The 57,671-nt window shown below is 47.6% G+C and carries 53 protein-coding genes and 2 tRNA genes (2 of these 55 running past the window's edge); 35 read left to right on the top strand and 20 right to left on the bottom strand.

Features of this window, described 5'->3' with window-relative positions; genetic code table 11:
- Together QHH26_07310 and QHH26_07305 are read right to left on the bottom strand one after the other, a co-directional pair.
- Positions 1-491: the start of an ADP-ribosylglycohydrolase family protein gene (locus QHH26_07310; GenBank protein ID MDH7481765.1), read on the bottom strand. Its footprint begins 676 nt before the window's first position; only the first 491 of its 1,167 coding nucleotides appear in the window; it begins with the start codon at positions 489-491; the stop codon falls past the left edge of the window.
- A 30-nt stretch (positions 492-521) separates the two neighbouring features.
- Complete coding sequence (locus QHH26_07305; protein MDH7481764.1) at positions 522-3,149, bottom strand: hypothetical protein; 2,628 nt, start codon at positions 3,147-3,149, stop codon at positions 522-524.
- Positions 3,150-3,532: 383 nt separating this feature from the next.
- Here QHH26_07305 and QHH26_07300 point away from each other — a divergent pair, with 383 nt between their 5' ends.
- The 12 genes from QHH26_07300 to QHH26_07245 all read left to right on the top strand — a co-directional run bounded on the left by QHH26_07300 (position 3,533) and on the right by QHH26_07245 (position 16,203).
- Positions 3,533-4,627 (top strand): VanW family protein, encoded by a 1,095-nt coding sequence (locus QHH26_07300; GenBank protein MDH7481763.1) that lies wholly within the window; start codon positions 3,533-3,535, stop codon positions 4,625-4,627.
- 170 nt (positions 4,628-4,797) lie between these two features.
- Complete coding sequence (locus tag QHH26_07295) at positions 4,798-6,042, top strand: competence/damage-inducible protein A (protein MDH7481762.1); 1,245 nt, start codon at positions 4,798-4,800, stop codon at positions 6,040-6,042.
- Positions 6,043-6,134: 92 nt separating this feature from the next.
- Positions 6,135-6,704, top strand: a complete 570-nt coding sequence (gene thpR, locus QHH26_07290; protein ID MDH7481761.1) for an RNA 2',3'-cyclic phosphodiesterase — start codon at positions 6,135-6,137, stop codon at positions 6,702-6,704.
- Between the two features lie 112 nt (positions 6,705-6,816).
- Complete coding sequence (gene recA, locus QHH26_07285) at positions 6,817-7,854, top strand: recombinase RecA (GenBank protein MDH7481760.1); 1,038 nt, start codon at positions 6,817-6,819, stop codon at positions 7,852-7,854.
- Positions 7,855-7,943: 89 nt separating this feature from the next.
- Positions 7,944-8,594 carry a RecX family transcriptional regulator gene (locus QHH26_07280; GenBank protein MDH7481759.1) on the top strand — a complete coding sequence of 217 codons (651 nt, stop codon included), beginning with the start codon at positions 7,944-7,946 and terminating at the stop codon, positions 8,592-8,594.
- A 181-nt stretch (positions 8,595-8,775) separates the two neighbouring features.
- On the top strand, positions 8,776-10,314 hold the full coding sequence (rny, locus tag QHH26_07275; protein MDH7481758.1) for a ribonuclease Y: 1,539 nt from the start codon (positions 8,776-8,778) through the stop codon (positions 10,312-10,314).
- A gap of 18 nt (positions 10,315-10,332) precedes the next feature.
- Complete coding sequence (locus QHH26_07270) at positions 10,333-11,118, top strand: TIGR00282 family metallophosphoesterase (protein ID MDH7481757.1); 786 nt, start codon at positions 10,333-10,335, stop codon at positions 11,116-11,118.
- 89 nt (positions 11,119-11,207) lie between these two features.
- Positions 11,208-12,110 (top strand): PKD domain-containing protein, encoded by a 903-nt coding sequence (locus QHH26_07265; GenBank protein MDH7481756.1) that lies wholly within the window; start codon positions 11,208-11,210, stop codon positions 12,108-12,110.
- A gap of 8 nt (positions 12,111-12,118) precedes the next feature.
- Positions 12,119-12,988 carry a decaprenyl-phosphate phosphoribosyltransferase gene (locus tag QHH26_07260; protein MDH7481755.1) on the top strand — a complete coding sequence of 290 codons (870 nt, stop codon included), beginning with the start codon at positions 12,119-12,121 and terminating at the stop codon, positions 12,986-12,988.
- Positions 12,989-13,168: 180 nt separating this feature from the next.
- The gene (locus QHH26_07255) at positions 13,169-13,612 is read left to right on the top strand and encodes a BlaI/MecI/CopY family transcriptional regulator (GenBank protein MDH7481754.1); all 444 of its coding nucleotides are present in this window, start codon (positions 13,169-13,171) and stop codon (positions 13,610-13,612) included.
- 196 nt (positions 13,613-13,808) lie between these two features.
- Entirely contained in the window at positions 13,809-14,375 is a 567-nt protein-coding gene (locus tag QHH26_07250; protein MDH7481753.1) for a hypothetical protein, read from the top strand.
- A gap of 85 nt (positions 14,376-14,460) precedes the next feature.
- Complete coding sequence (locus QHH26_07245) at positions 14,461-16,203, top strand: FAD-dependent oxidoreductase (GenBank protein MDH7481752.1); 1,743 nt, start codon at positions 14,461-14,463, stop codon at positions 16,201-16,203.
- A 3-nt stretch (positions 16,204-16,206) separates the two neighbouring features.
- Here the strand turns inward: QHH26_07245 and QHH26_07240 are convergent, their stop codons facing one another.
- Together QHH26_07240 and QHH26_07235 are read right to left on the bottom strand one after the other, a co-directional pair.
- Complete coding sequence (locus QHH26_07240; GenBank protein ID MDH7481751.1) at positions 16,207-17,190, bottom strand: sugar kinase; 984 nt, start codon at positions 17,188-17,190, stop codon at positions 16,207-16,209.
- A 38-nt stretch (positions 17,191-17,228) separates the two neighbouring features.
- Complete coding sequence (locus QHH26_07235; protein ID MDH7481750.1) at positions 17,229-17,876, bottom strand: bifunctional 4-hydroxy-2-oxoglutarate aldolase/2-dehydro-3-deoxy-phosphogluconate aldolase; 648 nt, start codon at positions 17,874-17,876, stop codon at positions 17,229-17,231.
- 142 nt (positions 17,877-18,018) lie between these two features.
- Between QHH26_07235 and QHH26_07230 the strand changes: the two genes are divergently transcribed.
- The 3 genes from QHH26_07230 to QHH26_07220 are packed head-to-tail and all read left to right on the top strand — an operon-like array spanning position 18,019 to position 20,475.
- Positions 18,019-19,212, top strand: coding sequence for a family 10 glycosylhydrolase (locus QHH26_07230; protein MDH7481749.1), 1,194 nt, complete (start codon positions 18,019-18,021; stop codon positions 19,210-19,212).
- A gap of 16 nt (positions 19,213-19,228) precedes the next feature.
- The gene (gene rsmG, locus QHH26_07225; protein ID MDH7481748.1) at positions 19,229-19,951 is read left to right on the top strand and encodes a 16S rRNA (guanine(527)-N(7))-methyltransferase RsmG; all 723 of its coding nucleotides are present in this window, start codon (positions 19,229-19,231) and stop codon (positions 19,949-19,951) included.
- 11 nt (positions 19,952-19,962) lie between these two features.
- On the top strand, positions 19,963-20,475 hold the full coding sequence (locus tag QHH26_07220) for an isoprenylcysteine carboxylmethyltransferase family protein (GenBank protein ID MDH7481747.1): 513 nt from the start codon (positions 19,963-19,965) through the stop codon (positions 20,473-20,475).
- On the opposite strand, the gene hemB is transcribed toward QHH26_07220, so the two are convergent.
- Positions 20,462-21,433 carry a porphobilinogen synthase gene (hemB, locus tag QHH26_07215; protein MDH7481746.1) on the bottom strand — a complete coding sequence of 324 codons (972 nt, stop codon included), beginning with the start codon at positions 21,431-21,433 and terminating at the stop codon, positions 20,462-20,464. The genes QHH26_07220 and hemB overlap by 14 nt on opposite strands.
- Positions 21,434-21,471: 38 nt before the next feature.
- Positions 21,472-22,296, bottom strand: a complete 825-nt coding sequence (locus tag QHH26_07210) for a sugar phosphate isomerase/epimerase family protein (GenBank protein MDH7481745.1) — start codon at positions 22,294-22,296, stop codon at positions 21,472-21,474.
- Positions 22,297-22,538: 242 nt separating this feature from the next.
- On the opposite strand from QHH26_07210, the gene QHH26_07205 reads away from it, so the two are divergent.
- The 6 genes from QHH26_07205 (at position 22,539) to QHH26_07180 (ending at position 31,003) form a co-directional block, all read left to right on the top strand.
- Complete coding sequence (locus QHH26_07205; GenBank protein MDH7481744.1) at positions 22,539-22,802, top strand: LuxR C-terminal-related transcriptional regulator; 264 nt, start codon at positions 22,539-22,541, stop codon at positions 22,800-22,802.
- A gap of 263 nt (positions 22,803-23,065) precedes the next feature.
- Complete coding sequence (locus tag QHH26_07200) at positions 23,066-25,276, top strand: DNA translocase FtsK (GenBank protein ID MDH7481743.1); 2,211 nt, start codon at positions 23,066-23,068, stop codon at positions 25,274-25,276.
- Between the two features lie 14 nt (positions 25,277-25,290).
- Positions 25,291-26,649 carry a 30S ribosomal protein S12 methylthiotransferase RimO gene (gene rimO, locus QHH26_07195; GenBank protein MDH7481742.1) on the top strand — a complete coding sequence of 453 codons (1,359 nt, stop codon included), beginning with the start codon at positions 25,291-25,293 and terminating at the stop codon, positions 26,647-26,649.
- Entirely contained in the window at positions 26,646-28,508 is a 1,863-nt protein-coding gene (locus tag QHH26_07190) for a hypothetical protein (GenBank protein ID MDH7481741.1), read from the top strand. Before rimO ends, QHH26_07190 begins: the two co-directional genes overlap by 4 nt.
- Positions 28,508-29,980, top strand: coding sequence for a glutamate--tRNA ligase (gene gltX, locus QHH26_07185; GenBank protein MDH7481740.1), 1,473 nt, complete (start codon positions 28,508-28,510; stop codon positions 29,978-29,980). The genes QHH26_07190 and gltX overlap by 1 nt, the downstream gene beginning before the upstream one ends.
- 114 nt (positions 29,981-30,094) lie before the next feature.
- On the top strand, positions 30,095-31,003 hold the full coding sequence (locus QHH26_07180; GenBank protein ID MDH7481739.1) for a radical SAM protein: 909 nt from the start codon (positions 30,095-30,097) through the stop codon (positions 31,001-31,003).
- Positions 31,004-31,058: 55 nt separating this feature from the next.
- Here the strand turns inward: QHH26_07180 and QHH26_07175 are convergent, their stop codons facing one another.
- From QHH26_07175 to QHH26_07150, 6 genes are all read right to left on the bottom strand, one after another.
- Positions 31,059-31,955 carry a stalk domain-containing protein gene (locus tag QHH26_07175; GenBank protein ID MDH7481738.1) on the bottom strand — a complete coding sequence of 299 codons (897 nt, stop codon included), beginning with the start codon at positions 31,953-31,955 and terminating at the stop codon, positions 31,059-31,061.
- A gap of 225 nt (positions 31,956-32,180) precedes the next feature.
- Positions 32,181-33,251: an AI-2E family transporter gene (locus tag QHH26_07170; protein ID MDH7481737.1), complete on the bottom strand. Its 1,071-nt coding sequence runs from the start codon at positions 33,249-33,251 to the stop codon at positions 32,181-32,183.
- 7 nt (positions 33,252-33,258) lie between these two features.
- Positions 33,259-34,107, bottom strand: a complete 849-nt coding sequence (locus QHH26_07165; GenBank protein MDH7481736.1) for a YihY/virulence factor BrkB family protein — start codon at positions 34,105-34,107, stop codon at positions 33,259-33,261.
- Between the two features lie 98 nt (positions 34,108-34,205).
- The gene (locus QHH26_07160) at positions 34,206-35,864 is read right to left on the bottom strand and encodes a stalk domain-containing protein (GenBank protein ID MDH7481735.1); all 1,659 of its coding nucleotides are present in this window, start codon (positions 35,862-35,864) and stop codon (positions 34,206-34,208) included.
- A 72-nt stretch (positions 35,865-35,936) separates the two neighbouring features.
- Positions 35,937-36,518, bottom strand: a complete 582-nt coding sequence (locus QHH26_07155; protein ID MDH7481734.1) for a nucleoside monophosphate kinase — start codon at positions 36,516-36,518, stop codon at positions 35,937-35,939.
- A complete protein-coding gene (locus QHH26_07150; GenBank protein MDH7481733.1) occupies positions 36,515-36,919 on the bottom strand; it encodes a universal stress protein in 405 nt (134 codons plus the stop codon). The genes QHH26_07155 and QHH26_07150 overlap by 4 nt, the downstream gene beginning before the upstream one ends.
- A 209-nt stretch (positions 36,920-37,128) precedes the next feature.
- Here QHH26_07150 and QHH26_07145 point away from each other — a divergent pair, with 209 nt between their 5' ends.
- The 5 genes from QHH26_07145 (at position 37,129) to QHH26_07125 (ending at position 41,697) form a co-directional block, all read left to right on the top strand.
- Positions 37,129-37,512, top strand: coding sequence for a hypothetical protein (locus QHH26_07145; GenBank protein ID MDH7481732.1), 384 nt, complete (start codon positions 37,129-37,131; stop codon positions 37,510-37,512).
- A gap of 85 nt (positions 37,513-37,597) precedes the next feature.
- The gene (locus QHH26_07140) at positions 37,598-38,308 is read left to right on the top strand and encodes a hypothetical protein (protein ID MDH7481731.1); all 711 of its coding nucleotides are present in this window, start codon (positions 37,598-37,600) and stop codon (positions 38,306-38,308) included.
- Positions 38,309-38,343: 35 nt separating this feature from the next.
- Complete coding sequence (locus tag QHH26_07135) at positions 38,344-39,891, top strand: hypothetical protein (GenBank protein MDH7481730.1); 1,548 nt, start codon at positions 38,344-38,346, stop codon at positions 39,889-39,891.
- 32 nt (positions 39,892-39,923) lie between these two features.
- On the top strand, positions 39,924-40,529 hold the full coding sequence (locus tag QHH26_07130) for a uracil-DNA glycosylase (protein MDH7481729.1): 606 nt from the start codon (positions 39,924-39,926) through the stop codon (positions 40,527-40,529).
- A 22-nt stretch (positions 40,530-40,551) separates the two neighbouring features.
- The gene (locus QHH26_07125; GenBank protein ID MDH7481728.1) at positions 40,552-41,697 is read left to right on the top strand and encodes a trypsin-like peptidase domain-containing protein; all 1,146 of its coding nucleotides are present in this window, start codon (positions 40,552-40,554) and stop codon (positions 41,695-41,697) included.
- 56 nt (positions 41,698-41,753) lie between these two features.
- On the opposite strand, the gene QHH26_07120 is transcribed toward QHH26_07125, so the two are convergent.
- From QHH26_07120 to QHH26_07110, 3 genes are all read right to left on the bottom strand, one after another.
- A complete protein-coding gene (locus tag QHH26_07120; protein MDH7481727.1) occupies positions 41,754-43,007 on the bottom strand; it encodes a divalent metal cation transporter in 1,254 nt (417 codons plus the stop codon).
- 16 nt (positions 43,008-43,023) lie between these two features.
- Positions 43,024-44,310, bottom strand: coding sequence for a CBS domain-containing protein (locus tag QHH26_07115; protein ID MDH7481726.1), 1,287 nt, complete (start codon positions 44,308-44,310; stop codon positions 43,024-43,026).
- Positions 44,311-44,647: 337 nt separating this feature from the next.
- Positions 44,648-44,733, bottom strand: a tRNA-Leu gene (locus tag QHH26_07110).
- Between the two features lie 71 nt (positions 44,734-44,804).
- On the opposite strand from QHH26_07110, the gene pfkB reads away from it, so the two are divergent.
- The 5 genes from pfkB to QHH26_07085 all read left to right on the top strand — a co-directional run bounded on the left by pfkB (position 44,805) and on the right by QHH26_07085 (position 47,536).
- Entirely contained in the window at positions 44,805-45,734 is a 930-nt protein-coding gene (gene pfkB / locus QHH26_07105) for a 1-phosphofructokinase (protein MDH7481725.1), read from the top strand.
- Between the two features lie 15 nt (positions 45,735-45,749).
- On the top strand, positions 45,750-45,929 hold the full coding sequence (gene tatA / locus QHH26_07100) for a twin-arginine translocase TatA/TatE family subunit (protein MDH7481724.1): 180 nt from the start codon (positions 45,750-45,752) through the stop codon (positions 45,927-45,929).
- A 32-nt stretch (positions 45,930-45,961) separates the two neighbouring features.
- Positions 45,962-46,147 (top strand): twin-arginine translocase TatA/TatE family subunit, encoded by a 186-nt coding sequence (tatA, locus tag QHH26_07095; protein MDH7481723.1) that lies wholly within the window; start codon positions 45,962-45,964, stop codon positions 46,145-46,147.
- Between the two features lie 87 nt (positions 46,148-46,234).
- Entirely contained in the window at positions 46,235-46,483 is a 249-nt protein-coding gene (secG, locus tag QHH26_07090; protein MDH7481722.1) for a preprotein translocase subunit SecG, read from the top strand.
- A 732-nt stretch (positions 46,484-47,215) separates the two neighbouring features.
- Complete coding sequence (locus QHH26_07085; protein MDH7481721.1) at positions 47,216-47,536, top strand: hypothetical protein; 321 nt, start codon at positions 47,216-47,218, stop codon at positions 47,534-47,536.
- A 116-nt stretch (positions 47,537-47,652) separates the two neighbouring features.
- Here QHH26_07085 and QHH26_07080 read toward each other — a convergent pair whose 3' ends face one another.
- Genes QHH26_07080 through QHH26_07065 form a run of 4 tightly spaced genes read right to left on the bottom strand, consistent with a single transcriptional unit; the run spans position 47,653 to position 52,806 of the window.
- Positions 47,653-49,089: a hypothetical protein gene (locus QHH26_07080; protein MDH7481720.1), complete on the bottom strand. Its 1,437-nt coding sequence runs from the start codon at positions 49,087-49,089 to the stop codon at positions 47,653-47,655.
- Between the two features lie 13 nt (positions 49,090-49,102).
- A complete protein-coding gene (locus QHH26_07075) occupies positions 49,103-50,788 on the bottom strand; it encodes an ATP-binding protein (protein ID MDH7481719.1) in 1,686 nt (561 codons plus the stop codon).
- A complete protein-coding gene (locus QHH26_07070) occupies positions 50,785-51,519 on the bottom strand; it encodes a hypothetical protein (GenBank protein MDH7481718.1) in 735 nt (244 codons plus the stop codon). Before QHH26_07070 ends, QHH26_07075 begins: the two co-directional genes overlap by 4 nt.
- A 48-nt stretch (positions 51,520-51,567) precedes the next feature.
- On the bottom strand, positions 51,568-52,806 hold the full coding sequence (locus QHH26_07065; GenBank protein MDH7481717.1) for a DNA double-strand break repair nuclease NurA: 1,239 nt from the start codon (positions 52,804-52,806) through the stop codon (positions 51,568-51,570).
- An 81-nt stretch (positions 52,807-52,887) separates the two neighbouring features.
- Here QHH26_07065 and QHH26_07060 point away from each other — a divergent pair.
- The 4 genes from QHH26_07060 (at position 52,888) to QHH26_07045 (ending at position 54,764) form a co-directional block, all read left to right on the top strand.
- Positions 52,888-52,971, top strand: a tRNA-Leu gene (locus QHH26_07060).
- 116 nt (positions 52,972-53,087) lie between these two features.
- Positions 53,088-53,873 (top strand): L,D-transpeptidase, encoded by a 786-nt coding sequence (locus QHH26_07055; protein ID MDH7481716.1) that lies wholly within the window; start codon positions 53,088-53,090, stop codon positions 53,871-53,873.
- A gap of 92 nt (positions 53,874-53,965) precedes the next feature.
- Positions 53,966-54,250, top strand: a complete 285-nt coding sequence (locus QHH26_07050; protein ID MDH7481715.1) for an MTH1187 family thiamine-binding protein — start codon at positions 53,966-53,968, stop codon at positions 54,248-54,250.
- Between the two features lie 166 nt (positions 54,251-54,416).
- Entirely contained in the window at positions 54,417-54,764 is a 348-nt protein-coding gene (locus QHH26_07045) for an ASCH domain-containing protein (GenBank protein MDH7481714.1), read from the top strand.
- Positions 54,765-54,890: 126 nt separating this feature from the next.
- Here the strand turns inward: QHH26_07045 and ileS are convergent, their stop codons facing one another.
- A protein-coding gene (gene ileS, locus QHH26_07040) for an isoleucine--tRNA ligase (protein ID MDH7481713.1) crosses the window boundary here: on the bottom strand, positions 54,891-57,671 show its 3' portion. 351 nt of this gene lie beyond the right edge of the window; 2,781 of the gene's 3,132 nt are visible here — the last part of the coding sequence; its start codon lies off the right edge, out of view — the gene reads right to left on this strand; the stop codon is at positions 54,891-54,893.

Genomic DNA, 57,671 nt, shown 5'->3' with positions numbered 1-57,671 from the left:
GGCATACCAGGGCTAATCAACCCAAAGAGGTCAGATTCGATTTGGAAGTCAATGTCGGCATAGTGGGCATTGTACTTCGGGCTTCCGGAATCAGGCGGCATGATTCCCTTGCGCACATTCTCTCTGCCTTCATTGTTTGCATGCCATAGTTTGAACTTAGTGGCAGCAAAAGCCTTTCCAATTTGCTCATTTGAGATGTCGAGCCCATACTTTTCGATTGTCTCAAGGAAGCTAAGTTCAACGTAGATATCATCCTGCCCAAGAGAGTTGGAGATGCTTTCGGGCGACCACTTTATCGGCTCATCGAAAGTTCTGCCGCACGCTTTGAACTCCGTAGGAGCGCCATATGAGACGCCAATCATCTGACCAGCCCACCCACCCTTCATTTTGTCAAGATAAACGCTGACAGGCAAAGTCCTAAACTGCGCTCCGTGAGCTGTTTTGAGCATTCCAAAAATTAAAATTAATAAGAAGTATTTGCTATTTCTCATTTGCTAGCCTCCTTGGTGAGTGAAAAATTATCAATTGCCGAGTGATGTTGGTAAAATTTCCACAACCGCCACTTCTTCAGGGTCAAGTGCAACCAGTATATCACCTTTATCAACGAAGAGCGGCTGTTCCCCAGGCAATTTGAAAGCTGATTTGGGCTTGCCGAGTTTAGCGTCCAGTTTCAACCTGACAGTTACGCGTTTATCAGCCCCATTGCGCACGGTAAAGTACAATGCGCCGTCCTTGCCGGGTCCAAAGCGTTCTATTTCAACCCTTGAATCAGAGGTCCGAGCCATCGTTACCGGCTCCCAGCCGGCGCGTGCAATCTTTTGAATTACTGGCAAATATTTTTTAAATAGGTCGCGGTCTCGTTCATAGTACTTTTGTTGCTCGAAATAAAGACGAGTTGCTGCATCTGGGCTGAAAAATCCCGGAAACATTCCCCAGAACATGCACCGCTGGAAGTATTTCTCGACCAGGCTATGGTCGAAAGCCTCAAAATCTGTGTTCATGAGGTAGCAGAACGGCTTTTTATAGCAAAGCGTTCGCCTGAAGTCCATGACATCGTCGGGCAGAGGGTTGTATTTTCCATTTGAAAGCCAGTTGGTTTCGATACCCATAACATCTAAGAGATGTGCCATGAAACCAAAGCTTGTCGGTATGCCGTTTGCCATCATGAGCTTCCCCATCTTGTGGATGTCGTCGGCCATTGCTTTTGCAAACTCATAGGTAGAAAGTATCTGAAGGATAGCAGGTTTCTTTGTTCGCCTGCAGAAGGATAGTGGACGAATAGCATACTTGAAATGCTCTCGGCGAGTGTTGACATATGGTGCCCCCATTTCCGCAGAGTCCAAATACTCCCCAGAAAGTTGAGGCTTTGTCTTGTCGCCATAAAGCTTCTCAGCTATTTCTTTGCTCCAAGATATACTAGCGCGTGTGGCAGGCATATCGCCCTTTGGAATCGCTGGGTTAGGATTGAGTAAGAACATTGCCCCGTCGCACCAGGGAGCGTTGAAGAAAAACAGCCGAGGTTTGCCATATTCGTCGAGGGTCAAACAAGTTTTCACTGCAGAAGCCCAATTCCGAAGTGCGACGTCATTGGTTTGCTTTAGGTTTTCCTCTATCATTTTGAATGCCTGCTCTTGAGTTCGCGGCAGGTTTTTCTCCATAGGCATCCAATAGGACATCGGCTCTGTATATCGGAACGAATAAATGCCGTTTGCCGCATCCCATTCTATGTCATTATCGCCTTCGTGGAATGCAAAGCAAAAGTCCTCCCAGCCTTGAACTTTTCGTACCTGCAGGAACGCCATCCAGTTGCCTTCGCGCTCAACTCTTTTCTCGAAGTATTCTGGGAAAATGCGGTAGTATTTCTCAACTGCCTCCCTCATACCTCCTGCGCTGGTGGTTTTGTAAATAAGGAACGAGAACTTTTGTTTTGCGACACCCTGCTCGGGGCAGAAGCCGAGGTCGAAGGCAATGTAGTACCACCTAATTGCACCATTGTATCCGATACGATAAACGCACGGTTCGTCCATGGGGATTGCAAGATTGATCGCATCATTACATCCACTCATGCACGAAAATGGGTATTTTGACATAAGTCCTACTGCTCCGGCTTCTATGGGGACGCCGTCGCAAAAGGAATTATCGTCAGATGTCTTCTCTGACGACCGTATACTGTGCCACCAGTACCAGTCCTCTTCGGGCATTGGGATTGCAAAGCCAATCGTTAGCGCACGGTCGCAGCCCATCTCATCTTTGGCCTCGCAGTCAAATCGAATATGATTCTCGCTAACGGTTATGGTGGCGTAAATCGAAAGCCTTAGCTTGCTACAACTACCAGAAAGTGCCCATTTTCGCTGGGATGTCTTCTGTACATTGAGCTTATCTAGTCCTAGCACATCCGACCCGGCAGCTACGTCACGCAGGTAGAACCCGCCGCCCGCAGGTAGAACAGTTTTACCAAGCCGCCCGCTTAGAATCGAACCATCTTGTGCGAGAGTTAAGTCAATCCCATCGGGGGATGTGAGCCTGACTGCCTGCTTGCTTTTCTCTGAAATTGGCCTCGAAACAAACATCCCATCGAATAATGCGCTGTCTCCTTTTGCCCTAATTTCCTCAAGCCGGCAATCATCGAACCATGCTTTTCCGACACATCGGCGAAGCAGAAGATACACGTTTATCAGCTTAATTGGTTTTTCTGGGTCAAAAGACACCTCGCCACGCTGCCAGCCATGGGTTCCGATATTGAAGTCGTAAAGTTGCCCCCAAATCCACGTACCATCAGCGTATTGGATGTCAAGGTAGAGCGCGTAATCACCTTTCCAAGCCGGGCCCACGCCTTCTGCCTTGCTCCACACGCTCGCTCGAATAGCATTGGGAGACTTTTGATTAAGGACAACGGTTTGAAAAGCTCCTGCCTCGACATCTGAAGAGGAATTCTCACAGCGAATGCTTATCCTACCAGCGCGTCGCACGGAAGAATCGAGGGAGAATCCCTTGCCAAATGGTTTCCAACCTGACTCTTTCTCCTCAAAGCTAGAATTTACGAGTAAGTTTTTCCCGACGCCTGGTCCAACAATATTAAGCAACGTCCGACTTTCGGCAACAGTGGGAATCATTAAAAGAAGACTCACAAGTGCAAAAACGAACTTCATAGCTATAACTCCAAAATTAGGATTATCCGGTAGCTGGCTTTAAACCTCCCAGTGCTTAGCTTGCCTGTTTGACTTTAGATTAATCTAAAACTGCATTTGCGGTAGAATTTTGTAAAAACAAGACTTTTCTTTGCCGAATTTCAGGTTTAAGGTGCTGTGCCAACATTTGCCAAGTCAGATTGAAATTGTGAGCAAAAATATTGGTAGAGCTATTAAGCAAAGCGCGTTCCAAATCAAAACTAATAGTGACCATCAGGTGATATTTTGGTATCATTTTTAAATATGGAGCAGCCATTGCGATCGTGGTATAATAGCAAAGCAATTGTAAAAGGCGTTGCGTTTAGCAGTGCAAGTTGATGCAGATTTGTTGTTCAAGGAAACAAATGGTGAATCCTCGAGTCCATTTTGGCGTGAAGCTAGCCCTAAGCCTATTTCTCACGGCGCTTGTCGTGTGGGATTTTGGTACGGTTGAGCTAGCCGGCTCCCAACAGAAAACTAACCACTCAACGCCGGCACCATCTGTCAGCCTACCTGATATTGTGCTGACGCAATTTGGTGCTATTCCTGCTTCAAGCGTGCCTGATGACGCTCGCGAATCTAAGTTGTTGAGCAGGGCATTTGCCGCCCGAACATCTGAACTCATTGGTTCATGGGTTATCCCGCTCGACTCGAAAGGCGACAATGTAGTTACAAATATCTCATTGGCTTCGGAAGCAGTAGATTTCACAATTCTGCGTCCGAATGAGTTGTTTTCATTCAATGAAATAGTCGGTCCACGCACGGCGGAAAAGGGTTATAAGCCAGCGGCACAGTATTCAAATGGTGAGATGGTTATTGGGATTGGCGGGGGGATATGTATTCTCTCTACAGCCCTCTATAACGTGGCGCTTGAGACCGGACTTGAAATAGTAGAGCGCCATCCACACTCAGGTCCTGTGAAGTATGCGCCGCCAGGGAGGGATGCGGCTGTATCGTTTGGTTGGGCGGACCTGCGTTTTAAGAATGATACTGGGAATGTGCTCTTTATAAGATCAAAGGTCGAAGACGACCGTTTGGTAGTCGCATTCTATGGCACAAAGATCCCCGGCAGAACGGTAGAAATTCTTTCAGAGGACTACGAAGAATTGCCATATAAAGTCATCGAACATGAAGACGAAAGCGTTCCCGAGGGTGAGGTTATCGTAAAGAAAGAACCACGGCCCGGTTTTGCTGTTACAATTGTTAGGTTGATTCGACAAAATGGAAAGCTAATCAAGCGTGAGGTCATAAGTCGTGATACTATCTTGCCTAAGGACAAGGTGGTTCTTGTTCACCCGAAGAAAGATACAAATACGGAACAGGAGTTTCCTAACCTCAACCTTCCACCCGTAATCATCCCACTGCCCGACCTGCCGCCCAAACCAGATCAAACGCAACCTTTGCCCATTAGCCCACCAGACGTTGGCCAGCCGTCTGCTGCTCAAGACCCAGCTTCGTGAAAGCAAGTGAATCATTCGGGGGATTCAAAGTTTTCGGCTTTTAAGTGGGCGTGCATAATTTTTACATGCCAATATTTTTACTCCAATCGTCTCTTTAGCGAGGCGATTTAGCAAGTTGAATTCCTTATACAAAATAGCTATAATACTTATCGAAATATCGGAGGACGTGTGTGCGCGCTGAGATAATCTCAGTCGGAACCGAATTGCTTTTGGGGCAAATCATAGACACGAATGCCCCCTACCTTGGGAGAGTGCTCTCCGCTCTGGGAATTGATGTCTACCATCGGACAACCGTTGGTGATAATGCTTCCCGGCTTGCCGATGTGCTAAAGACCGCCCTCTCACGAGCAGATCTCGTAATCACGATCGGCGGTTTAGGGCCGACGATGGACGATCTCACAAAGGAAACCATCGCAGAGGTCCTTGGCGAAAAGCTCGTGATGGATTTAGATTCTGAGAGGGCTATACGCGAATTTTTCGAGCGCAGAGGAATCAAGCCGGTTGCGAGCAATCTTAAACAAGCACTAAAGCCCGAATCCGGGATTGCGTTGCCGAACTCCGTTGGGACGGCGCCCGGTGTGCTTGTCGAGAAGGAAGGCAAGATTGTGGTTGCTCTTCCAGGTCCCCCCGGTGAGCTCATTCCCATGGTTGAAAACTATGTGGTTCCATATTTGGAACGCAGGCTTTCCGGTGTCCGCTCAGTTATTGAATCTCGTGTGCTTAAAGTATGTGGGATTGGCGAGTCGGCAGCTGAGGAGAAGGTTAAAGACCTACTTGACAGCGAGAACCCAACGATTGCGCCTTATGCAAAAAGCGGCGAGGTTCATTTCAGAATCACCGCCAAAGCAAGGGATCATGAAACTGCGGTCCGCATGATCTCTGCGCTTGAGGAAGAGGCTAAGAAGCGGCTAGGCGATTATGTTTATGGGGTAGATGACGAAACTCTTGAGTCGGTAACAGTGCACATGCTAATCAACCGAGGTTTAACACTTGCATTAGCAGAATCATGCACTGGCGGTCTTGTTTCAAACAGAGTAACCAATGTACCGGGAAGCTCTGAAACGTTCCAAGGTTGTATGGTAGCATATAGCAACCGGGTGAAGACCGAGCTGCTTGGCGTATCCAATGAAATGATTGCCAAGTATGGTGCGGTGAGCTCCGAGGTGGCGCGAGCTATGGCTGAAGGTGCGGCCACTCGGATAGGCGCCGATGTTGCTTTAGGTCTCACGGGTATTGCAGGACCTGGCGGCGGAACTGCAGAAAAGCCAGTGGGTCTCGTGTATATTGGGCTTAAAACCCCCGAAGGCACAGAAGTTACCAGGAACGTATTTGGGGGAAGTCGTGAAGAGATCAAGCTAAGGGCGTCTACAGCGGCACTCAATCAGCTAAGAATGTACCTGCTGAAGACGCCTTAAATTGGAAGCCATAGGGAGCAATAAAAATTTAGATAAAAACTCTAGCTGAAACATCAAGGTTGAGATTGTGAATTTGTTATTTGGCATTGAAGATGGAAAAGATACGAACGTTCGTAGCAATCCTTCTGCCAGCTGAAGTTCGGTCTCGGCTGGCGGAAGTTGAGAAACAGCTAATCGCGACCAAAGCTGACGTTAAGTGGGTTCCGGAGGAAAACTTCCATATAACGCTTAAGTTCCTTGGCAGTATAGAAGCGGCAAAACTCGATGCTATCACCGATGCGGTGCGAGAAGCCGTAGAACCCATGAATAGATTTGAAATATTTTTAGAAGGTGCCGGTGCGTTTCCAAGGCCTAGTAGTCCCAGAGTTATCTGGGTTGGTGTCAAAACTGGCAAAGACCAGCTAAAGGAAATAGCGGGGCGCGTGGACACAGCTTTGGAAAAGCTCGGATTTCCACGCGAAGATCGTCCATTCACCGGCCACGTCACGCTGGGCCGCGCTAGAAGTTCCCAAGGCATAGCCCCGCTTAGAGAAAGTATTGATAAGCTTAGAGACGAACCCATTGGCACTGTAATGGTGGATTCGGTTGCGGTGATGAAGAGCGATCTTCACCCAACCGGCCCAATCTACACCGCTTTGAGAAAGGTTGAACTTGTAGCATAAAAAGAGGTGGCATCCTAACAAAGAAGCCGTGGTATTGTGGAAGAGCAGAAATTCGTTGGGAGAAAGGATGGCTTAGTGATTAGATAGCGACTAAAAGATGAGAGGAGATCAAGTGTTGGATAAAGGTAACGGCAAAGAAAAAGAACAAGCACTCGAATTGGCTTTGAGCCGAATCGAGAAGCAGTTTGGCAAGGGTGCAGTAATGAGGCTGGGGGAGGCGTCGCGGCTGAATGTCTCGACGATCTCTACTGGTGCTTTAGCGCTTGACATTGCTCTTGGTGTGGGCGGCATCCCCAGAGGAAGGATTACCGAGATATATGGCCAAGAGTCGTCAGGTAAGACAACCATCGGCTATCATATCATTGCTGAAGCCCAGAAGGCTGGCGGAATTGCCGCCTTTGTGGACGCTGAGCACGCAGTTGATGCAACTTATGCGCGGAACCTTGGCGTAGATGTAGACTCGTTGTTGGTGTCCCAGCCCGACACCGGCGAGGAGGCCCTCGAAATTATAGACGCGCTTGTCAGGAGTAATGCGGTTGATGTCGTGGTTCTGGATTCTGTTGCCGCGCTTGTGCCCAAGTCTGAAATTGAAGGCGAGATGGGCGATTCTCATGTAGGTCTTCAAGCGAGGCTAATGTCGCAAGCTCTTAGAAAGATTGGCGGTTCTGTCAGTAAATCAAACACAGCCGCTGTTTTCATCAACCAAGTTCGCGAAAAAATAGGCGTAATGTTCGGTAATCCCGAGACAACTCCAGGCGGGCGCGCTCTAAAGTTCTGGGCATCAGTTCGCTTGGAAGTGCGAAGGGTTGAGACCCTCAAGGTGGGAAACGAAATGACTGGCACTAGGGTGAGGGTTAAAGTAGTGAAAAACAAAGTCGCCCCGCCCTTTAGGCAGGCTGAATTTGACATCATGTTTGGCAAAGGCATCTCGAGGTCGGGAGGAGTTATTGACATCGGCACAGAACTAGGATTTATAAGCAAAACTGGCACTTGGTTCACATACGGCGATATAAGACTTGGCCAGGGGCGTGAGAACGCAAAACAATATCTGGAAGAGCACCCCGAACTGATAGATGAATTGGAAGCCAAAATACGCGAAGAGGCTGTTGGAAAGGTGTTTCTTGCTCCGGCGGCCGCTATTGAGGATTAGCGGGAATCCTCATAATTTGAGGTAATTAGGCCTCAATTTAGCCTGCAAAACATCAAAACTTTGCTTTTCTGTGCGAATTAGGTAGAAGGTTGACTACTCATCAGCATAGAATAACAGCAATAGAGGCACAGGAGAAGCGGCAAAACCGTCGGTCTATTTTCGTTGACGGCAAATTTGTGCTAGGCGTGGACGCAAATGTAGTTGCTGACCTTGGCCTTCAAATTGGCCAAGAGATAAGCGAGGAGCGGCTAAGAGAAATCGTCTACGCTGAGCAGTTAACAAAAGCCAAGCAGAAGGCGCTTAATCTGCTTGGTTATAGGGCGCGCAGCCGAGCTGAGATTGCGCAAAGCCTTAGGCGAGGTGGGTTTGCCGAAGATATTATTGAGGATGTTTTAGCATACCTTGAGCGGCTTGGACTCGTAAATGATGAGCAGTTTTCCCAAGCGTGGGTGAAGAGCCGGTTGATAGGCAAGGGGATGGGAAAACAGCGAATCAAATGGGAGCTCAAGCAAAAAGGTGTGCCAAACGACGTGGCAGAGGATGCTCTGTCTGAAATTGATGAGGAGATAGAATACCAAACAGCGCTTGACTCCGCAAAGCGCCGCTGGGCCAAATATAAAGATGCGGAGGTTAATACTAAACGGCGCAAATTGGCTTCATTCCTGCGAAGGCAGGGCTTCGGTTGGGAAGTAGTATCGCAAGTATTGGGCGAACTTTCCGCCGATAACGACGAGGAATAGGTCCATCGTGTGTCATGCGATGGCTGAGATTCAAACATGAAGATACTTTATGGGAAGGGTAAGGAGGATTTTATCTGCATCGCGGAGGCGAACTTTAACGCCCCCGCGCTAGGTCAGCCGGATTTTAAGGTCCTGTTCGCTCAGCCTCAATCCGACTTTTCGGGGAGAGGAGGCCGACCTTATGAATACATTGTATGCCGTCGGATGCGTCATAGCATCCCTGGTGATTGTCTTGCTGGGATTCGTTTTCTGCGTTCTTCCAGCAAGACGCAAAGCGGAAGAACAGTTATCGGAAGCTCAGAGGATTAGAGAGCAAGCCGAAAAGGATATCGAGACAAAAAAGAAAGAGATCCTTCTTGAGGCAAAAGATGAAGCCTACAAACTCAGAGCAGAGATCGAAAGGGAAAATCGCGAAAAGCGAGCTGAAATACAGAGGTTAGAGCGAAGGCTGACGCAGAAAGAAGAATCCCTGGATCGCAGGTTGGATAACCTGGAGAAAAGGGAGAAAGCATTAAGTGTAAGAGAGCAAGAAAGCGCCAAAATAAGAGAAGAGTTAAACAGCATTTTGGAAAAACAGCGTGCGGAGCTTCAGCGCATAGCTGGGCTTACTACGGAAGAGGCAAAAAACCTCCTATTAAAAATGGTCGAGGAGGAGTCTCGCCATGAGGCCGCCAAGCTAATACGCGACATAGAAGCCCAAGCTCGCGAAGAAGCCGAAAAACGTGCGCGCGATATTATTACGCTCGCAGTTCAGCGCTGTGCAGTTGACCAAACTTCAGAAACGACGGTCTCGGTTGTGCCCCTGCCTAACGATGAGATGAAGGGCAGGATCATTGGCCGTGAAGGAAGAAACATACGAGCATTTGAGACACTCACTGGCGTGGACCTAATCATTGACGACACACCAGAAGCCGTCGTGCTTTCTGCGTTCGATCCAGTTCGCAGAGAAATCGCGCGAATTGCGTTAAGTAACTTAATATCGGACGGGCGCATTCACCCAGGGCGAATCGAGGAAACAGTTGCAAAAGCAACAGCTGAGGTCGAGGAGCAAATACGTCAAGCTGGTGAGCATGCGGTATTTGAGACGGGCGTTACTGCTCTCGACCCTGAGATTGTGAAGCTACTTGGGAAACTAAAGTTCCGCACGAGTTATGGCCAGAATGTCCTTGATCACTCCATCGAAGTGTCCCATCTCGCCGGTGCAATGGCGGCCGAACTTGGCGCAAACGTGTTGCTTGCTCGGCGGGCAGGTCTTCTGCACGATTTAGGGAAGGCAGTGGATTTTGAGGTTGAGGGGCCGCACGCGGTCATCAGTGCAGATATCTGCCATCGGTATAACGAGCATCCAGAGGTGGTTCATGCAGTTAAAGCGCATCATTCGGATGAAGAACCCGAAACCATTGAGGCTGTTCTTGTATCGGTAGCAGACGCCATCTCAGCATCAAGGCCTGGCGCTCGGCGTGAGACCCTGGAAACCTATGTTAAACGCCTACAGAGGCTGGAGACAATTGCGGACTCCTTTGCCGGTGTTGAAAAGACGTATGCTGTGCAGGCGGGGCGGGAAATCCGAGTGCTTGTAAAGCCGCAGGAAATTGACGACCTTGCCGCGGCAAAGTTAGCCCGCGATACTGCTAGGAAAATCGAGGAAGAAATGGAATACCCCGGCCAAATCAAGGTCACCGTTATTCGCGAAACAAGGGCTGTGGAGTATGCCAAGTAAAAGTCTGGAGGCAGCTGCTTGCGGCTTCTGTTTATAGGAGATATAGTGGGAAGGCCGGGACGAGAGGCCGTTTCTCAGTTGCTACCGGCACTACGAGAAGAGTACTCGCCTGATTTTATCGTTGCGAACGGCGAAAATGCGGCAGGAGGTATGGGAATCACCATGGAAACTGCCGCCGAGGTCTTCCAATCTGGCGTTGATGTTGTTACCCTTGGCAATCACGTTTGGTCAAAAAAGGAAGTCTATACTTATCTCAATGAGGAACAGCGTTTGCTTAGGCCGGCGAACTATCCAGCAGGTGTGCCCGGCCGAGGATGGAACATATACTTGACTAAGAATGGCATTCGCATTGGTGTTATCAATTTATGCGGAAGAATCTTCATGGAAAACCTTGAAGATCCATTTCGGACAGCGGATGCTATACTTCTTGAGCTCAGTCAGCATACGAATTTAATTTTTGTTGATTTCCACGCGGAGGTGACATCGGAGAAAAGTGCTCTAGGATGGTACCTTGCCGGTCGCGTCACTGGCGTGCTCGGCACGCATACCCATGTTCAGACGGCCGATGAGCGAATTCTGCCAGGCGGAACAGCTTTTATAAGTGACGTCGGAATGACTGGCCCAATAGATTCGGTTATTGGTGTGAAAAAGGAGCTTATTATCTCCAGGTTCATTACGCAGATGCCGACAAAATTTGAGATAGCCGAAGGAAAGGCAATGCTTTCGGCTGTTTTGGTTGAAGCAGACTGCAGTACTGGACAGGCATTGAGCGTTATGAGAATCCAAAGAAACCAGCCGGCGTAGGGAACCGAAGTAGTGCGGTTGGCAGTCGAATACATGGGCGTTTTACTAAAAAACGATTGAGGTGTGAGTTAGTTAAAATGTGGACATTATTGACAAATCAAAGAGCAAGAGTAAGTGCTGTCCTCTTGGTCGGCATTACGATTTTCTGCGGGGCATGCACATCTGCGCTAGCCCAGTTTTTCGAAGAAGAAGGTTTGGTGCTCTATAATGGCGACCCAGCAGACCAGGCAGGCTTGAAGATAGGCAGTTGGGGCAGTGGGAAATATGAGGAAAACCCCCGCCTCGCCTTCAGCGGAAGATTCTCGATAAAGGTTAGCGGACGTAGCCTTTATGATGGCGTTAGGTTGGACTTTCAGAACGCCCCAGACATTACGAGCTATTATAACGACAGGAACGGCTATATCCAGCTTATAGCCAGGTTCCGCGTGCAGGGCGAGGACACTACATATGGCTATAGTAGCACATATGGCACGACTTCTACTGCTACCAAACCAATTCGAAGGGTCAGGGTTGCCATGGCCCTTAACGGAGAATGGGTGGAGGGCCAAGTGCCCCTCTCAGCATGCCAGGTAGGTGAAGATGGATGGATGCGCATTTCAATTCCATTTGCGGCGATGAAAGCTAAAAAAGATTTAAAAGAGGTTAGGTTGAAGCGCTTGGTAATTACTGGTGACGGCAATGAATCTTTCTACATTGGCGCAATCCGAGTAATCACTGACAATTCTGAAATACAGGTATTCCCCAATGAAGACCAGTATGTCGCCGCTGGAGATGACGTCATGTTCAGGGCTTCTTGTAATCCGGGGGCAGCAGCGGTAAAGTATTCATGGGATTTTGATGCTTCAGATGGTATCCAAGAGGATGCCGTTGGTGAGCTTGTCTATCATAAGTACCGAAAATCTGGTGAATACACGGTTACTCTGACAATATCCGATCTTTTCGGTATCAAAAAGAGCGTTAGCACCCAATCAAAGGTGACAGTCTACGACTAGGTGATGTGTTGATAACCACGATTCTTCAAGCAATGCGGCCGCGACAGTGGTCGAAAAACCTGTTCGTGTTTGCCGGCCTGCTTTTTACTTTAGATCGCCAGCACCCTGTTTCCGATTACGTTAAGGTCGTGCTGGCTTTTGCCTTGTTCTGCATTTTGTCTGGGAGCGTGTACATAGTAAACGATATCCTAGATGTAGAACGCGACCGGCTGCACGAGAAAAAATCACAGCGGCCCATTGCATCTGGCAGGCTAGCTATTCGAACAGCGTGGATTGTGGCCACGCTCCTCTGCATAGGAAGTTTGATGCTTTCCTTTGCACTTGATTTTAGGTTCGGTAGCATTAGCCTTGCATACCTAGGATTTATAACAGCTTACTCACTTGGGCTAAAAAAGATAGTCATCCTGGATGTTTTAGTAATCGCGGGTGGGTTTGTTCTTCGAGCGGCAGCAGGGGCGGCGGCAATCAACGTGTCAGTGTCCCCTTGGCTGTTTGTCTGCACAGTGCTTCTTGCCTTATTTCTTGGGTTAGCCAAGCGACGACAGGAGCTTCTAGTTGTCCAAAAAGCACAAGAACATAGGCCAGTGCTGGAGCAGTACTCGATTCCACTTCTCGACCAGTTAATCAATATCGTTGCTTCCACAACAATCACAGCTTATGCGTTGTACACCTTTTTCTCGAGAACCGGAGCCGCACACCCCTACATGATGATCACGTTGCCTTTTGTCATATATGGCGTCTTCAGATATCTGTTCCTAATCCACAACAATTCGGGCGCTGAAAGCCCGGAAACGTTGGTAATTACAGACAAACCTCTCCTGGTCTGTATTATCCTATGGGCTCTAACCGCTGGCCTTATAATTGGTTTAGGAAAATAGATAAGCTTTTGTAAGATTTTCTTCGTTTATGCCTTGCTTCTGTTTAAGACTTCTAAATTAGCATTCTTATAAACCTTCATTGCTTGACAAACGAGTAGCAATCCTGTAATATATTGCCATGCAAACGATTTCACAGATGACCTAAAAGTTGCTGTTTTCTGGTTGAAAGGAGAAGTACTAATGTCTTTAGTAGATCGCCTATATAAGGCAGTAAAAAAAGACGATAAAGCAGAAGGCGGAGCGCCAGCAGTTTCTACTTACTCCCTTGGGGAGCTCGAAGCACAAATCCTAGATGTAATTTGGGACCTTGAGCCACCCGTCAATAGCACTCAAGTATTCAAGATAATGTATCCTAAACGCGAACTTTCTTACTCTACCATCATGCTTACAATGGCAAAGCTTGCCAAGAAGGGCATACTAACACAAACGAAAACAGGCGATAAGAAGACCGATGCTTTCGTGTACACGCCAAACATCACTCGCGAGCAGATGGGCAAACTGCTCCTAGATGAGGTTTGTCGGAAGGTTCTCGGTAAGCCATTATATAAAGCAGTGCGTGACCTCCTCCCTGATTGCTCAGAAGAGGAACTCAGGAAAATTGAAACTGCCCTCCGCGATGAGTAATTTCTGGAGTAGCACGGTTTTGCAACCGTGGCTACTTTGATAACTAGAACCAAAGCCACTGACCAACCGGCCATCTCTTTAGCAGATGGCCGGTTATTTTTTCTCATCTTTAACTAATTAGCTATTGACAAACTAGTATTCAACCGGTATACTTATATTAGTAGACGGGCGTCTACTAATATATCAGGAGGGCTAAATGTCGAGAGAATTGTATCCAAAGAACAACGCTAGAACGCTAATTGGCAAGCGGCGAATGCATCCCGAGGTTATGGAAGTAATCGCCGATGTTCTGCTTGCCTGTCATGCTGAGCGGAATCCTGATTGCCCTGTATATACAGAGCGGCAACTCCTCAGGAAGTGTCGCAAGGTGGCGTCCTTGCCGGAAGGATTTACATATGGTTCCGCCGAGGTAGATTCAGACGAACTATTTAACATTGAAATGTCTTTAATAAGCCACCATACGCGAATGTCCTCGTCTGAGAAACGTGCTTGGCAATTGTATGCAATTGGTTACAATTTTAAGGAAATTGCAAAGCTAATGGGTGTAAGCCATCCAACCGCTGTTAGATTTGTTCGCTCAGCCGCTCGCAGGGCAGATGCTGGTGACTCCAAGTATAAGGGTTTGCGTAGTGTATACCGTCAAGAGACGAGAAAGTATATATATCGCAAGCCAAAGCACTGTGATGAACGCCACTGTGAAAAGCTTGGCTACTGCCGATTTGCACTTCGCGGAAAAAGCATTTTCGAAGAAGGCGCACTTTAGGTTGCCATTAGAATTGCCTGCGTGCGTTGACACCTTTCTGCTACTCCGTTATAGTTAACCGTAAGGAATTGGAAAGGGATTAGATATGCTGGAGCTTGAGGCTGATGTAATAGTAATTGGTGCTGGCGGCGCAGGATTGAGGGCAGCTGTTGCAGCCAAAGAAGCGGGTGCCGACGTGCTTGTTTTAGAAAAAGGTATTGCCGGCAAGAGTGGGTGCACCCAAAACTCTGCTTCAGACTGGATGGCATATGGGGCAGCTTTCGGCCATGCCGACCAGAGGGACAATCCCCACGAACACTGGCTCGATATAATGATAAAGGGCGCATTAGTTGCACGCCCTGAACTTGCACGCAGGATTGCTTATGAATCACCCCAGAGGTTGCTTGACCTTGAACGATGGGGAGCGTCGTTCGACAAGAAAGATGGCAAGTTTGTGCAAATACTTTCCGACGGCGCACGCTTTCCCAGGGCATGTGGCAAGGGAACAAACACCGGGCCCGAAATCGAGCGTGTTCTGCTAGAAAGAGCACGCGACCTTGGCGTTAGGTTTGTAGAAGGAGTTATGACCGCCGAGTTAATTATGGCTGGGGAGCAACCCAGTCGGGTAATTGGGTGTTGGGGAATTACCGAAGGTGGTAGAGAGTTGGCGGTGTTTAGCGCCCCAGCCATCATCTTAGCTACAGGTGGCGCTGGCGAGCTGTACTCCTTCAATGTTTTTCCTGAAGGCATGACTGGCGATGGCATGGCGATGGCATACAGAGCAGGGGCGGCGCTTGTGAACATGGAATTCATACAAATCGGTCCTTGCATCATCCATCCATTAAAGTTTGCCCTCTCTGGTGTTTTCTGGCGAATGAACCCTCGTCTTTTAAACGGCAACGGTGAGGAATTCCTGTCGAAGCGCATCCCAAAAGACATTAACATTGGGAACGCACTTACACTAAAAGGAGTTTCATTCCCGTTTAGTGTTCGAAATGAATCTATGTACATAGATATTGCTGTTTACGAGGAGATTGTAACAGGCGTGCCAGGTCCTCATGGTGGAGTTTATCTCGATATCTCACACAACTCATCAGCCGAAATCGAAACGAGAGCCCGCGTGCCCTTTGAGCATCTTCTGGCTCGTGGCATCGACATCAGGAAAGAACCAGTGGAGTTCGCGCCAAGCATTCAGCACTTCAATGGTGGAGTGCTTATTGACGAGCGAGCGTCAACCAAGATTAAGGGGCTTTTTGCGTGTGGTGAAGTGGCAGGTGGGCAGCACGGAGCCGACCGTCCTGGAGGAAATGCGCTAGCAGATTCGCAAGTCTTTGGGGCAATTGCTGGTGCCGAGGCGGCGAAGTATGCCATCGGACAAAAAGTTCAGCCAGAATTAGTCAAGGTGATAGCCGAACAGCAAGTTCGGTTTTATCAAGCCATTCCGGTGAATGAGCAGATTGAATGGGAGGCATTGCTCACGTCAATTCAAAAGGCGATGTGGAGAAATGTATCCGTCGTTCGTACAGAGTCGAGGTTAAGCAATATGGAGGCTTCAATTCGAGAAGCAAAATCTATTTTAGCCAAAGCCAGGCCGGCCAATATGCGTCACTATCTTGAGATGCGGAACATAATTGATGTTTGCCATATGATTGTAACGGCTGCCAAGACGAGAACAGAGAGCCGAGGAACCCACTATCGAGCTGACTATCCTAGAAGAGACGATGGCAACTGGCTTAAACAAATAATTCTAACGCGTGCTGATAAAAAGCCGCATATCAGCATGGAGAGGATTGAGGTCCCTAGCGATATTATCGACGGTCTTCGAACAGGAACGTTAGTGATGGATTAGCTTCTACCTTTGTATCCTTATGCCACCCCCTTTTAGAAGATTCTCAACCTCTTCCAACGTTGCCCAATTGAGGTCGCCAGGGATTGAATGCTTGAGTGCTGAAAATGCTGCACCATAATCCACGCCTTTACGAACATCGCCTGTAAGGTATCCGTATATGAAACCGGCTGTGAACGAGTCTCCTGCACCCACGCGGTCTATTAATTCGCAAGGGTATTTCGCGCTTTCATAGAGTTCCCCATGCGAATATGCAAAGGCAGACCAATCGTTGCGCAAAACTGATAGGTCTTCTCGCAAAGTTATTGCTACTACATCGAAACCAAATTTCTCATGAAGCTTGATAGCGACATCCTGGTAGCTGCTCTCTCGTATGCCAAAAACAATACCTGTGTCTTCCTCTGTGGTAATCAAGAAATCAACAAACTCCATCATAGGCACAAGGCAGGCGTTTGCTTCCTCAGGAGTCCACAATTTCTTACGGTAGTTGACGTCGAAGCTCACCTTTGCACCTGCATCTTTTGCAGCTTTTACAGCCTCCAAGGTTGCTTCCGCACATGACTTGCTCAATGCGGGCGTGATGCCGCTTACGTGGAAGATGCTACAACCTTCGAGTGCACTTTTCCAGTCGACCTCACCAGGAGCGAGCGTGCTAACCGCCGAGCCTGCGCGGTCATATAAAACGCTCGATGGCCTGGGGCTTGCACCAAATTCTAGGAAATAGATGCCGACCCGCCCTGATTTTGTCCAGACAATGTGCGAAGTATCAACACCTTGCTCGCGTGCCTTGTTGCGCACCAGCCTGCCAAGCGGATTGTCTGGTAGCTTGCTCACCCAGCTGCTTTTGAGCCCAAGCCGGGCAATACCCACTGCTACGTTTAACTCTCCACCGCCAACCTTTAAATCGAACGAGTTCGCCTGTTCCAATCTGTGGAAGTCTGGCGGCGAGAGCCTTAGCATTGCCTCGCCAAGGGTGACAACGTCTGCCATTTATTCTCTCCTTGAAGTGTGAAGTGTTCCCAGCATATTTAATCCCTAAATTGCTTAACTATTTGCATAAACTTTTGGGCTCGCTCTTTAATTTCTGAGAAATTGCCCTCATCCATCAATTGTTTGTTGATAAGGTCGCTGCCTACACCAAGAGCAGAGGCGCCGTTCTCAAGGTATGCCTTCGCTGTATCAAGAGTAACGCCGCCAGTTGGCATGAACTTTACCTCAGGAAGCGGCCCGTGAAGGTCTTTGAGATATGTTGGCCCCATAACGTTAGCTGGGAAGATTTTTACCATATCTGCTCCAGCTTGCCAGGCGGTAACAACTTCGGTTGGAGTCAATGCTCCTGGAAATACAGGAGCACCGAGAGACTTAGCTTTGTCAATTACGGCGAGATTTGTGCAAGGACTTACTATAAACTGTGCACCTGCTTGGATTGCATCCTCAGCCATTTCGGGCGTGAGAACCGTGCCTGCACCTAATATTACGTCATCTCCGATGTTTGCCGAAAGATGCTTGATAATTTCCAGTGCGTTCGGCACAGTAAATGTAATCTCTATGACGTTTACACCGCCTTCCAAGGCCGCCTCGATAGCCTTGAGGATTTTTTCCGCAGATTGTCCTCTTACAATTGCGGCAATTCCGCACTTTATTATCCTATCTAAAATCTGCTGTTTGTTCTTCATGTTTGCCTCCATCTCGAAATGTAGCAAACTAAAGCCAAAAAGGTCAAGTGTTTTATCGTTAGTCGTACCCAAGGTGGTTAAAATTATGGTAGAATATCCGACGTACGGAAAGTAACCTATTTTAGTAAGGAGAGATTATTATATGAGGTCTAGATTTTTTGCTTTAACATTGCTGCATGTTGCAATGTTGGGAAGCTTGTATGCTGCCGCTAAGCCAGAGTTTCGAGCAGTCGGTGTGCATACATGGATACCAGGCATGTTAAGCAAAGCTGAGCTCGACGATACAATACGATGGGCAAAAGATTGCAATATGAATGTGCTAGTTGTTCAAGCGCGCCGAACAGGCGATGCGTTCTATAATTCAGCAATAGAGCCCCGTTCAGCAGATATTAAGGAAAAAGACTTCGACCCAATTGGTTATGCAGTCGAGCAGGGCCACGCAAACAACTTTGAGGTGCATGCTTGGTTTAATGTCTTCCGTGTATGGGGAAGCTCCAAGAACCCTCCATATCCAAATCATGTAATCAACTTGCATCCTGAATGGCTGTGTAAGGATGTCAATGGCAATACTGCGTCGAAGGACGGTCGTTTTCTAGACCCGGGAGTCCCGGAAGTCCGTGAATACACAATTAAAGTGCTTACCGATTTGCTTACCAAATATGATATTGATGGCATTATGTTGGACTTTATTCGCTATCCTGGTCGGGAGTGGGGATACAACGACATTGCTGTAGCTAGATTCAACAAAACATATGGTAGAACCGGCAAGCCAGCTCCTGAAGACCCCCTTTGGGGACAGTGGCGACGGGACCAGGTTACGCAGATGGTGCGTGATATCTATAAGACTATTCAGAGGGTCAAACCTCATGTAAAGTTATGCGCTGCGACAATTCCTTGGGGCGATTGCCCATCCGACTTCAAGAAGACTGATGCTTACGCTTGGGTCTTTCAAGATTGGAGAGGCTGGATGCAAGAAGGCATTCTCGATGCAAATATGCCGATGAATTATAAAAATCCTTCCAAACCCGATCATCAGCGGATGTATCTCAATTGGCTTGACGGGATGAAAAGATGGTCATATGGCAGGCATGCTTACACGGAGAACATGGTTTTTTGCGACAACATTGAAGGAGCGATTGAGCAAATCAAGCAGGCGCGGAAAAAAGGAATTTTGGGCGTCTTTGGATTTGCCTTTAGTCAGTCTCAGTGCCGAGAAGCTCTCGGCAAGGCGCTGAAGGAGCATGTCTTCCAGGAGCCTGCTCCTGTTCCCGAGATGCCTTGGAAGCCAAAGGCAAAAAAGCAGGTGGATTCCAAACTTAAAGCTACCGGCAAGTAGCTTGAGGCACTAAAGTATGGCCGGAATATTTAGGGGAATTCTGGCGTCCGGTGCGTCGGAGCTGGGGATTCATTTGGATGAGAACCAGCTTGACGCATTTGATATCTTTACGTCTCTTCTTTTGGAATGGAACAAAAAGTTTAATCTCACCCGCATTACAAATCCAGAAGAGATAGCAATAAAGCACCACCTTGATTCTCTCGCGTTGCTGAAATTCGTCGAGATACCTCATAGTTCATCGCTCATAGATGTCGGCACGGGGGCAGGTTTCCCAGGGATACCACTAAAGATAGCATGCCCAGAGCTGAAGCTAACACTTCTTGACTCTGTTCGGAAAAAGCTTGTTTTCCTTGAAGTTGTTGTCGAGAAAATAATGCTAAAGGATGTTGAGCTGGTGCATGGGCGTGCAGAAGATATTGGAAGGGTACAATCTTATCGGGAGCGCTTTGATTTTGTTGTTTCGAGAGCTGTTGCACGGTTGAATGTGCTGGCAGAGCTTTGTCTACCTTTCTGTCGAATTGGCGGCTTATTCGTGGCTTACAAAGGGGCGCATATAGAGGAAGAAGTGGAAGACGCCCAAAGGGCGATTGGAATTCTAGGTGGCGAAAAACCTATCGTAAATGAGCTTGTGATTCCACACAGCGACGTGCAGCGTACACTGGTGATTGTTCGGAAGGGCCAAAGCACGCCACCAGCATATCCAAGAAAAGCTGGCGTGCCCGAAAGGAATCCGCTTTAGGAGGCGGTGATATGTCCAAAATAAGGATATTTATTGGCTTCTGGATTGCTCTAATAGTGTTCGGCATTGTTTTCCCAGGAGCCTTCTATTTAATTAGTAAATGGCTAGACAATTTACTTGGCCTTATGCCATTTCCGCCGGAGAGTGTTAATCAGTTTTTAGCGGCATTCGCTTTGCTGGTGGGCATTTTTTGGGTGCTTTGGGCATACTCTTATTTGCACTTTGTTGGTCGTGGCTCTCCCATCGAAGCTTTCGGGATTGCTTTGTACCCTACACAAACGCTTGTCACTACTGGTCCATACGCCTACACCCGAAATCCAATGGTTTTGGGCGAGCTTTTCATCTTACTCGGCATTGCCTTTGCGGCTCGCTCTCTAGCAGGACTGTTCCTCATCCCGGTGCTTGCGGTGGCGGCAGTTGTCTATCTAAAGTTATTTGAGGAGCCGGGGCTTGTCCGTCGTTTTGGTGAAGCTTATATAGAATACCGACGCAGGGTTCCTGTTCTTATTCCTAAATTTCGCTAAGCCATCTTGCGGCATCTTTAGCATGATATGTTAGGATAATGTCGGCTCCAGCGCGCTTGATTGAGGTAAGGACCTCCATTACCGTTTTATGTTCATCCAGCCAACCATTCTGTGCAGCAGCCTTAACCATCGCGTACTCGCCCGAAACATTATATGCCGCGACAGGGACGTTGACCACGTCCTTTACTCGCCTTATGATATCCAAGTAAGGAAGGGCAGGCTTCACCATCACTATGTCTGCGCCTTCCTCAATATCTAGCATGACCTCCTTGATTGCCTCGCGGGCGTTCGCAGAATCCATTTGATACGACTTGCGGTCGCCAAACTTTGGTGCGCTTTCCGCCGCCTCGCGGAATGGGCCGTAGAATGCTGATGCATACTTAGCTGAATATGCCATTATCGCAGTGTCTTCGAATCCATTTTCATCTAGTGCCTGCCGAATTGCCGCAACTCTGCCGTCCATCATGTCGGAAGGCGCCACAATATCAGCTCCGGCTTGTGCATGGGATACGGCAACTTTGGCAAGAAGAGGGAGTGTGAGGTCGTTAACTACTTTTCCATCTCGAACAATGCCACAATGACCATGGGAGGTATACTCACATAGGCAGACATCAGTAATTATGAGGAGATCATCCACGGCTTTCTTGATTGCTTTTATTGCTTTTTGGACAATTCCGTCTGGAGCATATGCTTCTGTGGCAATTTCGTTTTTCGATTCTGGAATACCAAACAACAAAATTCCTGGGATGCCAAGAGCGCGAATTTCCTTTGCCTCTTCGACTAATCGGTCGATGGAATAGCGTGCGCATCCTGGCATTGGTTCGATTTTCTCGCAAATTTCTTTGCCGGGCACTACAAAGACAGGGTAGATGAAATCGTTAACCGAAAGCTCCGTCTCGCGCACTAACCGTCTGATGGCTTCTGAAGTCCTAAGTCGTCTTGGACGAACTTTTATCATTAGCGTCTACCTTCTCTCATCCAACTTTTTATAAACCCTTAACAGAGAGGTTCTAATATCTTTATTGCATGTTTGATATCAATGATTTGTTGTTCGCCGCTGATTTCTCGCTCTATTGTAAGTGCACCTGAGAATCCAAACGACTTCAGCTTCGGGATGAGCACTGGGAAGTTAACCCTTCCCTGGCCCAAAGGCTTCTCGATGCCGAGTTTTCCAGGATCGGTGGGATACTCCCCGTCCTTTGCATGGACTCCGCGAATATACGGGCCAAGAATATCAAGTGCGTCGATTGGGTTGGCTTTTCCATACATTAGCAGGTTGGCGGGGTCGAGGTTCACACCGAGGTTGTCTGTTCCAATGTCCTTGATGGCTCGAAGAAGCGTAATAGGCGTTTCTTGCCCAGTCTCAAAACAGAAATATATTCCAGCACGCTTGCAGTGTTGCACAACTTCCGATAACGCTTTGATTGTGCCTGCATACAGTGGGTCTTTTGGGCTCTCGGGTATGAAGCCTGCATGTGTGGTGATAGAGGGAATTCCCGCTTTAGCGGCGAAGTCGGCGGCTTTCTTCAGGGCATCTACTCGCATGCTTCGATATTCGGGAGGCACTAAGCCGATTGTTGCAGGACCATCTATGAAGTTCCAAACTGCCGGTCCAGGATATCCTGCCCAAACTGAAGTCACTTCAACGCAGTATTTCTCGCAGGCATTCATAAGTTCCCTCAGGGTGTTATCATTATATATATTAGGGTTCCAGCATGATACCTGACAAGTGGGAAGCCCCAAATCATGTACCTTCTTTATCTCAACCTCCGCGCCCTTCGCAAGCCCCACTATCACTCCCAAGCGCAACTTGTTGCTCATGTATTCTCCTCCTTCAGTATTCACTAGGCAATTACTTCAATAAATGGGCTTAAGTATCCTTCGCCTTTTTAATTTTCTGCTTCGTATTACTGGGAACGCCAAATGGCAGATCGCTGATGTTCGTTTGGCAAACTAATTTTCGTTTGCATTTTGACACAATTTGGGTATTTTTTCTCTCAAATCCCAGTAAAAGTATGGAAGAACTTTCCTTGGAAGCGGCGACACGAGAAAGGAGTTGGGCTATGACGGCTGTGACTATGCCCCAAGTTCGAGAAGATAGAACCATCCGACTTACCAAGCGTGAGATTGAGGTTCTATCGCTCGTAATCGAGGGGAAGTCGAGTAAAGAGGTGGCGGAGGAACTGTACGTGAGCAAGCGAACAGTGGACTTTCACCTCGCAAACATCTACGAGAAGTTGCAAGTAAGCAACAGAGTACAAGCCTACCGCAGAGCAACCAGCCTCGGCCTAATACCGCTCGAGCCTGCTGAGGTTAGATCGAAATAATCGCCCGAAGCGGTCTAACCTGCTCCAATTGGTGGGGTGGGAGTAATGTGCCGAAATGGCGAGTGTAGCTTTGCCGTGTCGCACTACAACAGTTAATCTCCTCCGATGTCGCATCGGGGGAGATTTTCTTTTTACAACGCTTAAATCAAGCCGAGTCCTCGCACTTTGCGACAAACTGGAGCACCTCAAACACGCATGCGAACAATGCATTTCTTGACCGGTGCGCTTCTCTCTGATATACTTAGCCACAAGAGGCTGATTCCATGAATCGCACGCGGCGGAAAATCCAGAATGATTCCCTAATGCAAGACATCGCCGGCATTGCCTGTATCACGTTCGGCGGCATCCTTTTTGTTGGAATCGTTGCCCCACAGAGCGGTCTGCTTGGAGGAGCACTGGGCGTTGGAGCAAGGATGATCGTCGGCCTTGGCGCATATGTTGTGCCCTTTCTCTTCATTATAGCAGGCGGCGTTCTTGTCACAGGTGCGCCCCGCTCGACAACAACTACAAGGTTAATTGGTTTCTTTCTTCTTTTTTTGGTATTTGTGACATGGTCGCAATTTGCTCGCACTGCAAGTGTGACAGCACTATTCTCCCAACCGAGAATTGACCCGCAGGACGTTCAGCTTGGGGGTGGATACCTTGGCCTCGGCATGGGATATCTCCTTGAATTAATACTTGGGCGCATAAGCAGTCACATCTTCCTAACAGCTGTATTGATTATTTCACTTGTGCTGATTACAGGTGTGCCTTTTATGATGTTAGTTGCACTCCCTGTTGCAGGCATACGGCTACTATTTTCAGGCAGAGGAAAACTGCGAGGGTTTGATGTCCGGCGGCCAGTCGAGCCAGAGCGCAACGGTTCTGAGAAAAAAGAACGTCCCAAAGTGCTTACCATTCTTAAAAAGCCGCTGGTCGTCAATGGTGAAAAGTCAGACGTTGTCACAGGTGCGGTTGTTACAGGCAAGATAGACCACGGCCAGTCTGCGGCCGCTCGACCACCTCAGGAAAGCGATGCTGAGTTCCAGTTGCCGCCCGTCACCCTATTAAATGAGCCGCCACCACCGCCAAAGCGAATTCAATCCGAGCTTAACTATAAGATTGATGTTATTGAACGCACACTTGAAGAATTCAAAATAGAGGCAGACGTTGTCGAAGTTTGTCACGGCCCAACGGTAACGCGGTATGAGATTCAACTTGCGCCTGGAATCAAGGTCAACAAAATTGTGAGCCTAGCAGATAACCTTGCAATGGCGCTTGCAGCAATTGATGTTCGCGTGGAAGCGCCCATTCCAGGGAAGTCAGCGATTGGCGTTGAAGTGCCGAATAGTAATCCCGGTATAGTTACGCTTAGAGAAGTCATAGACAATGAGGAGTTTTGGAATGCACCTTCAAAGCTGACGTTCGCGTTGGGCAAAGATATTGCCGGCGAACCGAAATTTGCCGATTTAGCTAAGATGCCGCATATGTTAATTGCTGGCGCTACCAATGCTGGGAAAAGTGTATGCCTTAACTCAATGATTGCAAGCTTGCTTTTCCGAGCCACTCCGAAAGAAGTTAAGTTTATATTAATTGACCCAAAGCGAGTTGAACTCAGCTTATTTGATGGAATTCCACATTTATGCACGCCAGTTGTGAGAGATATTAGGCAGGCGGCAGGGATACTCCGTGCGACCCTTAAAGAAATGGAGCGGAGGTATGACCTCTTTGTTCAAATGGGTACGCGGAACTTTGACGGATACAACGCGAAGGTGAAGCCCGAGGAACGCCTCCCATATTTGGTTTTAATAATTGACGAGCTTGCCGACCTAATGATGCAGGCTGGCCCGGAAGTAGAGTTTGCGATTTGTCGCCTAGCACAGCTTGCCCGTGCCACTGGCATCCATCTCGTAATAGCTACTCAGCGTCCTTCGGTTGATGTGGTTACCGGCACTATTAAAGCGAATATCTCATCCAGGGTGGCGTTTGCAGTTAATTCGCAAGTAGATAGTCGCACAATCCTCGATATGGGCGGTGCGGAACGACTTATTGGCAGAGGTGACATGCTATTCAAACCTATTGATGCTGCCAAGCCTGTTAGAATCCAGGGTTGTTTGATTACCGAAAGAGAAATCGAGTCGCTTGTTAAATTCCTGAAAGACCAGGGGTCGCCAGTATACACAATGGAGCCAGCTCAAATCACCGATGTTGCTGGTGCCGCTGACGATGGAGTAAAAGACGAATTCTACGAACCAGCAGTGCGATTGGTAGTGACCCAAGGCTACGCATCAACATCAATGATTCAAAGGCGTTTCAAGATTGGCTATACTCGCGCTGCGAGGATTGTTGATGCAATGGAAACCCAAGGTATCGTTGGCCCGCCCGATGGCGCTAGGCCAAGGGAAGTGCTAATCACAGCCGAGGACTTGGACCGTGTGCTAGGCGGTGCTACTTTCGGAGAGGAAACGAACAACTTCGACGAAGAGGACAATTAATCTTTAGATAATCAATGGCTAAAATAGGAGTAATAAATCTCGGTTGCCCAAAGAACCGCGTGGACGCTGAAGAAATACTTGGGGAGGCTGATAAGGCGGGCTACGAAGTTGAGAACGACCCGTCGCAGGCAGACGTCCTCATTGTAAATACGTGCGGTTTCATTGAGAGCGCGAAAGAGGAATCCATCACAGCAGTTCTAGACGCCGTCCGTTGGAAGGCAGAAGGCGCTTGCCGGTCTGTAATAGTCACTGGATGCCTTGCACAGCGGTATGGCGATGATCTCGCCAAAGAGCTACCCGACGTTGATGCCGTTATTGGCTTGGGTAGGTCGAGCGAGTTTGGCGAGATAATAAAGCAAATTCTCGAAGGCGAACGCGTCGTCGAAGTCAAGCAACCCGGCAAATGGTGGACAATACCAAGATGTCGCATACTTTCGACGCCGCCGTGGACTGCATATTTAAGAATCGCCGATGGCTGCGACAACAGATGCTCATACTGCGCAATTCCAGATATTAGGGGCAACTTTGCAAGTAGGGCTGAAGACGATATCCTTGCCGAAGCTGAGGGGCTCGCCAAGCTTGGCGTGAAGGAGCTTAATTTAGTTGGGCAAGACATTACCAAATATGGCCTCGACACCAGTAATGAATTTCGTTTGGCGAAGCTTGTCGGAAAGCTGGCTAGGCTAAATGGTATTCGATGGATTCGCTTGCTCTACTGCTATCCGACAAGGATTACAGACGAGCTGATAAGAACAATTGCTCAGAATGAGAAAGTCTGCAAATACTTGGACGTACCACTTCAACACTGTTCAGACCGAATCCTTAAAGCAATGGGCCGCCAAGGAACCGGCGATTCATATCGAAGGTTATTTGAGCGCATCCGTGGCGTATGTCCAGAGATTGCACTAAGGACGACTTTCATTGTTGGTTTCCCTGGCGAAACCGATGAGGATTTCGAAGAATTGCTTGCGTTCGTGCAAGATATTAAGTTTGACAGGCTGGGAGCGTTCGTTTACTCGCCTGAGGAGGGCACGCCTGCCGCAAGTTTTGACAAGCAAGTAGACAAAGAAACTGCGAACAATCGACTTCATAGGTTGATGTTGTTGCAGAAAGAAATATCGAAGGAAAAGCACCAAATGCTCGTGGGGACAACGCTTGAAGTGCTAGTTGAGGAGAATGACGGTCGGCTGGCAGTCGGGCGCTCCTATCGTGATGCGCCTGAAATAGATGGGGTTGTTTACATAGAGAATTGCTCGGGAAAGCCTGGGCAATTTATTCAGGTAGAAGTTATCGAAGGCAGTGAGTATGATCTGTTTTCGCGTCCAGTCAAAGCAAGCAATAGGAGAAAACATAATATGGAGGTACTGAATTGAATAACGCGACTATTGAAAACCAAATAGAACGGGATGCAATGCGTTTTCTTGAGGACAAGGTTTATGTGGTTTTGCTTGGTTACAAGGAGCCAGTAAGATCTGCTGACATCGCAGGTGCACTTGAGGATAAATATTCGGCAAAATTAATCAGGCATGTGTTGGCTGCAAGTCCGAGGTTTGCCCAAATTGAGCGCAAGTGGGATCTTGAGGTGCGCTATGAGGATAAACAGCGGCCAATGGAGCGCGTGTTGCGCGAAATAATCTCTTGGTGTGGGCGCCCAATGTCAATTCAAAATATCGCCAATGAGCTTTCGCAGGTTTACGAACGTCCTGCTGACTACTATGAGCTGCTACTGCCAAGACTACTCAATAACGAAGAAAAATATTTTAAAACCGAAGACAACTTGTACGGGCTTTGTGAATGGCTGTTTAAAATAACCTCCGAGCTCGAAGAAGATATTGTCTTTGATAACGAGTTAAACGAGGATGAGATTCATTCTCTAGAAAAAGTAGCGGCGAAAGTTGATTGGACCGATGAAGACATTGCACCGCAAGTTGCAAAGTTCGTAGATAACGTAAAGGTGCCGGTCAGCAATAAGCTTATCTCATTCTTCCGTTGGCGTGCGATTGGTGAGGACCTAAACCCGGCCGAGTTCTACAATGAACTATGGAAAAGTGACATGCTTATTTGGATGTCTGATGGGCGCTGGGCGACTAAAAAGATTACCGAAGGCTTTGAGAAAATACTCCGCGATCTTGCCGATAAGCTTGAGGAGGAAATAATTGAGGAAGCGCCGCCTGAAGTGGTGGAGCGTGCCGAAATTGAGGAGGAAGTTCCGCCAGCGCTCACACTGACTATCTCGGAGAGAGATCTCGATGAGGTGGCAGAAATTGTATCAGCTGAGGGCGAGGCTAGAATACAAACAATTCTTGAGAAGATATTTGAAATCTCGCCGCGCGACCGCGAGTATGCAATAGCCGCTGAGGGATTGAGTGATGCTATGCGTGCTGACCCTCGATTTGCGTGGATTGGCGGCGACCGCTGGCGGATGGCGGATACGATTCCTGAATATGTCAAAATTGTTCCACCTGAGTTAGTAATCCCGAAGTACTCGTTCGAAACATCAAGCGGCGAAAAGATTGATGTGGAATTGGACGATGAGGGTCTGGAAGGAACGCTTGCAGTCGAAATCAGAAACCCGCTAGTTCAAGATGTTGGCGACGAGGAAGAGATTACCGAACAAGATAAGCTTCCCGTCATGGATTCAGCTAGGTGTGTGCTTAAATATCATCACTTAAAACTTGGAACGTTCCCACTATGCCAGATTCCGAAGACCTTTTTCCCTTTGGGGCCAAAATTGATACAGGTAACGCTTTGTAGTGAAGACAAGCGAGCGGATATATGGGTGAACCGTGAGACCAGCCTAATCTACGATATGGCTCCGTGGTATTCCGAGGATATGCCCGAATCTGGCGCAGTGTTCGAGTTGATTAAGACCGATAAACCCGACGAGTTTAAATATGTGTATGAAGGTAAGACTGACCCGCTCGTGCATATCCCTTCAAACCGTGTTGCCGAACTTCTTAGATTGAAGCAGGAGGTTGAGGCCGAGCCAGTCTCGACGTTCGAGATTATGTGCCGCATTATGCCTGCACATAGGAAAGGCATAGAGTTTGTTACGCTATTTACAGAGGTAAACTTGGTGAGGCGGGCAACACGCCGGTTGGTAGCAAGCATTCTAAGTTCATATTATGCTTTCTACCAGAAGCCTAATTCGGCGCTCTGGCACTTTGATGAGAAAAAGGTTGACCAGGGCTTTAAAAAGGCCAAAAGGAAGTACGTGCGAAAGGAAGATTGATGAAAGAAGTAAAGGTAAGGTTCCCACCAAGTCCAACAGGTTTTGTTCACATTGGAAATATTCGGACGGCGCTCTTTAACTGGCTTTTTGCTAGGCATAGCGGCGGTAAATTTGTGCTTCGTATTGAAGATACGGACAGGGCCAGGTTGGTTCCTGGCGCCGAGGAAGAAATTTTCGAAAGCCTTAGATGGATTGGCTTGGCGTGGGATGAGGGGCCAATAGTTGGAGGAGCCTATGGGCCCTATGTACAGTCTGAGCGATTGGAGATTTACAAAAGGTATGCCGAAGAACTGCTTGAGAAAGGCGCTGCTTATTACTGCTTTTGTACACCGGAACGATTGGAGCAGATGCGAAAAGAACAAGAAGCTCGAAAAGAGCCTACTGGATATGACCGCGCCTGTGCTGCCCTTACTGCTGATGAGGTTAGGGCAAGATTGGAAAAGGGAATCCCGGCAGTTATTCGCTTTAGAGTTCCCGACACCGGACAGACAACCATCCAAGACTTGGTTAGGGGCGAAATCACCTTCGAGAACCGCTTGCTAGATGATTTTGTGATTATAAAGTCCGATGGATATCCAACTTACCACTTTGCCAGCGTAGTAGATGACCATGAAATGCGCATTACCCATGTTATTCGTGGCGAGGAATGGATATCAAGTACGCCAAAGCATGTGCTTATGTATCAAGCTTTTGGGTGGGAGCCGCCGCAATTCGCACATACAACTTCGATTCTTGGGCCAGACCGCACAAGGTTAAGTAAACGTCATGGAGCAATGCGTTTCCTAGAATATAGGGAGAAAGGTTTCCTTCCGGAGGCTATGGTAAACTATATGGCACTTCTGGGGTGGTCTTCGGGCGAGGACCGTGATCTTTATACAATCTCGGAACTAATTGAGCGCTTTAGCATCGAGGGAATTGTTAGAAACCCAGCAATCTTCGACATCCAGAAGCTTGAATGGATGAACGGTGAGTATATACGTAAGGCAGACCTAGGCCGTATTGCAGACCTTTGCATTCCATTCCTGCGCCAGGCAGGCTTTTTCCCGGAAAATCCTACGGTAGAGGACGGGGCATACTTGCGTGAAGTCGTTAATCTTGTGCGCGACCGACTTAAATATTTGGCGCAAATTGTCGAATTTGCTGACTTCTTCTTTATGAGCGAGCTAAGCTACGAAGAAAAAGGTGTTGAAAAATGGCTGCGGCAAGATTACGTAAAAGAACTGCTCTGCAAAATGCTTCCTGCAATGCGTGAGATACCAGAATGGACGACCGAATTGATAGAAGAAACGGCGCGAAAGGTCGGGGAAGAGATGGGTCTGTCTGGTGGTTCGGTAATCCATCCGCTTCGCATGGCTGTCACAGGGCGGACAGTGGGCCCTAGCCTTTTTGAAACAATGCGTGTTCTAGGTCGCGAAAGAGTTATAAGTCGTTTGAGCCAGACTCTGGACCTGTTAACTAGAAATCGGCTCTAAAAAGTTTCGCGGCCTTTGAGACATTGAAAAGTAAAGCGGGGTAATAGCGGGAAAAATTCAAAAGGTTTGCGATGCCCAGCCTATTTTGGTTTGCTGCTCCATTCCGAGGATTCAGTGTTTGAACCATCTTACAAAGAACTCCAAAGAACTGGTGAGCTGCATGAGCGTGTTGAAGCCGCATACAGGCTCATGACGCCTGCGTGCGAGCTATGCCCGCGATGCTGTGGAATCGACCGCCTTGCAGGTCAAGTAGGCGTTTGCCGAACCGGAAAGAATCCGGTTGTTTCAAGTTATGGGCCGCATTTTGGGGAGGAACCACCACTTGTAGGTTACAACGGGTCGGGCACAATTTTCTTTGGAAACTGCAACTTACTTTGTATTTTTTGCCAGAATTATGAAATAAGCCAGGGTGGCGTTGGGCACGAGGTAAGAATAGAGAAGCTCGCGGAAATAATGCTGAGTCTAGCTCGCCAGGGTTGCCATAACATCAACCTTGTTACACCGACGCACCAGGTGCCGCAAATACTTTCTGCGTTGGAAATAGCAGCTGAGATGGGTTTGGATATCCCATTAGTATACAACTGCGGCGGATATGAACCAGTAAAGCTTCTTGCCATCCTTGACGGTATTGTTGATATATACATGCCAGATGCAAAATATGGAAGTAACGAGAAAGGTCGCATCTTCTCAGGTGTGCCAGATTATTGGGACCGGAACCGAGAAGCACTGAGGGAGATGCATCGGCAGGTGGGTGATTTGGTGGTTGATGACCGGGGAATCGCGCTTCATGGGCTGATTGTTAGACACCTCGTTTTACCGAATAACATGGCAGAAACCCAGAATGTGCTTCATTTTATTGCAAATGAGATAAGCCGCGACACCTACATAAATATCATGGACCAATACAGGCCGTTGGCAAAAGCTATTGGTCATCCCACTATAGGGAGGAGAATAACCTCTGAAGAATACCGAGAAGCCCTTCGAATTGCTCGTGCCGAAGGTCTATGGCGGTTTGCTGAGTGATATTTACATCCTTTCGGAGCTGAGGTATTGAGCTAACAACGTTTAAGCTTGGCTTCTACCAATACTCCGGCCCGAGAATGCGAATTGTCCTTGGGTATGGTTCCCAAAGTACCCCTGCTCCAAAGAGCGGTACCACATATCTCGGCGGAATGTAGGTTATCCCACCGTATACATAAGAAGAAATTGGCAGGCAAATTGGCACGCCATTCAGTAGTGCCCTCTGAGTTCCCGCAAATATCTCAAGTGTGACGCCAGGCTGTCGAAAAATCACCGAGCGAGGTGTCCATACTATGTTAGCCCCTAGTGCATCGAATACTGGTCTTGCTGGCAGAAGCACAGTATCTCCAATCATATACGGTATTACCGGTTCTGGAAGAGGTTGTCCGTTAATAATCGGTTGCAAAGGTTTTCCTGGGCGTGGCACAATAGCTTCAGTCTGAGATTTACACCCTATGACATTTACTGTTATGGGAGCAATCTGTGGTTTGCCAATTGGTTTGCCGCCTTTCAACAAGGCTGGTGTTAGTGTGTAGCTGCCTTTGTCGATTATCGTTAAAAGACCGGTGACGGTGATTGAATCGCCAGGCTCAAGCGTTCCGCGAAATCCCCATCTATAAGGATATCCGTCATTTCCGCCGTTTAGAGAAACGCCGACCATATACCGATCAGGTTGGGATTCGTAGCCAAGATCTCCAAATGTCTTTTGCGATGTATATGTCATGCCTGAGAACGGTCGTTGAGAAGAAATTGGCATTGATGCATTGTTTTTGATGTTAAACACAATTCTGATTGGTCGGCATTGTTCGGTGATAGTTGGTAGAACCATGAATCCTGTCAGTGCTACGGTATTTCCCGTTAGCACTGTGTTTTGTACCAACCCAGCTGAGCTAGCAGCGAATGGCGCGGTGAAAAGTAGCATGAATACCGAGGCAATTACTATTGACTTCTTCATTGCCATCTTCTATCGCCTCACATTTGTTCCCAATTTTGTATATTCCTTTCCTTAAAGAAGATGAAACAAGATAAGAGGCAGACTTTAGAAGGGAATGTTACAGCACGTTTTATGTGCTGAAGCTCTTAAATTTGCAAACGAAGGTCACGCCTGGCGTAGATGTAATGCTTACTCGAACAACCTTTGAGCATTTGCTTCAGCTTTTGATAAAAGCTTAAGTATTATTCAGTTAACCCGATTGGTTTTCTTGCATACTGCTCGGTCGCCGGCAACCAGCTTTGATTCATCGGCATAGAAATAAATGAGGATTATTTTTATGATAACCGCCAAAGGAATCGCTACGAGGGCGCCCACAACCCCAGCCAGACTGCCACCAATGAGAACCGATAATGCGACTGTTACTGGCTCCAACCCAACTGCTTTTGACATTACCAACGGGGCTAAAAGCACATTCTCGGCGACCTGTACTAATATTGTAACACCAGCGGCTTTCAAAGCGAGCACAGGGTTTATCAATACTGCCACCAGAGTGACGATAATGGTTGTCAACACAGGCCCGAAGGTCGGCACGATTTCCAAGAGCCCGGCCACAACGGCAAAGACAACCGGGTATGGCATTCCTACAAGGTAGAGGCCAATTCCAGTTACCAAGCCAACAGTAAGCATTAGAAAAATTTCGCCTTTGAGAAAGCTGCGAAAAGCTTGTCCGGCACAAGTTAATAAGTCATCAATACTTTCCTGGTGTTGTCGCGGTGTAATGGCGAGAATCATTCGTCTGTATCCGTTTGCGTTTAGTAGCATGAAAAAAGTAAGTAATGGAATAAAAATCAAGGCAAAGAAACCGCCGAACAAAGCTGAAACAACCGGCAGAGTCAGGCTCGTCAATTTAATTGCTGCTGTTTGGAGTTCCGTGAGCCCTTTGTCAACCAATCTCCGCCATTGTCCAGGAAGCGCAAAGTATCGCTCTTGAAGGTTGTCTAAGATGTCGCGTGCTCTGGATAGATAATGAGGTACAGAGTCAATAAATTGCTGAAACTGGTTGCTTACAACGGGCGCTAGCAGACCTGTAAGCACGATGATAATAATGACGATTAGTAGATAGACGGTGAGGATTGCGAAGATTCTTGGGAGTTTTTTTTCCAGCAGTCCAACAAATGGGGCGACGACAAAGGCAAGCAAAGCAGCAAGAACAAAAATGACGAGAACATCCCAAAGAAGATAGAGCAGGGCAATGCTGGTTGCAATCAAAATTAATGGTGTCCAGGATCTTGCGTATTCGGTTTGTAATTTCGGCATTCGGGCATCATCCTTCTTTTTGTTTAGTTCGCTCTATATATACGGAAGCTACCTCTGCGCCTAGAACGCCTATTAGAGATGTATAGTATATCCACAAAACCAGAATAACAACACCTCCAAGTGTGCCATAAACAGCATTGAAGTTGGCAATGTTTGTGACGTACCACTGAAAACCGTACTTGGCAATCTCGAACAAGATGCCTGCTGTTAATCCTCCTAATATTGGCCCGCGAAGGTCAACATCTGCCAACGGAAGATATTTATAAATTAAAGTAAATGCTATAACCGAAATGACAAAAGGAACAAGTATTCCAAAAAACACATTCCATGCAAGTTGAAAATCCACAAGCTCTTTGCCTAGTAGCTTGATGTCAAATCCTCGGATAATGTCTGCTAATGAGGACATGCCCACAGAAAGTATAAAAAGAATACCTATTATGATTACCATAGCCAAAGCAGTAGCCCTTGCACGAAGAAACCCTATGCGCTTCGTGCTACCCAATGCAGTGTTAATCGCATGTTGCAAGATGACAAACACCTGACTTCCTGTCCACAGTAAGGCTAAAATTCCTATGCCACCAAGAATGCTTGATTGTTTGCTAAGAAGAACTAGATTTCGCTCTAGTTCCTCGCGGCCGACGGGTATGAAATTCCTTACAAAAGTTATAACCTGGTGCCTTGCTGATTCAGAGCCTAAGATATAACCTAAAACTGCAATTCCTAGTAGGAGTAGCGGTATAATGGAGATTAACCCATAAAAGGCAATCGCAGCCGCGAATAATGATCCCCTATCCTTGCTGAAATTGTCCATGACCTCTTTGGCGAAGCCATATGTCTGTTTAAGCAGTTTGGCCATTCTGCTTTCCGTTCCAGTTGCTGGTGCCGATTCTGCCCTTTTGGCAATATTCCTTTAGGCTATATTACTGGCCATGGGGTTGATTTACCTTCTAACAGCTATCTTCCAGGTTGTTTCCTAACTGTTATAGTGTATGCTGCTACTTCCTCGCCTTTCTCATTTAGCACACTGGCTGTAATTGTATAGACTAGCGGATGTTCTGGAAGTCGGTAAAAACTTGATAGTTGCCCATAATCCCAGCCTTTGTCGAAAGGTATATTTTCCTCGGCCCCTTCCCATGGCACAGTAATTGGCAATGGAGAGGTTCTGAAGCGGCCATCAGCGTCTGCAACCACGTCTTCTACGGCGGTAATACCTTGAAGAGGGAGACTGCCTAAGAGGTTCTGGTAGTAGCCGACTGTAACCCTAACTATCGCACCGGGTTGAGCGAATCCCTCAACAACTAGTGGACTTCTGACTTGCTGCCCTTGGCTAGGATAAGTTATCCTCGGAAGGTAGCCTCCAGAGGTAACAATACTAATAGGGCGCCTCGAAGTTACGCTATATGACCTGCCCTGTGGGTCGACGAATCTAACGGTGACTTTGGCTCCTTGGAGTACGTCCCCTTGTTTTACATTATATTCGCCGGTATATACGCCCGGAGAAGTCTCGGTCATGGGCACGTTTTCTGCAAGCCCAGGAATCGTATAAGTTGCAGTACCTCCTGGGTATGCTAGGAAAGTAATCACAAGTGTGTCGCCTTCTTTAAGCGGTCCTGTTGTATTAAGGCTTAGTGCCGCCTCGCTGTTTGGATTTGGTGGTTCAGGTTGTGAGACAACCCGAAGTGCTAGCGCTTCGTTGGTGCCCGGGATGATGCTCGCGATGATCAAATCTCCCAAGCGAAGGTCTGAAAGTTCGCCTGTGACGTCTTCAGGCAGCAGAATTTGTGTATCTTCAGAAATGGTGAGCGTTCTACCGGTATCAAGCGTTATACTAGACGTGCCGATTGATTGTACTCTTCCGCGAATTTCTTGATATTTTGCCCGAATGCTTCTAACAACTTTTCTTTCATCAAGGGTAAGTACAACTTGGTCGCCTGGTCTAATCTCCCCAAGCTTTACTTCTACGCCCCGCTGGCCGAGTGCTCCACGCACAATGACGGCGTTGCGGGCAACCGTGAATGTTACATCGCGCCCTTGGGTTCTTATCGTTATTCTAGGGTTGCCTGGAGATGGTATAACTCGAATGGCGGTTCCTCGCACGGTTTGCATTCCAGGCTCGGCTTTGGCAGACGGAGGTTGAGCCACTCCAGGTGGGGGATATAATATTCGGGGTGGTGCATATCTCCCTGGGAAAACCGGCTCGAGCCTAATCCTTTGTTGAACGGGGTCCCATATTACTGCAGTTTGGAACATATCTGTGAAAAATAATATTGGGGCAAAAGCATATCCACCGAACAAAATCGGTGGTCTGGCAAATAGCACCTTCTTGCCCAGTACCAAACCATCCCGCTGTCCAATTCTAAGAGTGCTCTTCCCCTTATCGGATGTCACGGTTAAAATTTTATTATAAGGATCCCAAGCTATGTCTCCCCCTAGGATATCAACAAGCGGTCGGATTGGCACAAGCGTTTCGCCCGAGACTACCACCGGTGCTATTTGGGTATTGCTCACAAGCTGATTTCCTAAATATACCTGAACACCTTGTACAGCGCCCGAAGACAGTATGGCTAATGTGGTAAAGAAAACAATTTGCAGCAAAATCCTTTTTGGCACCATTGCAACTACCTCCTTATATCAATCCCTTATTGACTGCATAGATTTTTGATTTCCGTTTCTTTTAAGCTCAGATTAATTTTTTCTTCGACACCTGGATGAAAGTCGGTGTCGCGCCGCTAGTTCATCAAAAATACGCTGTTCTACTTCTAATGGGTCGCCAATACCGTTGACTGGCACCAGTATTTCCTCAATTTGGTAATAATTTAATACAGGTTGAATCTCCGTGCGAAAAACCTCAATGCGTCGTCGAATGAGCTCTGGCGTGTCATCCTTACGCCCACGTTCAATAAGCCGTCTTGTTATCTCTTCATCGCTGACAACCAAGTAGATAACGGCATCCAAATGTTCGCTTCTCTTCTGTAACAGAACGTCGAGATCTAGTGCCTGCTCGAGAGTCCTTGGAAACCCATCGAGGATATACCCATCCTTAACGTGTTCGATTTCTCGTTCCAAGATGTAGTGGACTATGTCGAGTGGCACTAGGAGACCTGCTTCCAAATAGCATCGAATCCTCTCTGCAAACGGCGAATCTCCCTGAGCTTCAATCCGCAGAAGCCTTCCCATGTAGATATGAGTCAGACCACAATTTTTGCTAATCAGCTCGGCTTGCGTGGTTTTGCCTGAGCCAGGCGGGCCAATTATTGAAAGTTTCATCTTGCCACCAGCACCGAACATGGCGCATTCTGGATTATGTGCTTGCTCACGCTCCCGAGCAAAAATTCTCGAAAACCTCCCTTCCCGCGATGGCCCATAACAATCAGGTCGAAATTTCCTTCACGGGCTACCTGAACAATGGTATCTGCAGGAATCCCTTGTCTAATTTCAGTTTTTATCGGAATGGCAACCTCGTCAAAAATATTTTTCACAGTATTAAGGGCTGCACGACCTTCGCGTTCCTCTTGAATCTCAAGATAGCTTGTGTCCCGCCCAATAGTTAGAAGCGGCATAACGTATAAAACCAAGATGTCATGCCTTGTGCCGTGCGTAAGCTTAATAAATTGTCTTGCCGCTTCATAAGAAAACTCGGAGCCATCTGTACATACTAGAACCCGCATTGTTATTTCCTCTGGTTATAAAGTGCAACGTCTATTTTTGTTTATGGCCAGTTAGGACCTGAAATAAAACAAGCAACTTTTTGGGTGGTTGATATCCATTCGCTCTCCGCCTGTAGTTATCGTTGTTGGTGGGTTTTCGAAGGGCGTGGAGTTGGGTACCAAAAAAATGGCATTAATGGTTGCGGAATCCGGGGGATTAAGTAAAAAACATGCGCCTGACTGAAAGGATTAAGAACATAGTTGAGTTGAATCTGCAAGACTACTACATTCCTTTGGTTGTCCGAGCCAATGATAGCGTTCGCATGTTTCCTATGTACTACGCTCGAATCATTGGCGGGGACACAATTGCTTTCCCTGTCACGAATGCGACGGGCATAGAAAAGGCTCTCAAAGGATGGAGCAAGGCTTATGCTATGGTAAGCGACCGTGCGGGTGGATATGAGGCATACGTGCTTAAAGGCAGGGCACGGTATGAATCAAACGAGACTGATTATCAGCTTGTTGCAGAGATGAGGAATGTCGTTCCAGGTTTCCCGATTCATGGCGCAGTTGTATTTCGGGTAGAGGAGTGTCATTTAGCACCGCCACCCTAAATATCTGAATAGGAAGGATTGTCGGATGCGAACATCCTTAATCGCAATTTGTTTTTTAAGCGCAATTTTTGCGATGAGTTGTTCTTTGGTAGCAACAAGTCCGCAGATTGAATGGTCTGAGCCATCGTTTGCACTAAATGGTGCTATGAGCTCTGCAGCCGCTTTTTTTGGAATAATATCGGGCAGCAGCTTATATGACACAGCTGGAAGTTTAGGAGCAACATTTCAAAAAAAGATGGCAAAGGAAGGCAGTTACTATTTCTTCGCAGACATCTTTACCTGGATTGAGAATAAAGGTACAGAGTTCATGCCGCGCCGTGTAATCTATACTATTGAGCCAGGGTATACTACTCTAAGAGGTAATGCGAGGTGGCGCGCTTTCATAAAGCATCAATCTTTTCATGATGTTGATAGCTTTGACAATCTAAATGAAGCATACGAGCTCTATGGGCTAAGTTTTCAACAGCTTTCAGAGCCGATGTTGTACGTATCTGTAGGGAAATATTTGAACCGCAGAGTGGTTGATTACCGATGGGACCTAGCAACATCGGTAACTTGCAAAATTGGTTCACTGAAAAAGAATAGGATATATGGGCATGGCTGGTTACATTATGTGAGTGAACACCAGGGAAATATACTGAATCGTAAGGACTTTACCGACTATGCTCTCGAAACTAGTGTTGATTTTCAAAATGGTCTGGTAGCTTTTCTAAGATATGAGCTACTGCATGATATTGAAAGATTTGCTGGGACTGCCGACAACCATTTGATATTAGGCGCGAGATTTAAACAGTGAAGAATTGAAAATTACTTTTCTAAGGAGGGAGAAAAATGACAGAGCGAGATTTGGAACAACAGGAACGAGCTGCCGAACTTGAAGGCCGTTGTATCATTGATATGGATACAGCCAGGGAACAAGCTACCTGGTATTCCGTTGTTAATACAATTGCATTATGTTTAGGTTCGGGCATGGGAATTCCGCTGAATGAGTCCGATGCCCAAAATATCTTTGATATGATAGGGGTGTCGCCTGATAACCTGCCGCTAAAAAATCCCCAGCTGTTGAAAGCATTCTGGAAAAGTGGCGACCCCCATCTAATGAGGGATTTCAGTGAGAGAGACCTGGGGACTTGGAGATGGAATCCAGACAGCTTCGACCGCACTCTTGTACCTCAAGCGCAAGGATGGCCAATCATCGCGGAGTGTGAGTGTGCAAAGTGGTTTGCTGTGCCACAGGAAGCTGAGGTTCTGCCGGCTGATTTTCGCAATGAATGGAGAATCAACGGGCTTCTTTTGGCGACTATAGCGCGGCTTCAGTGTAATTTTGCCTTCGAGAACCTCAGAAACAATCGTGGGTTGTTCGCGATGCAAGCACAGCCAGGGAGTGTTCAGATTACCGACGCAAACGCAAACCTTGAAGATCAGGCATGCATGCTTTGGGCCTGCAGTGATGTGGCGATGTTGGCTGCAGGCGAGGGAGCGAATGCTATCTACAAGTCGCCGGATGTGAACCGAAAGTTCATTAACTTAGCAAACGAACTATTCGAGGCTATTGATGCTAATAAAGATAGCTTATTGGAAAACTCTTCAAACCCGATTCTAGGCCAGTCGGTAGCCATAGAAGCTTTGATATGGTTTGCATGCACTAGTGATGCTCAGGATCTTCGGGCAAGATCACTCTGGATGCTTAGGGAGTTTGCCGACAACCTTGTTCGGGCGCAAGAAAAATCCGAGATGGTTGGAAATACACTCATAGATGCTTGTTCAGCACTTCGCGCTTTGATAGAAGCATTCAGGGTAACAAGGGTTAAAACATATGCCCAAACCGCTGCTAAGATTTTCGACTACGTTGAGAGTCAATGGTGGCAGGCGCCGGCCGAAACTTATGCGCCTTCGCCATTTGCTAGCGAGTATACATTCAATGCCGATGACGTTGGCCAAATCCTTGGGGCTCTTAATGAAACAAGACTGTTCCTTCGCGCACGAGCAAACAGCCGTCTTGCAGAGCTCAGGCTGAGGGAATTTTTCTGCAATGTTGTAAACCTGTCGGGTTTCCAGATGAGCATGCCGAGCACTAACTTTATGCCTCAGTGGCTTAGGGATCGCGAGCCTTCGGAGCACTTCCGAAGTGGGAGTATACCTCTTCCCTCCCAAGCGAATGGAGAGCATGGAATAGCGCCGGTTATGGCAGGCGAGATTGGTTACGATGTTCAATCTGATACTTGGTCACGTCGGATGATCTTCGATACCCCAGCGGCAATGCATACGTGCTGCGAGATGATTTGGATTAACTGCAATGTAGTGAATGGATTTCCGGAGATTCGATTGGAGGAAGCGCCTTTGGCGGTCCGCCAGGCCGCTGGGGTCGAGGCAACATAAAGGCGGCTATAAATAAGGTGAATGGTACCTTTATGCCTGGAGAGAAAGACTGGCGCACTATAAATGAAGTTAGGGCTGAGGCGATTGTATGTTGCCGATGTGACTTGTGCTACACCCGGACGAACGTCGTGTTCGGTGAAGGCCCATCGCCGAGCGGAATGATGATAGTGGGGGAGGGTCCTGGGCGTGAGGAAGATGAACAGGGGAAACCCTTCGTTGGTGCAGCGGGTCGGGAGCTCAATAAGGTACTTTCTTTGGCTGGCTTGGACCGAGGGCAGATTTGGGTTACAAACATTGTTCGATGTCGCCCGGCAATGCGTGTAGACGATGTCCTTCGAAATCGGCCTCCACGTATGGAGGAGATCAAAGCTTGCGATCTTTGGATGAGCGCCGAGGTTCAATTTGTTTCCCCTAAGGTAATTGTATGCCTTGGTGCTGTTCCAGCCCAGGCGCTCATTGGAAGGAATTTTAAAATGGAGGATGGTAGGGGGCGTTGGTACCAAAGTAAATTTTCAATTCCAACCACTGCTACCTACCATCCAGCTTATGTCCTGCGCCTAAGGGGAGCGGACCGCGAGAGAATTGAGAGCTTGATGATAGTGGATTTTAAAACGGCAAGCTCAAAATTAGTTGGCTAGGAAGGCTAGATAGAGGTGTCCGATGGAAAATACAAGGGTGATTGGAGCGGAGCATATGGAAACGAGTTTTAGGCAAAGACCCATGGCGATTGTGATTATTGTAATTTTCTTGCTGGGAATGGCAGTGGGTGCGCTGGTTTGGCAGGCAAGCACATCTAGCCAGAACATCAGAGTAGCGGATGGGGCTTCTGCTCCAGCAGCATCCCAGCAAGATTTAAGTGCATTGGGCCCAGATGAAAGAAATGTCATTAGAGTGGCGCGAACAGTTGGGCCGTCGGTGGTGAGCGTCCTCAATATGCAGTCACCGAGAATTGGGGCTCCACTTGTGCGAGCTGGGCTAGGGTCCGGGTTGATAGTTCGAGAAGACGGCCTAATACTTACAAATGCGCATGTAATTGAGAATGCCGATAGGGTAGACGTCTCTCTTGGTGCTGGTGCGCCTATGACCGCCAAAGTGCTTGGCGCTGACCCAAGAATTGATATTGCTTTGTTGAAGATTCCACGTAGAGGACTCCAAGTTGCAAAGCTAGGTGATTCAGACAAACTTCTTGTGGGACAGCAAGCAATTGCTATTGGAAATCCGTTGGGATTTGAGAGAACGGTGACTGTTGGTGTGATAAGCGCACTTAATAGGGTAATTCCTGGGGGTGGTGCTCCACTTAGAGATCTAATCCAGACAGATGCATCCATCAATCCTGGCAACAGTGGAGGCCCCCTTTTGAATAGTAGCGGCGAGGTTGTGGGCATAAATACAGCCCTTGTTAGCGGCGAAGGTGGAGGAGGTCTGGGCTTCGCAATTCCAATAAACGTGGCGCAAAGAGCAATAAGCGATGTTCAAAAGTATGGGAGAATAATCGTGCCTTGGATTGGAATAAGCTATGGGGAAATTACACCGGAGATAGCACGAGCATTAGGCCTTCCTGTCTCAGAAGGTGTTATTGTAGCGGCCGTTGTTAAAGGAGGGCCTGCTGACAAAGCAGGTATAAAGCCAGATGACATTATAGTGCAGATAGGCGACCGGAAGGTAACGGGGTCTGCGGTTATCGAGAACTTTATCCGAAATGCGCGCGTTGGCCAAAAGGTAGAGATTGTGATAGTTCGGGACAGTGGGCGCAAGCAGGTAACTGTGGAGCTTGCTGAAATGCCTCGTGAGCTTGCAGTAAGGTAGTTGATAAGCGCTTTGTGAAATAGCATTTTTCACAAGAGGTCCATTTAGACGGCTTATCAAGCATATCTTTGTATTAGGGGGGTTGCAAGAAGAAGTATCGTTAGGATGATTAGCCCTATAGTAGTGATAAGTGCGATGATGTTAAACGCCCGCGAGTTGGTGTATTCCCCCATGAAGAATTGGTCGTTTGTAATCTTAAGGACGAATATGAGTATTATTGGCAGAAGGATGCCATTTAAAACCTGAGGATAGAACATAAAATGTAGCAACGGTAGCCCGGGAATCAGAACAATTAGGCTTGGAATGAGCAGAAAGAAAAGGAAAAGGCCAAAGAATATCGGAGCTTCGCGCGGCGTCTTGTCAAGTCCTGCTTCCCAGCCAAAGGTTTCTGCCGTAGCATAGGAGCTTGTAAGCGGAAGAATTACCGCACCTAATAGCGAGGCATTCAGAAGTCCTATGCCGAATAAAATGGAAGCAAAGCGTCCAGCGAGTGGTTGGAGCGCAAGTGCGACATCGGCAGCATCTTCAATTTTGAAGCCTTGCATTACCAATGGGTAGATCTTTGCCGCACATGCCACAATTATGAAAAACGCTATGAAGTCTGTAAAGAATGCCCCGACGTAAACATCGGCTCTCGCATAAGGAAGATCTTTGGCACGTAGACGCTTGTCTACAACGTAAGATTGGATAAAAAACTGCCCCCAAGGTGTGATTGTAGTTCCGACTACACCAACAAACATTATTAGATAAGGTAAGTTCCACTGTATATCTGGCTTTACTATGCTCACTAGGGCCTCGTTCCAGTTAGGACGAGCAAGAAATCCTGATGCAACGTATGAAAGATAAAGCATGCTAATGATTAGAAAGACCCTTTGCACACGCCGATAGTCATAGCGCGCAACAAGCATGAACACGCCAATTACCGAAAGCGGGATGCTGATATATTTGCTTATGCCAAAAATTTCGAGACTGCTAGCAATGCCTGAAAATTCAGCGGTAGTAGTTCCTATATTGGCGAGAAGCATAATAAGTATGGCAAAGGCAGCCCAGCGCGCCCCGAATTTTTCGCGTATTAGACCCCCAAAGCCTTTTCCAGTCACCATGCCCATGCGAGCGCCCATCTCCTGAGTAACACCTAGGCTAAAGGTTATAAGGATGAGCACCCAAATTAGGCTGTAGCCGAAATGTGCCCCGGCCAGGCTGTAGGTTGTAATGCCGCCCGCATCGTTGTCTGCGTTAGCTGCAATGATGCCTGGGCCAATAGCCGCTAATATTGGAGCCAATCTATGCCTGCTCAGTTTGTTTCGCATCAGGCGTCTCCGTAAGTTACGTTTCTACCTCTTCATGTTGTAGCCGCTGTTCGGGAGCAGTCTGCCTGCGGCCCGGCCGGCCATGCCATGCGTGTGCCGGTATGTGCTCCAACATATCGTCAACCGTTATAATGCCTTTTAGCTCGTTATCATAGTCTACAACCGGTAGCGCAAGGAGGTTGTACTTTTGGAAAAGCTCTGCTGCTTCCCTAAGACTTGCTTCGGGATGAACGTGGATTACCCTTGTAATCATAAATTTACCGATTGGTGTGTCTGGCTCGGCTACTATAAGATCTCTAAGCGAGATTACTCCCACAAGCTTATTTTCTTCGTTGACCACATAAAGATAGTAGATAGTTTCTGCATCGGGCTTGAGTTCTCGCAGGTAGTCAATTGTCTGCTGGGCTGTCATTGAGCTTGAAATAGCGACATAGTCAGTTGTCATCAGTCCGCCAGCTGTTTCATCCCCATAGCTGAGTAGCTCCCGAACATCTTCTGCTTCCGTTGGCTCCATCTCACGGAGAAGTTCCTCAGAGCGATCCTCAGGTAAGTCGCCTAAAATGTCGGCGGCTTCGTCTGGGTCCATCTCCTCAAGAATGTCGGAAGCCCGTTCGGGGTCGATGTCCTCAATAATTTCGGCCTGGATTTCGGGACTCGCTTCAGGGAGAACGTCAGCTGCTGTCTCGACGTCGAGACTCTCAATAACGTCGGCGCGCTGAGCAGGGTTCATTTGCTCAATGATGTCGGCGATGTCTGATGGATGCAGTTTGGAAAGCTTCTCAAGCGGTATTTTGAGTTTGATGGGCCCAGTGGCTCGCTCGAGGGTTTCAACATCATCCCAAGCAATGATTTTCTCGGGCACTTGGCGCTTGAACAATGCATAGAACAGGTTTGCTAGCCATTCGATGCCAAGCTCGCGGAGAAGCCCGCGAGTGGATGCATCTACCCCTAGTAGGCGTACTTGGCCTGGAGTTTCAATAAAACGCACGTCGTTCACGCGTACTACTTTATAGTCGTGAACATCAACAATTTGGCGGTCGAGAACTTCTTTCCTGAGCCAGATGTCGCCTTCACGGGGAGTGTATTCGGTGATTCTATCCTTGCGCACCACCAGGCTGATGCGGTCTACCTCTTCACGAACAAGTCGCCAGGGGATGATTTTTTCCTCACCGTTTCCGACGACTAAAGCAGAGACTATTGGCAATGGTTCGGCAGGCGTGACTATAACGTCACGGGCCTTCCCAATCGGTTCACCAACGCTGTCGAATACTGTCCGACCAAGCACCTGCGTAAGGAACTGCATGGTACCCTCCTTAAACGTTATGATGCCGGCCGAACGCGAGAGAGGAGAAAGAAGAAGCGAGGGTTAGGAAATCTAAGAGTCTAGGCTATCCCCCTCCTTTTGCCGCGCGCTCGGCGGCAGTATATATTACTATTGGCAGGGTCGGCTTCCACCAACCATCACCTCAAAAAACATTTATTACCAATTTTAACCGTAGAGAGTATACCCACATTAATGCTTGTTGTCAAGCATTACAAAAGTGCAATTTGCTTGTAACCTTGACTTTTCGAGATTGGAGGTTTACAATGGGGTTGAAAAATAAAAGGCACAGGGATACCACCCTGCGCCTTGACGTAGCTGGTGCCGAAGGCGAGAGTTGAACTCGCACGCCCTTGCGGGCACATGGTCCTGAACCATGCGCGTCTGCCATTCCGCCACTTCGGCAGGCAAGTAAAGTATAACAGTTTGCAGCATCCTTGTCAATTATTTTCACCTATTTTGGAGAATGGCTCTCTGTGATTCTTACTGTTACACCAAACACTGCAGTTGATAAGACATATACAGTTGAGAATTTCTCAATAGACCGTGTTCACCGACCCAGCGAATGGCGAATCGTAGCCGGCGGTAAGGGCATAAATGTAGCACGGGTTTACAAGGAGCTTGGTGGCGAGGCGATTGCAACTGGCTTTGTTGGCGGCCACAACGGGGAATTCATCCTAGAAGCTTTGCGGGCTGAAGGGCTGAAGGCAGATTTTGTGCGCACCAAAGAGGAGTCGCGCGTTTGCATAGCAATTCTCGACCCCGTCAATCGGACACAAACCGAATTGAATGAGATAGGCCCAAATATAACCGCCGATGAGGTTGAGAGGCTCAAGCTTAAGTTTGAAAGCCTTGTTCCTGGAATGGAGTTTGCTGTGCTTTCCGGCAGCACTCCTCCGGGCGTGCCGGATTCGATTTATCGGGATATGATTGAGATTGCTCGCCAGTACGATGTGCGCTGCGTTCTCGATGGCAATGGTGCTCCGCTTGCAGAAGGATTCAAGGCGCTCCCGTTCATGGCAAAACCTAATATCCACGAGTTGTCCGCAATTGTTGGGCGCCAACTTGGCACGATTGAAGAAGCAGCAGATGCCGCATGCGAATTCGTTAGGCAGGGTATTGAAATGATGATTGTGACCTTCGGACGCGATGGAGCGCTAATCGCCACAGATGATGTTGTTTGGCGTGCAAAATCGCCAGAAATTAATTTTGTCAGCGCAGTTGGGTCCGGCGATGCTTTAGCGGCGGCAGTAGTCTACGCTCTTAGCCAGGGTGCGGCGCCGGAAGAAGCTTTGCGGCTGGGAACTGCAGCTGGTGCGGCAAATGCGATGACTTACGGGGCGGGCTTTTGCTCTCGTGAAGATATCTATAGGCTTGCGGAGGAAGTGGAGCTGGAGCGTATTTAACAGGTGGTGTTGGAAATGGGATCCATACAGTTCCCCGAAATTTTTGTAATTATGCTCCTGGCGTTATTGTTTTTCGGTCCAAAGAAACTTCCGGAAATCGGGCGAACGATGGGAAAAGCAATTCGGGAGCTGAAGAAGGCGGCCAGAGAATTCACATCGTCGGTTGAGGAAATTACCGCAGATGATGAAGATTAACAATCTATAAAGAGAAAGGAAGTGACTTTATTATGCCACACGGTCAGGAACTGATAATTATCCTCGTGATAATCCTTCTCTTGTTCGGTGCAAAAAAACTGCCTGAGCTGGGCAGGTCACTGGGCCAAGGTATCAAAGAGTTCAAGAAATCGTCGAAGGGTCTGCTTGACGAAGACGAAGAAGAAGAGAAGGAAAAGAAGACAACCGAATCGGCTTAAGTCAAAGTGTGTCAGTTGACAACCATCACCATTAATGGTATAGTTTTACTGTTTCGATGGGCAGTACCTGAAATGAGGTGGATTTGATTGGGTGCTTTTTCGCTAATTTTGACCGTCGTGCAGTTTGTGAGCGCTCTCGTACTCATTGTATTGGTCATGCTACAAACAACTAAGAGCGAGGGCCTGACCGGTACAATTGGTGGCAAGGCTTCAGCAACTTTCAAGGGGAAGCCTGGGCTTGATGAAAAGCTTTCACAGCTCACAAAGTGGTCAGCAGTGGGTTTTGCAGTTACGAGCGCACTCCTTTATTGGATTAGCATAAGAGCTGGAGCGTAGATATCCTCTTGACCCCTTTCTTGAGGGACTGGCAAGGTCAAGCTTGCCGGTCCCTTTTGCTTAGACTCGCCTACAATTGACAGCCATTTGCAATTAGTATACAATTGTCTAGTACAACTTCACCCGTTCTCGAAAGGTTGATCTATTTGAAACACGTTTGCATTAAGAAAAATACCCGAACAAATGATCGACCAGATCCGGCTTCCATCCGAGGCAAATGCCCTGAGTGCGGCGAAGATCTGGTTTCCAGATGTTATTACTTAAAAGGCCGAGGATATTTAATTGTTTGGGAATGCTGGGGGTCTCTCCGCAACAAGCCCACATGTACTTACAGGCGTGTCCTGTGAATTGTCACACACATGGGCAATTCGTTGAGAAAATTAGGCTTTTTGCATCCTAAAATCTCAATTGAATTTTTCAAATAAGTGGCAGCAGGAAAAATCAGTTGATATTGCGGGGCGTTAGCAGGATATTTTTGAAAACAAACTGCTGATTTTCGAGCTATGGTGGAACCAAAAGTCCATTGTTGGCGTATTTAAAAGTAAAGGTTTACTTTGCTGTCGCTTTATAGCAAATTGTTTGCCGCCAACTTTCATGGAAGCCTTGCAATTCCTTTGAATAAACGTTATAATATCAATGGCGCAAACTGTCAAAACATTCCAAACCACGCTGTGATGGGCGCGTTAAGCGCGAATTTCTGTCCATCATAGCTGTCTAAAGGATGAACTTATCATGAGCATGACCAGGGATGCATACGCAAAGGAGGTTCTGCGAATCGCAGAAGCCGCTCTCTATCACAATGAGCACCCCGTTTGCCCGCATGACGGCTGCTCGGAAATACTCGAAGTAATCTGGACGTTTGCAAACAGGACTCGTGCGATTGTGTGCCCAGTTCATGGTCCGATATTCAAGGAGCAAGAGCACGAGCCATTCTCCGATCTGGATTGGGAAGCTGCTGAGGCACGAGTTGCTCAGAGCCGCCTCGAAGAAGGCTGGGACGACGGGGAAGATGAGGAGTTCGAGGACGACCTGGACGAAGGTTACGACGACTAAGCCTGTCCAGGGTAACGTTCGAGAAGTGATTCTTCAGCCCACTCTATTTTCTGGGTGGGCTGTTTGCTTTCTAAGGTTAAAGAAGCTTTGACTGAAAAGCATATTAGTTAAGCACCCTAAAATCCAAGCAGGGAAACATCAAGAGAAATTTCTTTGAAGCGGCTTTGCCAAGTAATTTTTGGTTCAATGCAATGTATTGTTTTAGCAATGGAAATTTCCGAATCAAAGAGCCTCCTATCCGAAAGGTTGTATCTTCCTCCAAATTCCACCTTAAAAGTTCCCAATGGAAAACCAATCTTTGCCGCGAGCTCATGGGGTATCTCGATTGGGTCGAACTTGAATGGTGTTGAGCCCCCAATGGCGTGGTTGGCATATACTGCCGAAATATATGCATTCTTGCCCATTGCTCGTGCCGCGGCCAAGCGGAATCCTAGGTCCGTATAGCTATCTCCGTTGTTATAGAATGACTGGCGGAACGAGATGGCAGGAGACAAATAAGTACGGTTGCCAATAGTGTAGGGTCTAAGCCACGCAATTCCGCGAATATCAAATCGGGTAGCTTTAATATGGTTCGGCTCCTCGATAAACTGCCCAATGCCAACTTGCCCTATGAAACTAAGCTTTTGTTCTTGTTTGGGAGGTGTTTCGGCACTCAAAAGACGTATCAACATTATTTCGGGTTGAGCGGCATCCTCCGCTTGTTCTTCCATATCAGTGGAATAGAACCTGTAGGTGATTTCAGGCAAGCGAGATAAGAGCAAATCTGATCTAAGGCCACCATAGTAAGGTTGTCTGTAAGTCAGATTTGCGCTGAACGGCTTTCCAGCAATCCTTTGGAATTCGAACCCGCCTTGGAACATTTGTCTTGTAGAGATTATTATATCCAGAGTTCCGGTGGTATTTGGCCCATATGAAAGATTGAACTTGCTGCCAGCGTGGAGACCATACGTTCTGCTTATGCCTATTTGTGGCAGTTTGAATTGTCGCTTTTTCTTTGTTAGTTTAACGGTGTATTTTGGGACGGAGATAATATGGTTGCCAAAAAGGTATATCGAGACGTGGCGGGCAGTTAACTTCTGCCCTGGGATGAAGGAAAGCTCGCGTGCTGCTAAGTAGTAGTGCGGTTTTGGGCGATCGCAGGTTGTGAAGACGGAGTCTGAAATAGTGTATTTTGCTTCTTGTGACTTTAGCTCCTTGCCTTTAAAATAGAAGTTATCCAAGACGGCTGTAGCGTCACTAGCTAGTCCCTCGCCAGTAATGAAGTTGTACGAAAAGCTGCCACTCTTTAGGAGGCGATCGCCCTGCCTGAACTCGACGCCTCCTATGGCTTCCAATGCTCCTGTTCCGGCATTGCCGCTGACTTTTTCTGCAATAAGGTCAATGTCGCCGTAGGTGACCTTAACATTGCCTTGTGCAGTAAAATCTTCGGTTTCGAAATCGTAGCTCTCAAAATCAGCTACGATGCGCACCTCATTGGGTTTATTTTCCTCCTCCGCGTGCGCTGAATGTACGGTTAGCAGTATGCTGAGGGTTAGTAGAAAGATTTTACGCACTGGTAAGCCTACTTTATGCGAAATCACGGCTTATTTCATGTTCTATTTGTTCGTCCAGCTTGTCAGAAGGAATTTGTCCCATGCTGAGGCGGAAGTCCTCATCGTCATAAAAGCGTGTTTGAATCACAATAGGCATTGGTACTGCATGACCAAGAATCAATGCTTGCTGCTTACTGTCAAGGGTTGCAAGCACGCCTCTTAATCCTGATGCGTTGCTCACGCCTGTCAGCACCGCGTCAATATCCCTCTCATCGTTTAATAGACAAGTTATTCGCGTGCCAACCTGCGATAATACCTCATCGTCAATCCCTGAAGGTCGCTGGTCCACAACTAACAGCGTCACATTGTACTTACGCATTTCGCGAGCGATTGTTCCAAATATTGTTTGATTCGCCACCGGCGGGCTGAGAAATTTGTGTGCCTCCTCTATGGTAATTATAAGGGGCGTCGGCTTTGACTCACTTCCACCCAGAGCTTCCTCAGTCTTTTTTACGTAGGCATCGTGAATCCGCCTAGTAAGTATGTTGGCGACCAGCATGTACCTAAGGGGCTGGGTATGCTGACCAAATTCGAGCACTACGTGTTTGCCATCATCAAGATAGCTCATTATTTGTTTGACAGCATCTATATCTACACGTTGCAAAGAATCATCAATTAAGAATGATTTACAGCTTTCGGTAAGCACCTTAAGTTTTCTCTGCAGTGCTTCCAAAGAGCGCTGGTGTATGTTGTTGGTTTGGCAAAATTCAACCATTTCTTCAGCGCTCATTTTTACTAGTTTGCTAAGCCACAAACTCTCCCCGAATTTATTTATGAGGGCGTATGATGTCTCCAAAGCAGTAGGGGCGAGATTAAGTTCATTTTGGAGGAGTATAATATCATCAACGGTTACCTGGCTGTAAGGAATTTTTACCTCGAAATCAACTGGTGCTCCCCTCCGCCTAGATGATTCAGGGTCGAGGGAAAACACAGCAACACGGTCCTGGAAATATTGCTTTAAGCCTCGAACTTCTGCCCTGCCGCCATCACTTTCAATCGTTCCCTTCCAACCGTATTCGCTGTGCATATCGAAGACTAGATTGACAGCCTTGCGGTTCTTGATGATGCCGCAGAGAACGATGCGGGTTAGGAACGTTTTTCCTGTGCCGGATTTGCCGAATATTCCGTTGCTACGTTCGACGAAGCGATCTAGGTTCAGACAGACTGGCGTATCTTCCATATCGAGTGGCGTGCCAATGTGGAAGAACTTTGGGTCTGCCTTCTCATCGCCGAATATCCGGCTGACATCTGTTTTATCTGCAGTAAAAACTGGGCTAAAGTGTCCAGGAATCGTTTTAACAGGTCGGAGTTCGCCTTCTGAACCCGAGGGGAGCATAAGCATCGGACGAAGTTGAATTGTTCCATATGTTGCTGTGCCGCTGATAACCTGGTGCATAAGTTCATTATCGCGCCTCGGAGGATTGTCGAGTAAGCCGCGGATTGAAGTCTCAAGCACAACGTCGGTAATCATCGAAAAGAATTCATGCTTTTCGCCCTCGATGACAACAAACTTACCTGCACGGATATCCTCGACCGATTGGTCTGGATGGAGTTTCATCTTAAGGCCTTCAAGAAGAGAGCCGCTCACCACTAAACCGATTTCTTTTCGACTGGGTGGAGCCACAAATCCCTTGTTTTCGTTTCCAGTGCGGTCATTCATGGAGCAACCCTCCTTATGATTGCTTCCAAGCGTTCATAGTCATCTTTTAACAGATTGGCAAGTTTTTTCCCAGCGGCAACTTTGAATTCAAAATCGTTTGGCTGATGTGCTCTTGCCGCTTCACGAATGCATGCCGCAATTACTTCGTCTGATGGGGCGTTGCGGAAACTTGACAACGTTCTAAGAAAGTCCATACTTTGTGTAATCGCACGAATTTCATCGGTGGTGCAAGGATAGACAAAATAGTGTATCTTAGGCGGCCGAGGCGGCAGGTACCGACGGATGCGTCCATTTTCTGAGAAGCCAATAATTATGGCTCTAAATTCGGTCATTAACAGCCATTCTGCAAGCTCAGGTTGTTCTTCCTTTAGCTTTTCTTCGTCTTTCCAGTAAGCCCTGGGCCGTCGGTTTGAGTCAACATTCATCGTGGCTGAGTGGTAGACGATGCCGAAGATGGCAGGTGGAATCTGTAATTCCTCCTCGCCTTCGACGAGCGATTTATATGATTGGCTGAAGGTTCCCTCCAAACGCTTCCATGGTTCCTCGAAGGGATCTTTTTCTTCTTGTGAGCTAGTTATGGTTGGCAGAGATTCCGGACTTGTTTGTTGCAAGTCGAAAGGAACCTTCACGAAGCTGCCGAATGCCGGTGGGGCATGGAGCTCGCGGCTCTCGGCAAGAAATTCCGTAGTTGTCGCTTCAATTATCTCGCCAATGCACTCCTCGGATGTCATCTTTTGCTCCTACTCTAGCTTTTTGATGCTATGTAAAAGAAAATGAAATTAGAATCCCTTCGATATCCTTTTCAAACTGTGGCTTACACGTACGCCATGCTTTACGAAAAAGTGCTTTATCAATTCGAAGAATTCAGCTTTGTCTTTTGCGGTAACGACTGCTCGCTCGTGAGCCTGTGAGAGGGCAACAGGATAGCCCCGGCCTTTTTCTGCTTGGTCATAGCACACAGCATGGACCATATTAAGAAGCTCGTCGTCCTCCGCAACCCACTTTGGGATTTCCAGCCTAGCTACCTCTTGCCCAAGGTTCAAGTAGCAAGCTTGAACTTCATGTTCTCCATATTGTGCCAGTATTTTTGATCTGCTAGTGAAGAGAGCAGATCGGCAACCGGGCTCCAAACGCCTCTCAAATATTACTCCATCGCTGAGTTGATTTACCGCATCACAAGGGCGAGGTGGCTCTCGCCCGCATTTGTCGCAGTCGACTTGTTCGTCTGGACAGAGCATTATCCTAAGGGAGTTGACGAAATCTTTGCTTCCCGGGTCGCTAATATAGCCTACAATTGGTATGCGTTTTTCTCTCGCAGTTTCGAATACCTTAAGGTATTGAGCTAGCACCCTATTTTTGTAGTCTGTTGGCTCGCTTTCAAGGGTCCATCGTATTAGGCTTCCGTCCCACAGTGCCACAGCCGGGATGCCCTTTGACGCAACCTCTCGAAGTGTTTGCTCGAGGTGGTCGCTTTCGGCGAGGGTTCGGCGGATGCCGAGAAATTTATCAGCAATTTGCACGCGACGGCCAGCATAGTCTTCATATAGTTTATCTTCTGTGTAGCACAACTCGGGTTTTGTTTCGGCATATGGCCGCTCGCTGGTTCCGTAGTAGATAACAACAGCCGCCGTGTTAATTAGAAAACACAATGCAATTTCATGCTTGCCAGGGGCGATCTGTGAGCCGTCAACCGCGATTACAGCATGGGGATGTGGACACGTGGGACACTGGTGAGCCACATCCAGGGGCTCAAGGAAGTCAGCAATCAGCCAGGAGGTCCTGGCTTTTTCGATTCGGCTGTGGGCGCGGTTAACATCTGAACATATGTCGTTGATAACTCTATTCGCCACCGAGAATTGATCGCCCAGCCCCCTAAGTACATCTGCTTTTTCACGGGCAAACTCTTTCACGGCGGGTGCGATTTTCTCTAGTTCAAGCATGTTGGCAACCGGTCTAGCAGAAAAAGTAAGGCGAACGTGTGTTTTGCCAATAATAACAAGGGCAGTGCTCTTTGTCAACGAAAGGTTACTATCTAAGCGCCCTAATATTGTCGTTGAAGTTGTATTATGATATAATTTTAAAAAATCACTCTCCCCACAGGGCGAGTGGCGGAATGGCAGACGCAGCGGACTTAAAATCCGCCGGGGAAACCCATGTGGGTTCGACTCCCACCTCGCCCACCACCCCGATTAGTAATTTAGATTTTCGCAAATAAAGGAGTAAATCATAATCGTAACTCATAAAGAGTTTCTTAGAGACCTCAACTTGTATTCATAGTAATTTCGAAAAAGAGTTTTAAATGCGGCTAATTGTTTTACCTTTGGGTTTCCTAATAAGTTTTATTGCATCCGATGTATGCGCACAGGCGCTTTACGTTACGTGGCCTTCGCAGATAGAGGTGGTCGAGGGCGAGACATTCGCACTCGAGTGGTCTGCCGGTGGAGCGGAGACCGTCGTCGTTGCAATCAGTGGCACTCGCACACCGCTTGGCGGTCAGTCGCGTGGGGAATTTTCCTACTTAATTGGAAAGGTACCGGCAGCTCAGAGTGTGCTCCACTTCACGGTGCCTTGGATTGATTCACTTGTCTTTTCGGTTAAAATCAAGGCTTATAATGACGCTGGTAAGCTTTTGGGGAAAGAGGAGAAATCATATCGGTTTCGCCCTGCAGTTCTCGCAAACCGAAGGGCTGATGGAATCTATCTTGATTTGCATTTGCGAATTAACCAGCGACTATATGTGCAGAGGGATGGAAAGCTTACTCATGCTTATCTAACAACATCCTCGGCGGCCTATAATTGGGTTTACTCGCCCAAAAGTCCACGAAGAATCCATGATCATGCTGGCGTTTTCAGCATTCTTTCTAAAACGAAATACCATTGGTCATCGCAGTTTAATGTTGCCATGCTTTGGGCAATGCGGTATCACGAGGGGCACTTTATCCATGCCACACCTAGAACTCAATATTACCTCTTAGGACGTCCCGCTTCTCATGGATGCAATCGACTAACAATCCAAGATGCAAAGCAACTCTATGAAATGACGCCTCTAGGTACGCGTGTTGAGATTATTGGCCCGAAAGGTTAATAGAAGTTAGCCGTTTTTACTATTTGCCTCATGGGTATTCTTTTTACGAATTTCCATATTTGCAAAAGGGTTTACATATAGGAGGGAACAACATGTCGGCAGTGCTAGCAGAATTCAGTGTTACGCCAATGGTTGAAGGCGAGATGAGGCCTTTCGTGGATACGGCAATTGAAGAGATAAAGAAAGCTGGATTGAAGCACGAGGTGGGCGCTTTGGGCACTACCATAGAGGGAGAGTTGGACCAGATTCTGGAAGCGGTCAAGCATGCGCATCAGTCGGTTCTTGCTAAAGGCGCCCCCCGAGTCATTACAGAAATTAGGATTGACGAGAAAAAGGGAGGCCTCTCTATGGAGAAAGAACTGGAAGGATATAGATAGACACCTTTCTTGCAGCAGTGTTTCTTGCCGACCATCCGGTTGTTTGGGTGGTTGGCATTTTTCTTGACAGCAAGCGGTTTTATCTCATATAATATCATTTAAGCGGGCGTAAAGACTTACTCGCTTGAAAAGTGCTTTGGGTACCACCATTTATAGGGCGAGTGTAATGTTTGCGATAAACTTCTATTCAGAAGCCTATGCGGATATGCTCAGGAAAGGTCGCAAAACGGCGACAATCCGGCTTGGAGACAAGAGCGACAAATATCGCTCTGGCCAGCTAGTTTGGATAACAGTTGGGCGCAAGTATGGCCCAAGGCAAAGGCTTTTCACTGCAATAATTGATAGCGTAACTGTCAAGCGAGCTTCTGAGCTAACCCCACGCGAGGTTGAAAAGGAAAGTCCCGAGCTTCGACATGTGGAAGATGTAATTAACCTCCTTAGTCGTATCTATGACCGCCCAGTTACCCCTGAGGATCTTGTTACAATTGTTCATTTTTCTCGCGTAATGGAATAAGGAAAACTGTAAATTTTATGGCAGGGCGTCTATAAAACACCCTGCCACTTTATAAGCTTTTGCAATCGTTAGGCAATTACCAAAGACTATGCTTGCCTTTAGTAGCTTTCTGTTTTCGCTTGATTCTCAACGGCGTGCTTGGACCCTGTTCAAACGCAGGAAAACCTCCTCGCCGCCGATTTTTATCTTCGAGAACGACTCTCCATCATTGGTTTTGCTTAAAGAGTTGGCCAGAGTTTCCTGGCAAATGTAGTCCGAATGCTTTATAATCGCCTCTTCAAGCTTGCCGTCAGTATTATATTCAATCGTTATTCGGTCTTCTACGTTGAAACCGCATTCTTTTCGCATGTTTTGGATATGCCGTACTAAATCTCTTACAAGGCCTTCCTGGATTAAGTCGTTGGTGAGTGTGACATCCACTGCAACCACTGTTTCAGCTTCTTCGGCACAAGTCAAATTGTCTGGCGTTACTGCTTCGACTGAAAGCTCATCTGGACCCAAAGTTATGGCTTGGCCGTCTATTTCTAGCGTAATGTTTTCCTTAGAAAGAACTTTTGCAGCTATGTCACCGTTGTTTCCAGAGGCAAGAGCCGCTTGTATCTTTGGCATTAACTTGCCATATTTTGGCCCAAGAATAGAGAAGTTAGGTTTAATTGCGTACCTTATTAGCGCTGACGCATCATCCACCAGCTTAAGCGCCTTTATGTTTAACTCATCGAGAATCAATCTTTCATTTCGTATGACTGCTTCGCGCTCAATTTCGTTGGCTGGTTTAATCATGAGCGCTGAAAGTGGCTGGCGAACTTTTATCCCAGCGGTGTTGCGAGCGGCGCGCCCGAGTCTCACAATTTTCATCACAGCATCGGTTTCTTCCATTAATCTTTGGTCAATCATTGACTCGTCTGCTACCGGCCAATCACATAAATGAACGCTCTCTGGCGCGTTGGGTGATACTGAGCATACTAAATTTTGGTATATTGTCTCAGTCATAAATGGCATTATTGGCGCAAGGAGCTTTGTAAGCGTAACTAGTACCTCATATAAGGTTGAGTATGCCGCCTCCTTGTCCTCGTCGGACTCGCTTTTCCAGAACCTTCGCCTGCTTAAGCGGACGTACCAATTTGAGAGGTCATCCACGAATGCTTCAACCGCATGGGTTACATGAGCAACATCGAATGCTTCCATAGCCTTTGTTGCTTCAGCGACGAGGCTGTGCAGTCGAGAAAGAATCCAGCGATCGAGCTCGGATTTTTTTGCCTGGTTTGATTTTTCAGATGGTAACCACTTATCAACTACTGCATAGGTTGTAAAGAATGAATATACGTTCCAAAGGGTGAGCAGATTGCGAACTACCTCTGCACCTTTGCTGTAGCCAAAATTTAGGTTGTTTTGGATATTCGACCCTGCATAAATCCAGCGCATAACATCAGCGCCCATTTTCTCAACTGCCTCATCAAACCATATAGCATTTCCATGGCTTTTATGCATGGGGCGGCCATGTTCGTCGTGAACTTTCTCATATACCAGCACTGTCTTGTATGGTGCCCTGCCTACCAGGGTTACACTCATAAAGAGCATTGCGTAGAACCAAAGGCGGATTTGTTCCCGCATTTCCACGACAAAGTCAGCAGGGAACCACTTTTGCCAGTATGAATTGTCTTCCTCGAGGTAACCGAGCGTCGAAAAAGCGACAATACCAGCATCGAGCCAACAGTCACCAACCTCGGGAATACGCTCAGCAACCTGCCCGCATTTTGGACATTTGATCTTGACGGCATCTATCCATGGGCGGTGAAGCTCGCGCAATTGCTCTAAGCCGCAGACTGCTAGCGATTCGAGCTCCTTTTTCGACCCTATTATTGTCATCTCACCGCACGCACACTTATAAAATGGGAGAGGGAGTCCCCAGAAGCGTTTTCGCGAGATACACCAGTCGCCCATATTGTTGAGCCAATCTTCCATCCGCTTGCCAGCATAATCCGGTACCCAGTGAACTTTTCTAGCTTCGCGAATCATAGGCTCTCGGAGTTGGTCGCATGCTATGAACCATTCATCTACTAGCCGGAAAACGAGTTCTTCATGACACCGCCAGCATACGGGGTACCTATGCAAATACTCTTCAGTCTTATAGAGCATTCCTTTGTTTTCCAGATCTTGGAAAATCAGAGGTGCCACGTCACCCACGAACTTTCCTTCGAGCCAACCGAATCCGCTGTAGTAATAGCCATTTTCGTCAATGGGTAAGATTACAGGCAGCCCAAGCTCTTGCGAAAGCTCGTAGTCTTCTGCACCGCAGCCAGGAGCGATGTGGACTACACCTACTCCCTCTTCCTCGCCAACGAGGTCCCAAGGAACTACCCGTGGCTCAACTTGCGATTGGGCTGGCAAATCAAATAGTGGCCCCTTGTAGTGCAGTCCGACAAGTTCGCTACCTTTAACGGTGCCAAGTATTTCATAATCGCCGTTCAGTTTTGAGATAGTTCCAGCTGACAAGTAGAGGATTTCATTGTTTTGTCTTACCTTGGCATAGTCAAGGTCTGGATGAACCGCTAGCGCGACATTGCCCGCGAGCGTCCAAGGCGTGGTTGTCCATACCATCATGTACTCGCCTTCACGCTCCAATATTGGTAGCTTAAGGTATACCGACGTGTGAGTCATTTCGCGGTAGGAATCAATTAGTTCATGCTGAGAAAGCGAAGTGCCGCATCGAACACACCATGGCATAGCCCGTTGACCCTTGTAAAGCCAACCTCTCTCATGGCAGGTCTTCAGAAAATGCCAGATATATTCGATGTTGGTGTCAGTATACGTAAAGTACGAGTTTTCCCAGTCCATCCACTGGCCAAGCCGCTTCGATTGCTCGGTTTGTATCGCAGAAAATTTTTCCACGCGCTTACGGCATGCCTC

The organism is Armatimonadota bacterium (assembly GCA_029907255.1).
Taxonomy (GTDB): domain Bacteria; phylum Armatimonadota; class UBA5829; order DTJY01; family DTJY01; genus JAIMAU01.
Note: the sequence above shows the minus strand (reverse complement) of the source record. Positions and strands in the feature narration are given on the sequence as shown.

Coding starts and splice junctions, on each gene's coding strand:
- tatA (MDH7481723.1), top strand. CDS start 45,962: ATGCCACACGGTCAGGAACTGATAATTATCCTCGTGATAATCCTTCTC.
- QHH26_07055 (MDH7481716.1), top strand. CDS start 53,088: ATGCGGCTAATTGTTTTACCTTTGGGTTTCCTAATAAGTTTTATTGCA.
- QHH26_07205 (MDH7481744.1), top strand. CDS start 22,539: ATGACGGCTGTGACTATGCCCCAAGTTCGAGAAGATAGAACCATCCGA.
- thpR (MDH7481761.1), top strand. CDS start 6,135: ATGGAAAAGATACGAACGTTCGTAGCAATCCTTCTGCCAGCTGAAGTT.
- QHH26_07070 (MDH7481718.1), bottom strand. CDS start 51,519: ATGACATCCGAGGAGTGCATTGGCGAGATAATTGAAGCGACAACTACG.
- QHH26_07115 (MDH7481726.1), bottom strand. CDS start 44,310: ATGCAGTTCCTTACGCAGGTGCTTGGTCGGACAGTATTCGACAGCGTT.
- QHH26_07175 (MDH7481738.1), bottom strand. CDS start 31,955: ATGAAGAAGTCAATAGTAATTGCCTCGGTATTCATGCTACTTTTCACC.
- QHH26_07125 (MDH7481728.1), top strand. CDS start 40,552: ATGGAAAATACAAGGGTGATTGGAGCGGAGCATATGGAAACGAGTTTT.
- tatA (MDH7481724.1), top strand. CDS start 45,750: ATGGGATCCATACAGTTCCCCGAAATTTTTGTAATTATGCTCCTGGCG.
- QHH26_07160 (MDH7481735.1), bottom strand. CDS start 35,864: ATGGTGCCAAAAAGGATTTTGCTGCAAATTGTTTTCTTTACCACATTA.
- QHH26_07200 (MDH7481743.1), top strand. CDS start 23,066: ATGAATCGCACGCGGCGGAAAATCCAGAATGATTCCCTAATGCAAGAC.
- QHH26_07045 (MDH7481714.1), top strand. CDS start 54,417: ATGTTTGCGATAAACTTCTATTCAGAAGCCTATGCGGATATGCTCAGG.
- QHH26_07245 (MDH7481752.1), top strand. CDS start 14,461: ATGCTGGAGCTTGAGGCTGATGTAATAGTAATTGGTGCTGGCGGCGCA.
- QHH26_07130 (MDH7481729.1), top strand. CDS start 39,924: ATGCCTGGAGAGAAAGACTGGCGCACTATAAATGAAGTTAGGGCTGAG.
- QHH26_07235 (MDH7481750.1), bottom strand. CDS start 17,876: ATGAAGAACAAACAGCAGATTTTAGATAGGATAATAAAGTGCGGAATT.
- QHH26_07145 (MDH7481732.1), top strand. CDS start 37,129: ATGCGCCTGACTGAAAGGATTAAGAACATAGTTGAGTTGAATCTGCAA.
- QHH26_07135 (MDH7481730.1), top strand. CDS start 38,344: ATGACAGAGCGAGATTTGGAACAACAGGAACGAGCTGCCGAACTTGAA.
- rny (MDH7481758.1), top strand. CDS start 8,776: ATGAATACATTGTATGCCGTCGGATGCGTCATAGCATCCCTGGTGATT.
- QHH26_07250 (MDH7481753.1), top strand. CDS start 13,809: ATGTCGAGAGAATTGTATCCAAAGAACAACGCTAGAACGCTAATTGGC.
- QHH26_07075 (MDH7481719.1), bottom strand. CDS start 50,788: ATGAATGACCGCACTGGAAACGAAAACAAGGGATTTGTGGCTCCACCC.
- QHH26_07120 (MDH7481727.1), bottom strand. CDS start 43,007: ATGCGAAACAAACTGAGCAGGCATAGATTGGCTCCAATATTAGCGGCT.
- QHH26_07150 (MDH7481733.1), bottom strand. CDS start 36,919: ATGCGGGTTCTAGTATGTACAGATGGCTCCGAGTTTTCTTATGAAGCG.
- hemB (MDH7481746.1), bottom strand. CDS start 21,433: ATGATAAAAGTTCGTCCAAGACGACTTAGGACTTCAGAAGCCATCAGA.
- QHH26_07300 (MDH7481763.1), top strand. CDS start 3,533: ATGGTGAATCCTCGAGTCCATTTTGGCGTGAAGCTAGCCCTAAGCCTA.
- gltX (MDH7481740.1), top strand. CDS start 28,508: ATGAAAGAAGTAAAGGTAAGGTTCCCACCAAGTCCAACAGGTTTTGTT.
- rimO (MDH7481742.1), top strand. CDS start 25,291: ATGGCTAAAATAGGAGTAATAAATCTCGGTTGCCCAAAGAACCGCGTG.
- QHH26_07165 (MDH7481736.1), bottom strand. CDS start 34,107: ATGGCCAAACTGCTTAAACAGACATATGGCTTCGCCAAAGAGGTCATG.
- QHH26_07155 (MDH7481734.1), bottom strand. CDS start 36,518: ATGAAACTTTCAATAATTGGCCCGCCTGGCTCAGGCAAAACCACGCAA.
- rsmG (MDH7481748.1), top strand. CDS start 19,229: ATGGCCGGAATATTTAGGGGAATTCTGGCGTCCGGTGCGTCGGAGCTG.
- QHH26_07220 (MDH7481747.1), top strand. CDS start 19,963: ATGTCCAAAATAAGGATATTTATTGGCTTCTGGATTGCTCTAATAGTG.
- QHH26_07240 (MDH7481751.1), bottom strand. CDS start 17,190: ATGGCAGACGTTGTCACCCTTGGCGAGGCAATGCTAAGGCTCTCGCCG.
- QHH26_07050 (MDH7481715.1), top strand. CDS start 53,966: ATGTCGGCAGTGCTAGCAGAATTCAGTGTTACGCCAATGGTTGAAGGC.
- QHH26_07170 (MDH7481737.1), bottom strand. CDS start 33,251: ATGCCGAAATTACAAACCGAATACGCAAGATCCTGGACACCATTAATT.
- QHH26_07305 (MDH7481764.1), bottom strand. CDS start 3,149: ATGAAGTTCGTTTTTGCACTTGTGAGTCTTCTTTTAATGATTCCCACT.
- QHH26_07210 (MDH7481745.1), bottom strand. CDS start 22,296: ATGAGCAACAAGTTGCGCTTGGGAGTGATAGTGGGGCTTGCGAAGGGC.
- QHH26_07255 (MDH7481754.1), top strand. CDS start 13,169: ATGTCTTTAGTAGATCGCCTATATAAGGCAGTAAAAAAAGACGATAAA.
- QHH26_07230 (MDH7481749.1), top strand. CDS start 18,019: ATGAGGTCTAGATTTTTTGCTTTAACATTGCTGCATGTTGCAATGTTG.
- QHH26_07085 (MDH7481721.1), top strand. CDS start 47,216: ATGAGCATGACCAGGGATGCATACGCAAAGGAGGTTCTGCGAATCGCA.